The organism is Klebsiella sp. K47 (assembly GCF_051858335.1).
Classification (GTDB): Bacteria; Pseudomonadota; Gammaproteobacteria; order Enterobacterales; family Enterobacteriaceae; genus Klebsiella; species Klebsiella pneumoniae.
This window is the reverse complement of record NZ_JBPYUI010000033.1, coordinates 1-43989: the sequence shown is the minus strand read 5'-3', so window position 1 is coordinate 43989 and position 43989 is coordinate 1. Positions and strand designations below refer to the sequence as shown.

Below are 43989 nucleotides of genomic sequence, written 5' to 3'. Positions count from 1 at the left end.
TTATCGCCCGATCATCCCGCCGGCTCTGCCAGTGGTAAACGGTTCTGCTCTGCATGAGCAGTCCGCATCCCCGTCGGACACTGATACGGTAAGCCTCCCGCAGAAAATGCACCGCCTGACGCTTCTGAGCCGGCCTCAGAACTTTTTTGATAACTTCCTGCAGTATCTCCTTGTCCAGACTTAAATCGGCCACCAGACGTTTCAGACGCTGATTCTCTTCCTTAAGCTGGCGCAGGCGGCGCAGTTTTGTCACGCCCATGCCGCCAAACTTTTTCTTCCAGTTGTAAAATGTGGCTTCAGAAATGCCCATCTTTCTGCAGACTTCCTCCACCCAAGTGCCGGTTTCGGCCTGTTTCAGCGCATCATTCAGTTCGTCATAGCGCCAGGGATCGCAATGTGCAACAGAAAAGAGGTACTCTTCTGCTGCACGACTCATTGCTTCAGCCTGCTCGCGTTGATCGCTTTTATCCTGCTCATAAAGCGCAATCCAGACGGCCAGCGCAGATGGTTTCCGTGCAGGCACATCAACAGCATAAGGGTTTACTGGCTGCTTTCTGGTATTCCAGCTCCATGCCAGGGATGTGGAGTCAGGCATAACGCACCCGACGGGGCTTTTTTTCCCACCGCGTGGACAAGTATTCCCCAGACAGATGTGATAAATTTAAAAATATCACTGTTTATTTGACGCTGATGTCCGTTTGCAGCCCAATATGCTGGGGTGACGTTTGGCGTGCTGGAGCTGTATTATTCATGTCAGATTTTATTCTTGCCCGGGTGTCGCAAACCCTCGCTGCGGAACAGTCCCTGGAAACCCTGGTGCGCCAGCTGCTGGAGATGCTGGAGGCGGTGACGCGAATGGAGTCCACCTACCTCACCCGCATTGATACCAACGCCCAGCGGCAGCAGATCATGTTCGCCCACAACAGCAGCGAAATGCAGATCCCGGAAGGATTTTCCGTCCCCTGGGATGAATCCCTGTGCAAACGCGCCCTTGAGGATCAGTGTACGTTTAGCAATGACGTTGCCAACCGCTGGCACTCCTGCATCGCCGCCCAGGAGCTGGGAATCGCTACTTTTTTAAGCATTCCCGTCCGCCTGGCCGACGGCTCTCTGTTCGGCACCCTCTGCGCCACCAGCCGGCAACAACAGCCTTATAACCTCGAAGGCGAACAGGTCATGGGCCTGTTTGCGAAGCTCATTTCCCACTACGTGGAAAAAGACACCCTGGTGCAACAGCTGCAGGCGGCAAACGTCGCGCTGGAGCTGCACTCGTCTACCGATGAGCTCACCCAGCTTCCCAATCGCCGCGCGCTGTTTAAGCAGCTGGCGTTACGCTTTGCCTCCGCCCGCGCCCAGCAGCAGCAGGTCTCGCTTATTTTTATCGATCTCGATGGTTTCAAAGCCATTAACGATCGGTTCGGCCATCCGTGCGGCGACAGCTTTCTGGTGCAGGTCGGCAAACGACTCACCGCTGTCGCGCGCCGGGAAGATATCGTTGGCCGCCTTGGCGGCGATGAGTTTTTGATCGTCGGTAGCGCCCAGCAGCCTGCCGCACAGCAGGCGTATGTCACGTCTCTGCGTCAGGCTCTGTGCGGCGTCTACTTCCTCGGCGAACAGCGTATCGACTATGAGGGCGCTAGCTTCGGGGTGGTCACCTGCGATCCGCAGAGCATCGATGTTGAAGCGGCCTTACGCGCTGCCGATGAGGCGATGTACCAGGATAAGAAGTCCCGCCGCCAGGAGAATTTCATTCATATTGACTAAAGTACCGCGATATCCAGTATCATGCAGGGCATCATTCGTGGGTACAGGGACACAATCATGAAATTGGGTATTCTTTTCCCGGTGGCGATCTTTATCATCGCCGTCGTCTTTCTCGGCTGGTTTTTTGTCGGCGGCTATGCGGCGCCGGGTGGGGCATAATGAAAAAAAGCACCATTATCATGCTGGTCGTCGCCATCGTGGCGGTGGCCGGCACCCAGTTTGGCTGGTGGTGATCGCCGCGGCGATATTGCGGATTTATCCTATCCCATCAATAAGTTAACCCTTTACACTCACGTTATCCGCCGCGGCATTCTCGGCCCCGGGGAATAAGAATAGCGGGAGAAGTAAGGATGAAAAAACCGATCGTGTTACCGTTGATTATTGCGCTGTGCACGCTGTTATCGGGATGCATTATTGACGATGGATATCATCCCCATCGCCACCACCACCATCATCACTATCATGACGACGACTAATGCTTCACGCTGTTGATAAGCCGATAAGACAGGGCGAACCGCGGTTCGCCCGTTGACGCTTAATCCTGACGATCGGCGCCGAGGAAAATAAAGCCGAGGGGGATAGCGAAGAGCGCGGTAAAGACAATGCTGTAAACCGTCACCATCGCCCCCTGCAGGAAGAACATGGACGTCGTCCACTCTGAGTACGGCATATTGTACTCGCTCACCACGCCCCCGAAGGTCGCCCGCCCCACTACCGCCAGCGCGATAGCAAACACCACCGCGAGCGACAGACAGTATTTTTTGCAGTTTTTATTGCTGAGGAGTTTTTGCAGAATCATCGGGGCTTCCTTTTTGCTGAGCGATAAACGGCTGTATATGTAACACCAATGCAATAAAAAATGAAGGGTTTTTGTTACAGGGCAGAATAAGAGACGGCGGGCCGGTCAGCGGGTAACCGGCCCGTGGGGATCAGGACTGCAGGGTAGCCAGGCGCGCGGCGAACCCGACGAAAACCAGACCAATCAGGCTGTTGCCAAGTTTAGCCAGCTTCTTGCGGGTTTTGACGTAGCGGGTGACAAACGAGCCGGAGAGGATCAAAAAGCTCATATAGCAGAAGCTAATCACCTCGAGGGTCAGCGCCAGGATAAAGAACGCCACGCCGGGGGTTTTGGCGTTGACATCGATAAACTGCACGAAAAACGACACATAGAACAGAATCGCTTTCGGATTGGTCAGGCTCAGGGTCAGGGAGCGCTTGAGGATCGCGCTCGCCGGCTCCGCGCTGGCGTCGGACTGGCCGTCGCGCTGGGTCAGCACCGCATAGAGCATTTTGCCCCCGAGCCACAGCAGGTAAATTGCCCCGAGGTAGCGCACGACGTTAAACAACACCGGCGTGGTTTTAATCAGCGTCGCCACCCCGGCGAAGGCCAGAAACATCAGCACTGCGTCGCCAATAAAGACGCCCGCCGCCGCCAGATAGCCTTTCTTCACCCCGTGGGCAATGCCCGTTTTCAGCACGAAAAACGTATTAGGGCCAGGAACGAGGATGATAAACACCGCCCCGACCAGATAGGTTAAATAATTCAGAACACCAAACTCAGCGAACACTCTGCACTCCTTCGCGCACGACTAAAACATGATCCGGCTCACGTTACCCCAACTGTCGGGATTTTGAAAGCGCAGCCTGTGCGGGAAGGTTAATAGACGGAAGGTTCGCCCAGCGGTCGGGTTTTAAAACGACGGTGTACCCACAGATACTGCTCGGGAGCGCGCAGGATCTCGCGCTCAATAACCTTGTTGATATAGCCGGCGGCGATCTGCTTATCCTCACCCGGATAGTCATTCATCACCTCGCTGATATGCAGGCTATAGCCCCGGCGATCCAGCTTACGTACCATGCTGATGCTCAACATTTTCGCGCCCGATAAGCGGGACAGGACATAGGTGCCGTTGGTGGTCGCCGCCTGCGGGACGGAGAAAAAAGGTGCAAAGACGCTGCCCTTGGGACCGTAATCCTGATCGGGCGCGAACCACACCGCTTCACCGGATTTCAAGGCATGCACCAGACCGGTCAGGTTGTTACGATCGATCATCGCTTTGTTCGAACGCAGGCGACCGCGGGTTTGCACCCACTCCATCAGCGGGCTGTTGTGCGGCCGGTAGGTGGCCATCATTGGCCGACACAGCCCCATCGCGCGGCCGCCCAGCTCCAGCGACATAAAGTGCACGCCGACGACCATTACCCCTTTCCCACCGCTAAGCGCGTGATTAAGGTTGGCGAACCCCTCGACATCAAACCATTTTTTGACCCGCTCGTCGCTCCAGAACCAGGCCATGCCGGTTTCGATAAGCCCCATTCCCAGCGACATAAAGTTTTGATCGATCAGCGTCTCGCGCGCCGCTGGCGACATGTCCGGGAAGCAGAGTTCGATATTACGCCGGGCGATATGTTCGCGGCGTTTAAGAAAGCGACGGGAAAGGCGACCAGCGCTGGTGCCGATAAAATGCAGCAGCGGATAAGGCAGTTGCACGATTAACCAGAGGATGCCGAGCCCGAACCAGGTCAGCCAGTTACGCGGGTGTAAAAGTTGTTTATTAAATACGCAGGCCATGATTTTTCCTGTAAACATTAATTATGTGGTAACGCTTAAGGAAAACAGAATCCATTTATCATCATTAGGCGGTACGTACAGCAAGTTTGACAATACTAATCCGCTGAAATTCCCTCCGGCAAGTAAAAAACAGCAAGCTGACAAAAAAACATAATTGCGGCACATATGTTACTAAATGTAAACTTAAATCTTGAACCACGCTTAATATATTCATCATGCATATCATTTTCACGCTAATCATCAGCGTTACTAACGAAAACAACCGAAAGCTGCCGCAGTGTGGCCCTGGCCGCCGGTGGCAGGCGTCCGCTGAGCCGCGCGATCGGCGGCCTGACCACGTTGGGATGCATCGTAGTCTGGCAAAGCGAGTATTAAACGCGTCCCACTGCGAAATGCATCTTTTTTAATCCTTCAGCATAAGAAAGATTAAAACGACTTTAAGACAACAATTAAGAATAGACTTATTTAAACCTGCTTTTAAAATAAGCGCGGTGCATTGAAATACTGTGCCCTCCGGACAATAAAAAATATTTCTTTACGCCTCGTGGGAAACACAGGTGGAGTGAATGATGGGCAATCATCCGCCATCGATTTGCATGGAAGCCAGGTCATTGAGAAGAACGCACGGCGAGGGTGTGAACACCGCCCTCGCCGCAGAGGATCAGTAGGTATGGAAATATTGCTGAATCAGCTGCGGATCTTTAGTCTGCGTCAGCGCGGTCATCAGCAGTATACGCGCTTTTGCCGGGTTGAGGGAGTCGGCCACCAGCCCGGGCTGGCTGTCATCCGGCGGTACGACGCCGCTGCCGGTACGGGAGGCTCGCACCACCACGATGCCCGCCTGCTGCGCTTTTTTGATACCGGCGGCACTACGTACCGACACCGACCCCGCCCCGGTTCCGGCGTAGATAATACCGTCGGCATGATGGGCGATCGCCGCATCGTACATATACTCCGGATCGTCCTGGTAACCATAAATAATCACCACCTTCGGCAGAACCTTCAGCTGACGCACATCGAACACCGAGCGCAGCGTGTGAATTTTATCCACCCGCGTCTCGAACTGGGGTTTTCCGCCCACCACGACACCAAGATAGCCCTCCTCGGGCGCCCGGAAGGTATCCAGCGAAGTGGCATTAGTTTTGGTGACAAAGCGCGCCGCGCCGATGCGGTCGTTAAGCACCACCATTACCCCGCGTCCCCGGGCATCAGGATCGGCGGCGACCGTGACCGCTTCCAGCAGATTCATCGGCCCGTCGGCGCTGATCGCCGTCGCCGGGCGCATCGCCGCGGTAAAGACCACCGGCTTGTTGCTTTTCACCGTCAGATTGAGGAAATACGGGGTTTCATCCAGCGTGTCCGTGCCATGGGTGATCACCACGCCATCGACATCGTCCCGAGCCAATAGCGCATTCACCCGCTTCGAGAGCTGGAGAATAATATCGCTGGTCATATTCTCACTGCCAATATTGGCCACCTGCTCGCCCTCGACGTGAGCGATTTTACTCATTTCCGGCACGGCGTTAATCAGCGTCTGCACCCCAATCGCCCCGGCTTTATAGCCGGTTGTTTGGGTATTGCTGGCCGCCGAACCAGCAATCGTTCCGCCGGTGGCTAAAATAACAATATGCGGAAGACGCGTCTCGCTAAACGCCAGGCTGCTCATCGTCAATAACGCAATGGCAAGTAATGCTCTAAAATTCATACAGGTCACTCCCTTCATAGACATTAATCAAACTTACGCTTGCTTAATGCAAAGGGCTTGCCAGAATTCATTTCTTTTCTGGGGGGGAAATGGTTAACTATCAGACAATAATAAGGTTCTTAGGACGATATCGCCCAACTCTGGTGCACCACTGGATCTGAAACGGGCAGAGCTATGAACCAAAACATTCTGAGGATTTACCTGTTCAGCAACACACAACACGCATTGCGATCAGATTATCGACACTTCCGTCACCGGCGAGAGCATTTTTGCCCGCCAGGTCACGCGAACGGAGAACAGAGATGCGTATTGCCCTGAAGTCGGCCCTGATGCTGACCACCAGAGTCATCCAGATCATTAACCCTGAACTGCACCGGCATATGCAACGAACGGCCTTAATCGCCCTGACGCTGGCGCAAAGGCTGGAACTGCCTGACGAACGGCAGCAGACCATTTTTTGCGCCGCGCTGCTGCACGATATCGGCGTGCTGGGGGATAAACGCACCATTCATTCGCTGGATGCTATCGATAATATCCACGACCCGCATCAGCGCCAGGGTGTGGCGATGCTGGAGGGATTAGCGACCTTCCAGCCCATCGTTCCCTTTATTCGCGATCACCATTTTAGCCCGAACCACCGGGGCTCCCGCGAACAGCACATTGTCTATTTCGCTGATGCCTTTGAACGGCTGCTGCCGGCCGATAGCCACGTTGCCGCCTGGCCCACGCGGGCGGTGGTGGAACAGTTCGTCGCTTTGCATCGGGAGATCGATCCGCCGCTCTGCGATATCCTGTGCGAGGTCGCTGAAAATGCGAACTTCTGGCAGCACCTTCACCCTGGCCATATTCAGCGGCTGCTGGAGATTATTGGCCCCATCAACACGCGCTATCTGGATATTCACGGTCTGAAGGATGTCTGCCTGCTGATTGCCAAAATCGTCGACACCTACAGCAGCTTTACCGCCACCCATAGCATCATGGTGGGGGAAATCGCCCGCCAGCTTGCCCGCTGGATGCAGCTGCCGGAGCCCACCTGCCAGCAAATACAGATAGCCGGCTATCTACACGATATTGGCAAAGTCTATATCCCACTCTCCATTCTCGAAAAAGAGGGCGAGCTGGATGATGAGGAGCTGAGTCAGGTGCGGGAGCACAGCTACATGACCGGCGAACTTCTCAGCGACTATAGCGAGCTCGGCGACATCATTAACTGGGCCTCGAATCATCATGAAAAAATGGACGGCAGCGGCTACCCTCTGCATCTCGAAAAGGAGCACCTGACCCTCGCCGACCGGATTATCTCCATCGCCGATATTTTCACCGCGCTGACCGAAGATCGCCCTTATCGTAAAGGGATGGCCTGGCAGGAAGCCTTACAGATTATGGAAGCGGATGTTATAAATGGCGCTCTGGATAGCGATGTCTTCCTCGTTTTGCGCCACCATGCGGAAACGCTACACGCCATCATTCTTCAGACCCTTGCCCCTCTGCATAGCGAGCGCCGCCTCTGAAGCGGGCCGCCGTCGTGGCGGGGGCGGAGTTCTATAATCAAAACAGCTTCATCTGCATGCAAGGAAATTCACGGTGAGAATCGCCACCATCACTAACTGGGCTTACGGGATCACCGTTGGCCTGACGCTGGCTTCCGGGAGCGCTATGCTCATGGCCTCCAGCGCCGACCGCGTCGAACGCCAGGCGGTACAGCAGCGCCAGGTCTTTGATACCCTCTCCGACGAGGTGGAAAACGACGCCTGGGCGCTGTCTGACCTCGCCCGGCTGTACGTGATAAAGCCTTCGCCGGAGACGCTTACGCAATATCAGCAGCTGCAGCAGACCGACAAGAGCATAGAGCAGCGGCTGGGCGGCCTGAAAGATAACGGCGCCAGCCGCGAGGAGCTGGCGCTGCTCCAGGATGGCCTGCGGATCGCCAATGAGCTACAGGATGAACAGCAGGCGGCCCTGGCGCATGTCGCTCGCGGCGATGCGCCAGCGGCCATCGCGGTGCTGTACGGCACCGCGTACGAGACTGAACTGGAGCGCATGCAGACGCAGATCGATCGCTTCCGCCAGATGCTTGAGCATCGCGCCGCCGTCGCTATCGACCAGGCCACCGAGCGCTCGCGGATCTGGCGTACGCTGTCGGAAATCATGGTCGGCCTGACCGCCCTGATGTTTTTGTTCGTCCTCGGCTTCATTCTCAAACGCCGGGTGCTCTACCCGGTGGTTCGCCTGAGCGACGTGGTCCAGCGTCTCGCCTCCCAGGATTATGCGGTAGAGACGCCGCACTTTACCCAGGTGGATGAGATTGGTGACATGGCTCAGGCGATCCGCATTTTTCGCGAGAACGGCCTGGCCCGTCAGCGGCTGGAGCAGCAGCGCGACGCCGACTGGGCGATCCGCGAGCTGCTGGCGCGTATGACTCAGCGGCTGCAGGGCTGTGAAACCATTGAGGATGTGATTAAGGTGGCGGAGCGGTTTGCGCCAAATATCGCCCCGACGATCCCCGGTAAACTGTATGTTCTGGATACCGACCCCTGGCAGCTGCGCTGCGTAGCGCAGTGGCTGTCACCCGCCGGTGAGACGACGCCCTTTTCTCCCGACGACTGCTGGGCGATACGGCGGGGACTCAGCCATCCGCCGGTGCAGGGCGAGCCCGATATCACCTGCTATCATCTGCCGGAGACGCACGCCGGCCAGTCGCTCTGCGTACCGCTCATCGCCCAGGGCGAAGCCATTGGCCTGCTGACCTTCCAGAACGTTACCGCCGGTGACGCTCCTTCCCGGGCCTATCTCGAGCTGATGGCGGAAGCGTTGGGCCTGGCGCTGGCCAATCAGCGTTTGCGCAGCGCCCTGCTGGAAAAAGCGCTGTTCGATTCCCTGACCGGCCTGCGTAACCGCCATCATCTTGACGAAGCGCTGCATTCGCAGATGGCGCTGGCGGTCCATACCCATACTCCGCTGAGCTGTCTGATGATCGACATCGATCATTTTAAAACTATCAATGATCGCTATGGCCATGAGGCTGGGGATCTGGTGATTAAGAGCGTTGCGACCATTGTGCAGCGCGCGGTGCGCGATATCGGCATGGCTTTCCGCTACGGGGGCGAGGAGTTTTTAGTGCTGCTCCCCGGGATTGACGAAGCCGGGGCGCACCAGTGCGCCAGCGAGATCTACACCCAGGTGCGCAATATGACGCTGCGCGATGGTCTGACCGAGATAGGCCAGGTGGATGTGTCGATTGGCATCGCCAGCTACCCGCAGCACACCCAAAGCGATAGTCTGCTGCGCGCGGCGGATGCCGCGCTGTACCGGGCGAAAGAGCTGGGCCGTTCAAGGATTGTCAGCTTTGGCCGCCTGAAGACCAGCTAACCGGGACTATCGCTCAGCGGTATTAAGCAGCGAGATAACTTTCCTTACCACCGCCGAACGAATATGGCGGTGGTAAACCATGCTCAGCTCACTCTCCGCCAGCCGATCCTGGAGATCGATATACACCACGTTATCAAGGCGTAAGGCCCGCGCCGAGAGCGGAACCAACGCCACTCCCACCCCGGCGGAGACCAGGCTAATCATCGAGGTAACGTCGTTAATCCGCTGCGCCACCTGCGGCGTAAAGCCCGCGACGCGACAGGCATCCATAAAAACCTGCTCCAGTCCGGTGCCCTGCGGATCGTCAAGCGAGATCCAGTTGTCAGTGCGCAATGAGGCCAGATTAAGCGCGCCCACGCCGGCCAGCGGATGCTGTTGATAGAGCGCCAGGCAGAGCTTTTCACGTACAAACGGCCTGACCACCAGCGCGTCCGGCGGCGAGGCCAGCGGCGCGCGGATGATGGCGATATCCAGACGCAGATCCAACAGCGCTTCGTAGAGCATTTGCACATCCCCCTGCACCAGCGACAGCTCAATCCCCGGCCAGTCGGCGCGCAGCCGGCGCAGGAGCCCCGGCAGTTTACTGTCGTACATCGCGCTGGAGACATACCCCAAATGCAGCCTCCCCTGCTCGCCCCGCGCGGTGCGCTGGGCGTCCAGCACCGCCTGATCGGCCATTTCCAGCGCCAGCCGCGTCTTGTGTAAAAAGGCCTCGCCCGCGGCGGTCAGAGTCAGACGGCGGTTAGCGCGGGAAAAGAGCACCACGCCCAGGCGCTGCTCAAGCTGCTTAATCTGCTGACTGAGGGCGGGCTGGGCGATATGTAACCGCTCCGCCGCCCGGTGCATATGCAACTCTTCGGCAACGACCACAAAATGGCGTAACGCTCGCAGGGACATGGTCGGACTCCTCCCTACAAATTGATAAGAAAAAGCTTATCAATAAAGCATAAATGATGCAATTGATAACCATTAGCCTGCGAAGCATACTGTGCGCATCGATACGCTAAGGAGAACATCATGACCGCACCGATTCAGGATCTGCGCGACGCCATCGCGCTGCTGCAACAGCATGACAATCAGTATCTCGAAACCGATCATCCGGTTGACCCTAACGCCGAGCTGGCCGGTGTTTATCGCCATATCGGTGCGGGCGGCACCGTGAAGCGCCCCACCCGCATCGGGCCGGCGATGATGTTTAACAATATTAAGGGTTATCCACACTCGCGCATTCTGGTGGGTATGCACGCCAGCCGCCAGCGGGCCGCGCTGCTGCTGGGCTGCGAAGCCTCGCAGCTGGCCCTTGAAGTGGGTAAGGCAGTGAAAAAACCGGTCGCGCCGGTGGTCGTCCCGGCCAGCAGCGCCCCCTGCCAGGAACAGATCTTTCTGGCCGACGATCCGGATTTTGATTTGCGCACCCTGCTTCCGGCGCCCACCAACACCCCTATCGACGCCGGCCCCTTCTTCTGCCTGGGCCTGGCGCTGGCCAGCGATCCCGACGACGCCTCGCTGACCGACGTCACCATCCACCGCTTGTGCGTCCAGGGCCGGGATGAGCTGTCGATGTTTCTTGCCGCCGGCCGCCATATCGAAGTGTTTCGCCAGAAGGCCGAGGCCGCAGGCAAACCGCTGCCGATAACCATCAATATGGGTCTCGATCCGGCCATCTATATTGGCGCCTGCTTCGAAGCCCCTACCACGCCGTTCGGCTATAACGAGCTGGGCGTCGCCGGCGCGCTGCGTCAACGTCCGGTGGAGCTGGTTCAGGGCGTCAGCGTCCCGGAGAAAGCCATCGCCCGCGCCGAGATCGTTATCGAAGGTGAGCTGTTGCCTGGCGTGCGCGTCAGAGAGGATCAGCACACCAATAGCGGTCACGCGATGCCGGAATTTCCTGGCTACTGCGGCGGCGCTAATCCGTCGCTGCCGGTAATCAAAGTCAAAGCAGTGACCATGCGAAACAATGCGATTCTGCAGACCCTGGTGGGACCGGGGGAAGAGCATACCACCCTCGCCGGCCTGCCAACGGAAGCCAGTATCTGGAATGCCGTCGAGGCCGCCATTCCGGGCTTTTTACAAAATGTCTACGCCCACACCGCGGGTGGCGGTAAGTTCCTCGGGATCCTGCAGGTGAAAAAACGTCAACCCGCCGATGAAGGCCGGCAGGGGCAGGCCGCGCTGCTGGCGCTGGCGACCTATTCCGAGCTAAAAAATATTATTCTGGTTGATGAAGATGTCGACATCTTTGACAGCGACGATATCCTGTGGGCGATGACCACCCGCATGCAGGGGGACGTCAGCATTACGACAATCCCCGGCATTCGCGGTCACCAGCTGGATCCGTCCCAGACGCCGGAATACAGCCCGTCGATCCGTGGAAATGGCATCAGCTGCAAGACCATTTTTGACTGCACGGTCCCCTGGGCGCTGAAATCGCACTTTGAGCGCGCGCCGTTTGCCGACGTCGATCCGCGCCCGTTTGCACCGGAGTATTTCGCCCGGCTGGAAAAAAACCAGGGTAGCGCAAAATAAGCAATAGCCGCCGGTAAACGGCGGCATTTTTCCATGCCGCGCGATCCTGAGCGGATGGCGCAGGCAGGATTAATTGATCGCAGCGGCGAGATCTTTTTTCACCAGCTCGCGCAGCTCAGAAATCAGCACCTGGCTTACGTCGAAATGGCGATCGGGGCGTTACGCATGGGGGTATTTACAGGGAATGATCCTTCATAAAAAAGAGAGGCGCTTATCACTGCGCTAATAAAGACTATCAGTAGCAAAGGGGGAATTTAAAACTGGAAAATAAAAGAATAGCAGGTAACCGAAACCAGCCCCCGGTCGACCCTCAACCGCAAAGAAAAATATATTCTTCCTTCCAGTAGCGGCCCTGACCTATGATGTCCCCGGCAGAAGTGATTAACCGTTTTTGCTTTTCGGTTTCGATACCCTCAACGATCACATGGCCGGTCAGGGTATGAATAGACTGCAACAGACCGGGCAAAGCGGGGTCGTTTTCTTTATCCCAGAAGTAATCCTTATCCACTTTGACGCAATCGAAGCGGAATCTCTCCAGCAGCGGGAAGGAGGTTCGCCCGCGACCAAAATCATCCAGCCAGACCGGACAAAGCGCCGCCAGCGTGCTTAGCGCCGTCAGCTCGCGGCCGGCGATAAACTCATGAAAATTCTCATTTATCTCCAAAGCAATATGCTTACACGAGCGCAGAAAATCGCAGAGATAGCGGTCCGTCAGAATAAAATGGCTTAATAAATCATCGATATTGAGCGAGATCGGCTTATTATCGACCAGGGAAAAATCAAATACGGAAAGCAACTCGATTTGTCGGGTAAATAGTGCAAGCTTATCGCTTTCGGTAAGCGTGGAGAAAGAAAACGCGGGCGCTGAGGCGTTATTTCGTGCGGGTGCTATAATATCTTTAGTGAGCAATTCCCACGAGTGGCAGCTGCCATCATCGCTAATAGCAGGCTCCAGTACGAAGCGATAGGAGGTATTTTTCGCGTTTTCTTCAACCATTTAAAAAATACCAAAAATAAGAAAGGGTTAAAGCATGTCATATATTTCCCGCCAACAAAAATAGTTTAAAATGATCGATAAGAAACATTCGATAGCTAAAAACTATCAACATATAATTTATTGATCGGTAAAGTGAATTAATATAAATTAGCCACCGCTGTCGCATGCGTTTAGACAACAATTAAAATATTGTTTCAAACCAGCCAGTTACATGACGAGCCGCATCCAGTCGTAGCCACATTACGCTTTTCCCCGGCGGCAAAAAAAAGCGTGGTGTAATAAAAATCAAAAATACAAGCCGCCAGTTTTCGTCCTTTCGTATGCCAAAAGATGAATAATCTCTGACCCAACGCAACCGCTTGCCGATAATAAAAACGCGGCCCCGGTCAACGAAACGTCATACTTTACCGCTACCTTGCTGGCAGAACAGGCGCAGCGGATAAAGGGCAGTGAAAAGAAAATACATGGTTCCACTGGCGCTAATGCTCCTCATGCTCATCGCCAGCGCATGGCTGGAACCGGCCCCGCGGCCTGTCGCCAGAGGGCTGTGCGTCTGGTTCGACGGGGCAATGGTCAACTGTCTGCAGAGGCAACGGCTGGGCGAAAGGTTGCCGACTCACTCGCTGGCCAGGCGGTAAACGGGCACTCGTCGGGTGGTATTGAACAAATTGTCGCTGACCTCCACCTCCGTCGTGACAATCGCCATACCGGACCGGCGCAACTGCGCGATGTCCGCCGCCACTCGCTGACTGCCGAACCAGAACAGGGCGTCGAGAGCGGTGACCGGCAGGCCGGCGTTCAGCGCCTGGCGGAGCCGCTCCCGGGCCGGCTTTATCTCCCGGGCAATCTGCTGGTACGGGGCCGCCGTCAGCCCGGTTGCATCGACGCGACGAATGCGGTTTGCCAGGCGGTAATGAAAGGCTTCCGGTACAGCCTGTAAATCCTGTTTCAAACTATAGACGCAGCCGTAACGTTTGCCGTTGAAAACGGCGGCTTTACGGCTAAGCTGCAACGTCTCGCGAACATCGGCGATTAGCTGCGGCGCGCGCACCAGCAGCAGGCGAAAAGGCAGCTCGAAGCTGGTGACATAGTCGACGTTCAGTAACGCAATGCGCAGGCGCTCCTCTGCCCCGGCCCGCAGCTGACGACACTCCAGGTATACTTCGCGCCACTGCTCCCGGAGCCGTGGCGTCTCACCGGCTTCGGTAAACTGGTATTTTTCAATATCGTAATCAATTCTCCCGGCCACCGCGCATTCCTTTCTGAATCAGTCCGCGGGTTATATTATCATCCTCCGACGCCGTCCCCTATGCCCAACGCCGCTGTCGTTGTCGATTATTTACGATAAAGATAACGGGTGATGATCACATCAAGAACAAACAGCAGGAAGATAACGCTGCTTAACCATAATAAGCCTGCGAATAAATCAAGTAATTGCATCGTTGTTCCCTCGCCGTTGGCCCTAAAAAAGACGCTCCATCACCATAAAGTAGTTAACAACCACCTTACCAGCCACAGAATAAAATTATTTAGCACGATGCCATCCCGAGCCCGGACAGATTCATTTTATTGTCATTAATTTGTCATCAAAAAATGTCTATCATCAACCGGCGCCGCAGGGTCGTCTCTGCCGTCATGGTATGGCGGACAACGCGTCGCCACGCGGTTTAACAACACGGAATAACCTCGCCCTGCCTCATTCTTACTGTCATTGCATAATTTTATACCAGGCACGTTTGTCATCCTGCTGAATAATCCGTAAAAGCGCCGTAAGCAATAAAACCCCTGCAGATTGGTTTACCATGGAGAAATAAGATGCCTAGCGAAAAAGCCCGCAGCCTTGACCATTTCTATGAATTACTGGCGACAGGACAACACCCGAAGATTGAACTCGATTTTGATGTCGCCGCGGACGATTTTTTTAAAATCGCCACCGAGTTTGGCGATATTGGCGCGAGGATCACCCGGGTTAACGAACGATTTATTATTAAGATCAAGCCGCCGAAGGCATAAACACCCGGCCAGAGTCGTTGCAGCAGATCACCGGTTTGTGCGCATCCCTCTCGGTCATCCCTGACCGGACGGCGCGACGCGCCGGCAAATCCTCACCTGCCGGCGCGAATCAGGCTCAGTGATAGCCCTCGCTGCCGGAGACTTTGCCGCGAAAGACGTAGTAGCTCCAGGCGGTATACATCAGGATCACCGGGATAATGAGCAGCGCGCCCGGCAGCATAAATACCTGGCTGGACGGCGGCGCAGCGGCATCCCACAGAGAGATATGCGGTGGGATAATGTTCGGCCAGACGCTGATCCCCAGCCCGCTGAAGCCGAGGAAAATCAGGCCCAGCGTCAGGATAAATGGGCGGGCATGGCTGGCGGGGCGCGCGCTCAGGCGCCAGATCCACAGGCTCAGAGCCAACACCAGAATCGGCACCGGCACGAACCAGAAGAAATTGGGCAGCGTAAACCAGCGTTCCGCCACGTAGCGCCAGCCCAACGGCGTCCAGACGCTGACCACCGCGATCACCACCATCAGCGCCAGCAGTACCTTGCGGGTCAGCTCGCGCATCCGCTGCTGCAGCGCGCCTTCGCTTTTCATAATCAACCACGTGGTGCCCAGCAGCAGATAGGCCACCACCAGCCCCAGACCGCAGAACAGATTGAAAGGGGTAAGCCAGTCCAGCGTCGAACCGGCGAAGCGGCGGTCAGCCACCGCAAAGCCGTTGATAAACGCGCCGACGACAATCCCCTGGCTGAAGGTCGCCAACAGCGAGCCGCCGGCAAAGGCATAGTCCCAGAAGATGCGATGCGAGGGAACCGCTTTAAAACGAAATTCAAAGGCCACGCCGCGAAAAATCAGGCCGATGAGCATCGCCGTCAGCGGGATAACCAGCGCATCGGTGATCACCGCATAGGCCAGCGGAAAGGCGCCGAACAGCCCTGCCCCGCCGAGCACCAGCCAGGTTTCGTTACCATCCCAGACGGGGGCGACGCTGTTGACCATCACATCGCGCTCTTCGCCATCATGCACCACGCTGAACAGCATCCCAATACCTAAATCGAAACCATCCATCACGATATACATCAGCGTGGCGAAGACAATGATGACAAACCAAATCACCGAGATATCGATGCTCATGATGCGTTCTCCTCATCACGCACCGGCTCAGCCGCTGAGAGCGGACGCGCCGGGGTGCCTGCGGTTTGCGAGGTCAGCTCCGTCACCGGCTGCGGCCCTTTTTTGATAAGCCGGAAAATATAGTAATACCCCACGCCAAACACGGCGCAGTAAACCACGAAAAATACCAGCAGGCTGATGGCCATCTGCAGGGTGCTGTGCAACGACACCGCATCCCGCGTGCGCAACAACCCATATATCACCCACGGCTGGCGGCCCATCTCGGTGGTCACCCACCCGGCGACCAGGGCAATAAGACCGGCGGGCCCCATACAGAGCGCAAACCACTGGAAGGGACGCGAGTGGTACAGCCGCCGCCGATAGCGCAGCCAGGCGCTGCAGATCCCTAAGGCGATCATCAACACGCCCATCCCGACCATGATGCGAAACGACCAGAAGACGGCGGGCGAATAGGGTCGGTCCTCTTTCGGGAAGTCTTTCAGGGCCGGCACCTGCTTATGCAGGCTGTGGGTAAGGATCAGGCTACCGAGAGCGGGGATCTCAAGACCATAGCGGGTCCGCTCCTGCTCCATGTCCGGCAGGCCAAACAGCAGCAGCGGCGTGGCCTCGCCGGGGCGATTTTCCCAGTGCCCTTCGATGGCCGCGATCTTCGCCGGCTGATGCTCAAGAGTGTTAAGACCATGCATATCCCCCACCACCGCCTGGATCGGCGCCACCAGTAGCGCCATCCACATCGCCATCGACAGCATTTTGCGGATGGCCGGCGAGTCGTTGCCGCGCAGAAGATGCCACGCGGCAGAGGCCCCGACGAACATGGCGCTGCTGAGAAACGCGGCTATCGCCATATGGAACAAGCGATACGGAAAAGAGGGGTTAAAGATAATCGCCAGCCAGTCCTGCGGGATGAGATGGCCATTTTCGATGATAAAACCCTGCGGCGTCTGCATCCAGCTATTGGAGGCAAGGATCCAGAAGGTAGAAACCAACGTGCCAAGCGCCACCATGCACGTGGTAAAAAAATGCAGCGCTGGCGGCACTTTATTCCAGCCAAACAGCATCACACCGAGGAATCCCGCTTCAAGGAAGAAGGCGGTCAGCACTTCGTACAGCAGCAGCGGGCCGGTAATACTGCCAGCGAACTGGGAAAATCCGCTCCAGTTGGTGCCGAACTGATAGGACATGACTAATCCGGAGACTACGCCCATGCCAAAATTGACGGCAAAGATTTTCAGCCAGAAATTGTAGAGTGAACGCCAGACATTATCCCGGGTTCGCAGCCACATCCCCTCAAGCACCACAAGGTAGCTGGCAAGGCCGATGGTGATGGCCGGAAAGAGGATATGGAAGGATACGGTAAAGGCGAATTGCAATCGGGCCAGATGAAACGCGTCGAATTCAAACATATTCCACACCCATCATTGTGAATCGCCCCGGCCGCAGCCGGGGCTCATGCGAACATCACTTAGCTGATGATGAAGTGTTTTGCTTCCCGGCGCCGAGTTCGGCGCCGGTCAAAGGATCGCCCTGCGGGTCAGACTGCGTTCGCTTCAGCATCGCTTTGCACAGCGCTTCCTGCTCTGGCGTCAGGCCGACAGAAGCACTGCCATCTCCGCCATCTACGCCCGGCTGTGGATCCTTGACATAATCGAAGTGTTTGTCACTGTTCCAGCTGCCGCGTACTTCTCCACCTTCAGACATATTGTAGTAGGTGTTAGCGTACTCGCTAATGGGCGGCAGTTTGCCCGGTGGATAGTTGTTGCGAATCGACTGCAGGGCCTTCTCAAAAGAGAGCTGATGCGCCGCTTCGCGGGTCATCAGGAAGGCCAGCGCGTCTTTCACGCCAGGATCGTCGGTCACGTTGATCAGGCGTTCATAGACGATCTTCGCCCTCGCCTCCGCCGCGACATTCGACCGCAGGTCGGCGGTGGGTTCGCCGATAGTATCAATGTAGGCCGCCGTCCACGGCACGCCCGCCGAGTTGGTCAGCGGGGTACCGCCGCCGTACAGCAGGGATGTAATATGGCTGTCATTGCCGTTGGCGGTGAGCGAACGATAGAGTTCCGCTTCGCTCTCGGTGCCCTCCGCCAGGGCTCCTTTGGCGCCTTTATTCAGCATGCCGACCAAAGTGCCAATGATCTCCAGATGGCTCAACTCCTCTGTCGCGATATCCATCAGCATATCTTTGCGGCCGGGATCGTCATCGCTTAATCCCTGGGTGAAATAACGACACGCGGCGGCCAGCTCGCCCTGAGGGCCGCCAAACTGTTCGAGCAGTAAATTCGCGAGCCCCGGATTCGGTTCAGCAACGCGTACGGTATACTGCAGTTGTTTCACATGACGAAACATAGGCCTGCCTCCTGGGTTATTTTTTCGCTTCTACGCCGTCAGCATCTGAACGCAGGAGAAACTGCTCCGTAGTCTGAGGAATATGTTTAATCAGCCAGTCGGCCATTTCCCGCTCTTCCGCCAGGATGGCTTCGATGGCTGGGATGGAGGCGGTATCGCCCGCTTTTTCAGCGGCCGCCAGCAGAGAGGTATAGCAGGCGATTTCAAACTGCTCGAAAACGTACCCGCTGATCGAGCCTTTGACGATTTCATCGGAAGGAAACATCCCGCCGATGGACTGGCCGAGAGCCGCCATTTTACTCATCGAATCTTTAATCACCGAGCGCGAAATCTCATTGCGGTCGAGGATCTCTTCCAGCACGGTAATTTGCCGTTTGGTCTCGTTAACATGCTGTTCGATTCTGGCACGGAGATCCGGATAATTATCGATACGGCCAGCCATTGATTCCAGCATGGACTCTGCCTGTTTTTCCATGGCATGCGCATCTCGTAGCCAGTCATGGTAATGTTCAACGTGATTCATCGTGATTTCCTCGTGTCAGGGAGAGTTTATTTTTCCGCTTTCTTATTAATATTACCTACCGCCAGATCGGTTAATTTCACATCGGTTTGTTTTTCTTCTTCCAGGGTTTCGGCAAGCAGTTTGGCTGCTTTTTTATAGCCCAACTGCTCTGCCAGGGTGACCAGAGTACCGTAACTGGCAATTTCGTAATGCTCGACCTTTTGCGCAGCGGCAATTAATGCAGCATCACGTACCTCATTTTTTTCCGTGCTCTCAACGACTTCATTAGCTTCTTCGATTAATCCTTCCATGGCCACGCATTTCATGCGTTTGATTTTCAGGTTGGATTCCTGTTCAATAATCTGGTCGATACGTTCGATCTGGCCCTGGGTTTCTTCAAGATGAGCATTGAACGCCGCGCTGAGTTTTTCACTGGACGCCGCTCTGGCTAGTTTAGCCAGCCCGCGGGTTAATTGTTTCTCTGCGCTGTAGGTATCTGAGAGCAGGTGAATAAATACATCTTCAATGCTTTTCATATTCATAGAAATACCTTCTGGAGTCAGAAAATAACTGCGAGTCTGTGACAGACTCGCAGGAGATACTTTCACTTCAGGGTGCAAGGAAAAGGATAATCAGGAATTATCGGACTTGCGGCCACCGCCGTGGCTATTCTGTCCGCCTTTTTTACCCGCTTCGGACGCACGCTGCGGATCATTTTTAAAGTTCCCGCCGCTGTGCTGACCACCTTTACGACCTGCTTCAGAAGCTTTTTCACGGTCTTCAGCAAAATTACCGGAACCACCACGATGCTCTGCCATATTTCACCTCATGTATATCGGTTATGTCAGTACGATACGAAAATATTCCGTATCACTCGTCGTTCGATATTTAAATCTAGCGGGTAATGCTGGTTAGTCAAATTATTATTCCGTTTTTTCGACACCTTTTAGCAGTAATTCGGAATAATTCTACAAGACACCTGAAAAATAACCAGACGGCACCTTGCCGCTAACTCACTGTGTTCAGGGAAATAATGTATGCAGATCACCTCTGCGGCAAAGAATTATCTATACCGGAGGATTACTACCGTTGGGTTATATAACGAAGCGGCAGCATTGCCCTTTGCCAGACGGAAATTCAGAATTTTCCCTGGTTTTACGGATAAAAAAAAGCCGCTGGGGAAGCGGCTAGCAAACAAAATGGAGCGAATATCATGCCCGATTAATACTGGCACACATAAGGGCAATAGGCAAATAACTCGAACAGACCGGCCGGGAAATAATCGAAGCGTGGAATATATTCAGCTCCTGGAATATCACGCAGTTCCATTATTAGTACTCTACGCTTTATTTTTTACGATGATTTATCGGTGACGATAGCAGCCGTTCACCAGGCCGAAGAACCGCATGCTGTCAACCTTTCTCTCGAGGAGAATATTCTATGAAAGCACTCACTTATCACGGCCCGCATCATGTCAGCGTCGACACCATGCCTGACCCGGCTCTTGAGGCAGCGGACGATATTATTCTGCGCGTCACCGCGACAGCGATTTGCGGTTCCGATCTGCATCTGTACCGCGGAAAGATCCCCGGCACGCACCATGGTGATATTTTCGGCCATGAATTTATGGGGGAAGTGGTGGAAGCCGGTTCCGAGGTCACCGCGGTCCGCAAAGGCGACCGGGTGGTTATCCCGTTTGTCATCGCCTGCGGAGACTGCTTCTTTTGTCGCTTGCAGCAGTATGCCGCCTGCGAAAGCACCAATAGCGGCCAGGGCGCGACGCTCAATCGAAAAGGCATTTCGCCACCGGCGGCGCTGTTTGGCTATAGCGATTTGTACGGCGGGATCCCGGGCGGCCAGGCGGAATATGTACGGGTCCCCAAAGCCAATACCGGACCGTTTAAAGTGCCAGACACCTTACCCGATGAAAAGGTGCTGTTTCTGTCAGATATTCTGCCCACCGCCTGGCAGGCGGTTAAAAACGCCGAGGTCAAACCCGGCAGTAGCGTGGCTATTTTTGGCGCCGGCCCGGTAGGCCTGCTCTGCGCCTCCTGCGCCAGGCTCAATGGCGCAGAACAGATATTTATCATCGATCATAACGATTACCGACTCGATTTCGCGCAACAACGCTATGGCGCGATCCCGATAAACTTTGACCACCATGACGATCCTGCGCAGTGGATTATCGATAACACGCTGGGCCATCGCGGCGTCGACGCGGTGATCGACGCCGTGGGCTTCGAGGCGAAAGGTAGCCTTACGGAAACCGTCCTCAGCACCCTGAAAATCGAGGGGAGCAGCGGAAAAGCCCTGCGCCAGTGCATCGCCGCCGTGCGCCGCGGCGGCATCGTCAGCGTACCCGGGGTTTACGCCGGTTTCATCCACGGCTTTATGTTTGGCGATGCCTTTGATAAAGGACTGACCTTCAGGATGGGACAAACCCACGTCCACGCCTGGCTGCCGGATCTGCTGGCGCTTATTGAGCAAGGGCTGCTTACCCCGGAGGAGATTGTCACTCACCATATGCCGCTGGAGGAGGCCGCGCGCGGCTATCAGATTTTTGAGAAACGTGAAGAGGCGTGCCGCAAAGTGATCCTCGTACCGGGAATGCAGCCCGGGAAGGCGACCCTCTGAGAAGGCGATTACCGCGCAAGGAAATTCTCGGCGGACCGATCGCGGCATGATATAAACATAGCGTGCTTTGGCCCGCCGTCGCTGATATAGCCGTTCACCAGAGGAGAAGTTGATGCTCGAGTTACGTCCGAATTGCGAATGCTGTGATAAAGATCTGCCGCCAGACTCACCCGAGGCGTTTATCTGCTCGTTCGAGTGCACCTTTTGCCGGGACTGCATGACGACGCGACTGAACGGACATTGCCCGAACTGCGGCGGCGAACTGGTGCGGCGCCCTGTGCGTCCCGAAGAGGCGCTGCGGCGCCACCCCGCCTCCACCCTGCGCCGCCATGCACAGTAGGCGAGACGCAGGTCTCCCGGCTAAGGTAAAAATCCACGCCCGAGGAGAGCGCGGAGCCTGAAGGCGTGACCGGTGGCAGACAACGTGCTCTTTCGATTATTGCCCGGCGGCGCTTCGCTAGTCCGGGCGAGCGTTTCCGGGTTCATATTCTGCATGTCAGTAAAACGTCTTCCCCGCCCGTACTGCCCGTCGGCGATCGCTTTCATCGATAGCCGCAGCCGTCAGGGTTTATCCCCCCACATCGCGATTTCACTAAAACTCAGCCAGCCCTGTGCGCTCAGGCTGCCGTATCGCATGGCTGGCGTTCTTTTTTATTCACCATCGCAATAACGCCTGGGAGCATTTCCGTTGCAATCGTTGATCTCCTGCCAGGCATATTTCGCTGCACACCGAAGCTTCCTGCTCTGACCGTCAGTAGACTGCAGGGAAATTCACCACGGAGCAGACTTATGATTGCGGTACTTTTTGAGGCCGACGCCTTACCAGAAGCACAGGAAAGATATCTTCAGCTGGCGGCCGGGCTGACGCCTTTGCTTTCAGACACGCCGGGGTTTATTGCCATTGAGCGCTTTCAGAGCCTGAGTACGCCCGGCAAAATCCTCTCGCTATCCTGGTGGGAAGATGAAGCCTCGGTGGCCAACTGGCAGCAAAATGAGCGGCATCTGGCTGCCCAGCGCGAAGGCAAAGCATCGATTTTTTCATATTACAGAATACGCGTAGCCCGCGTGTTCCGGGATTACGCATCGGATCGGGGAGCACAGTCAGATGTATGACATTCACGTGATTCTCAGCAACTCGCCGGGCTCGCTTGGCGCAATGGGTAAGGCGCTGGGTAACAACGGCGTGGGGCTCGAAGGCGGTGGCGTATTCACCACGCCTGATGCCGGACATGCGCATTTTCTGGTGGAAGACGGTGAGAAAGCCCGCAGGGTGCTGACCGAGGCCGGCTTTACGGTCAGCAATGTATGCCGTCCTCTGATACGAAAGTTACCTCAGGAACGACCAGGGGAACTGGGAGACATCGCAGACACCCTGGCCCATAATGGTATTAATATTCTGGTACAGTACAGCGACCACCGTAACCGGCTCATTCTCCTTACCGATGATGACGCCCGGGCAGCGGAAGTGACCAAAAAATGGGCCATACTTTCTGAATGAATCTCCTGAAACCGCAGCAAGACAGTGAGCCAGAGGAGGCGCTGGAAACCGCTATGGCGATGGTGGCCTCCGCCCTCTCTGACTCGTCAAGGGTCAGTATTCTGTGCGCGCTGATGGACGGGCGCGCATGGACGGCAACCGAACTCAGTACGGTCGCCGAGGTGTCCGCCTCCACCACCAGCGGCCATCTTGCCCGGCTGCTCAGCAACGGGCTGGTGGTGTGTCTCGCGCAGGGGCGCCACCGCTATTACCGCCTGGCGGGCTCGCATATTGCCGGGCTGCTGGAAAACCTGATGGGCGTCTCTATGCTGGCGCATAAGACGCTTCTCCCCAGCACGCCGGTTAATCTTCGTTACGCACGCACCTGCTACGACCATCTGGCGGGCGAGCTGGCGGTGAATATTTATGAGTATATGCTGCGGGAAAAATGGCTGGCGGCAGATGGCCTGGCCCTGACGTCAGCCGGTAAAACCCAGCTTGAACGCCTTGGCGCAGTACTGAACGCCCGCCCACGGCGTAAGCCCTGCTGCCCCTGTCTCGACTGGAGCGAAAGACGTTTTCATCTGGGAGGCGACGCCGGCTCGGCGCTAATGACGCTGTTCCTGCAAAAAGGATGGATAACGCGCGCACCGGGATATCGGGAAGTACAAGTGACGGATAGCGGCAAAGCGGCGCTGTCCCGGCTGTTTAATCTGAAAGTGCGCGGATAGCCTGAGTTTAGGCTACAGCACATTTTCGCCGAACGGCCCCGGTTTAAGCCGGTCGGGCCATCAGCATGACGCCTGGCGTGCAATCCGTTTTCATGCGAGCTCTTACGGCAAATGGATCTCTCCCTGTCATGAGGTATATAGCTTTGTTGAACGTTGCGCTGCGGGACATTCGCCATCGCCTAATGCTTCAAGCGTCCGGCAGATTAATTGCCTGAAGGCGAAAAAAAGCGGGAGCCCATCGGCTCCCGCTTTTACTTAATCCACCAACGGGATTACATGTTCGCGATAATCGCGTCGCCAAACTCTGAACATTTCAGCAGCTTAGCGCCTTCCATCAGACGTTCGAAGTCATAGGTCACGGTCTTGGCGGCGATAGCGCCTTCCATACCTTTGACGATCAGGTCTGCGGCTTCGAACCACTGCATGTGGCGCAGCATCATCTCTGCGGACAGGATGATGGAGCCCGGGTTCACTTTGTCCTGGCCGGCATACTTCGGCGCAGTACCGTGAGTCGCTTCGAACAGCGCGCACTCGTCACCGATGTTGGCGCCCGGGGCGATACCGATACCGCCAACCTGCGCCGCCAGGGCGTCAGAGATATAGTCGCCGTTCAGGTTCATACAGGCGATAACGTCGTATTCCGCCGGACGCAGCAGGATCTGCTGCAGGAACGCATCGGCGATCACGTCTTTCACCACGATCTCTTTGCCGGTGTTCGGGTTCTTGATTTTCACCCAAGGACCGCCGTCGATCAGCTCGCCGCCGAACTCTTCGCGAGCCAGCTGGTAGCCCCAGTCTTTGAACGCGCCTTCGGTGAACTTCATGATGTTGCCTTTGTGCACCAGAGTGACGGAATCACGATCGTTGGTGATCGCGTATTCAATCGCGGCGCGCACCAGGCGTTTGGTGCCTTCTTCAGAGCACGGCTTGATGCCGATGCCGCAATGTTCCGGGAAGCGAATTTTCTTCACACCCATCTCATCGCGCAGGAATTTGATGACTTTGTCTGCTTCCGCAGAGTCGGCTTTCCACTCGATACCGGCATAGATATCTTCTGAGTTTTCACGGAAGATAACCATATCGGTCAGTTCAGGGTGCTTAACCGGGCTCGGGGTGCCCTGGTAGTAACGTACCGGACGCAGGCAGACGTAGAGGTCCAGCTCCTGGCGCAGCGCCACGTTCAGAGAACGGATGCCGCCGCCGACTGGGGTGGTCAGAGGACCTTTGATAGCAACGCGGTAGTCACGAATCAGATCGAGGGTTTCAGCTGGCAGCCAGACGTCCTGGCCATAGACGTGGGTTGATTTCTCACCGGTGTAAACTTCCATCCAGGAAATTTTACGCTCGCCCTTATAGGCTTTCTCAACGGCGGCATCAACCACTTTCAGCATCGCTGGGGTAACGTCAACGCCGATACCGTCACCTTCAATGAACGGGATAATCGGATTGTGAGGGACGTTCAGTTTGCCGTTTTGCAGGGTGATTTTTTGACCTTCCGCCGGAACTACTACTTTGCTTTCCATTAACCTCTCCTTCGAGCGCTTCTGGTTCTGCTCTTCCCTCTTCACGCGAGCCTGGTGTTGGCTGAGTCGGCCAGCTTCGGCGTACCGGGTCTTCCCGCTCACCGGAGCTATCGCGTCCGTGTCGCCTTCCTGCCTGTAGTGCGAATCGGTTTGAGCAATTTTTTGTTAATAATTTGTAATGAGCATGTCAATACTACCTGAATGTTTGCGTCCATGAAAGGCATTCGTAATTAGGCTATAATGCGGCAATTGATAAAGCCTGAAAATACCATGCAGAAAACTTCATTTAGAAAACATCGCGTTGAGCGATTCAGCACACAACAAGTCACCAGACAACGTAAAGAACGCCAGCCAAAAACTGTGATCTTGTTCAATAAACCCTATGATGTGTTGCCGCAATTTACCGATGAAGCCGGGCGCAGCACGCTAAAAGATTTTATTCCGGTGGCGGGCGTTTACGCCGCAGGTCGGCTCGATCGCGACAGCGAAGGCCTGCTGGTGCTGACCAACGACGGCGCGCTGCAGGCGAAGCTGACCCAGCCGGGTAAGCGCACCGGCAAGATCTACTATGTTCAGGTGGAAGGCGAACCCACGCCCGAGGCGCTGACCGCCTTGCGCGACGGCGTCACCCTTAACGACGGCCCCACCCTGCCTGCCGGCGTAGAACTTGTCGAGGAGCCCGTCTGGCTGTGGCCGCGCAACCCGCCGATTCGTGAGCGCAAATCGATTTCCACCCGCTGGTTGAAAATCACGCTCTACGAGGGACGCAACCGCCAGGTGCGCCGGATGACCGCCCACGTCGGCTTCCCCACCCTGCGGCTGATCCGCTACGCCATGGGCGGCTATACCCTCGACGGACTGGCCAACGGCGACTGGCGCAAAGCCGAATAACTGAAAAAGGAAAAGCGATGTTTAAACCTCATGTCACCGTTGCCTGCGTGGTTCACGCCCAGGATAAATTTCTCATCGTCGAAGAGACCATTAACAGCAAAGCGCTGTGGAACCAGCCGGCCGGCCATCTCGAGGCCAATGAAACGCTGCTGCAGGCCGCCGAACGTGAACTGTGGGAAGAGACCGGCATTCGCGCCACGCCGCAGCACTTCATCCGCATGCATCAGTGGCTGGCTCCCGATAACACGCCGTTTCTGCGCTTCCTGTTCGCCATCGAACTTAGCGATCTGTGCGCCACTGAACCACACGACAGCGATATCGATCGCTGCCTGTGGCTCAGTGCTGAGGAAATTCTTAACGCGCCGAACCTGCGCTCGCCGCTGGTTGCCGAAAGCATTCGCTGCTACCTGCAGGACCCGCGGCAGCCGCTGTCGCTGATTGGCGCATTTAACTGGCCGTTCACAGGGGGTGAATGAACGGTGAGCGCGTGCTAGAATACGCCGCCTCGAAGTTCAATGTAGCGAGTATTTCCATGTCAGAAAGCCAGAAAAAAGTGATCGTCGGCATGTCCGGCGGCGTCGACTCCTCGGTCTCCGCGTACCTGCTGCTGCAGCAAGGGTATAAGGTGGAAGGCCTGTTCATGAAGAACTGGGAGGAAGACGACGGCGAGGAATACTGCACCGCCGCCGCCGACCTTGCCGATGCGCAAGCGGTCTGCGATAAGCTGGGCATTGAACTGCACACCGTTAACTTTGCCGCCGAATATTGGGACAACGTCTTTGAGCTCTTCCTGGAAGAGTACAAAGCTGGCCGCACGCCGAACCCGGATATTCTGTGCAATAAAGAGATCAAGTTTAAAGCCTTCCTCGAGTTTGCCGCCGAAGACCTCGGCGCCGACTACATCGCCACCGGGCACTATGTGCGCCGCGCCGATGTCGACGGTAAAAGCCAGCTGCTGCGCGGCCTCGACGGCAACAAAGATCAGAGCTACTTCCTCTATACCCTTAGCCACGAACAGATTGCCCAGAGCCTGTTCCCGGTGGGTGAGCTGGAAAAACCGCAGGTGCGTAAGATCGCCGAAGAGCTGGATCTGATCACCGCGAAGAAAAAAGATTCCACCGGCATCTGCTTTATCGGCGAGCGTAAATTCCGCGATTTCCTTGGCCGCTATCTGCCGGCGCAGCCGGGCAAAATCCTCACCGTCGACGGCGAGGAGATCGGTACCCATCAGGGGCTGATGTACCACACCCTGGGCCAGCGTAAAGGGCTGGGTATCGGCGGCACCAAAGAGGGTAGCGAAGATCCATGGTACGTGGTCGATAAAGACGTTGAGAATAATATTCTTATCGTCGCCCAGGGCCATGACCACCCGCGCCTGATGTCCGTCGGTCTGATTGCCCAACAGCTGCACTGGGTAAACCGTGAACCGCTGCAGGGCACCCTGCGCTGCACGGTGAAAACCCGCTATCGCCAGACCGATATCCCCTGCACCGTTACCGCGCTGGATGAAGACCGTATCGAAGTCCGCTTCGATGAGCCGGTCGCGGCGGTGACCCCGGGCCAGTCCGCAGTGTTCTATTTAGGGGAAGTGTGCCTCGGCGGCGGAATTATTGAACAACGACTGCCTCTGCAGTCCTGAACGCGCGTTATTTCCGCCGGGACGAACCGCCCTGGCGGCTGACAAGGAGTATGTGTGGCGAAGAATTACTATGACATCACCCTGGCGCTGGCTGGCGTTTGCCAGGCGGCGCGACTGGTTCAGCAACTGGCGCATCAGGGACATTGCGACAGCGATGCCCTGCATGTGTCGCTGAACAGCATCATCGACCTCGATCCTGAGTCGACGCTGGCGGTGTTCGGTGGCAGTGAAGCCAATCTTCGCCTCGGTCTTGAAACGCTGCTCGGGGTGCTCAATACCAGCAGCCGTCAGGGCCTCAATGCGGAACTCACCCGCTATACCCTGAGCCTGATGGTGCTGGAGCGCAAGCTCGCCGCCAGTAAAGGGGCGATGGACACGCTCGGCAACCGCATCGCCGGCCTGCACCGTCAGCTGGAACACTTTGACCTGCAGTCCGAAACGCTGCTCAGCGCCATGGCGGGCATCTATGTCGATGTGATAAGCCCGCTGGGGCCGCGTATTCAGGTGACCGGCTCCCCTGCCGTGCTGCAAAGCCCGCAGGTGCAGGCGAAAGTTCGCTCAGCGCTGCTGGCGGGTATTCGCGCCGCGGTACTCTGGCATCAGGTGGGCGGCGGACGTCTGCAGCTTATGTTTTCCCGTAATCGTCTGGTTAACCAGGCAAAGCAAATTCTTGCTCATTTAACCCCGGAGTTGTGATCTATGGAATTATCCTCACTGACCGCCGTTTCCCCTGTAGACGGCCGCTACGGCGATAAAGTCAGCGCGCTGCGCGGTATCTTCAGCGAATTCGGTTTGCTGAAATTCCGCGTTCAGGTGGAAGTACGTTGGCTGCAAAAACTGGCCGCCCACGCAGCGATCAAGGAAGTTCCTGCTTTTGCTGCCGACGCAAACGGTTTCCTTGATAAAATCGTCGCCGATTTCAGCGTTGAAGACGCGGAGCGCATCAAAACCATCGAGCGCACCACTAACCACGACGTGAAAGCGGTAGAGTATTTCCTGAAAGAAAAAGTCGCTGACGTCGCCGAGCTGCACGCGGTATCAGAGTTTATTCACTTCGCCTGTACGTCTGAAGACATTAATAACCTCTCCCACGCGCTGATGCTGAAAACCGCCCGCGACGAAGTGGTTCTGCCTTACTGGCGCAAGCTGATTGACGCGGTAAAAGATCTGGCGACCCAGTATCGCGATGTGCCGCTGCTCTCCCGTACCCACGGCCAGCCGGCAACGCCGTCCACCATGGGTAAAGAGATGGCGAACGTCGCCTACCGTATGGAGCGCCAGTATCGTCAACTGAACCAGGTGGAAATCCTCGGTAAAATCAACGGCGCGGTGGGTAACTACAACGCCCACATCGCCGCCTACCCGGAAGTCGACTGGCATCAGTTCAGCGAAGAGTTCGTTACCTCGCTGGGTATTCAGTGGAACCCGTACACCACGCAGATCGAGCCGCATGACTATATCGCTGAGCTGTTTGACTGCATCGCGCGCTTCAACACCATTCTGATCGACTTCGATCGCGACGTGTGGGGCTATATCGCGCTCAACCACTTCAAACAGAAAACCATCGCCGGGGAAATCGGCTCCTCCACCATGCCGCACAAGGTGAACCCAATTGACTTCGAAAACTCCGAAGGCAATCTCGGCCTGGCCAATGCGGTCATGCAGCACCTGGCCAGCAAACTGCCGGTTTCCCGCTGGCAGCGCGACCTGACCGACTCCACCGTTCTGCGTAACCTCGGCGTGGGCATCGGCTATGCGCTGATCGCCTATCAGTCCACCCTCAAAGGGATCAGCAAGCTGGAGCTGAACCAGGATCGCCTGCTGGACGAACTGGATCACAACTGGGAAGTACTGGCTGAGCCGATCCAGACCGTGATGCGTCGTTACGGTATCGAAAAACCGTACGAGAAGCTGAAAGAGCTGACCCGCGGCAAACGCGTGGACGCGGAAGGGATGAAGCAGTTTATTGACAGCCTCGCCCTGCCGGAAGAGGAAAAAGTGCGTCTCAAAGCGATGACCCCGGCCAACTATATCGGTCGGGCAACCACCATGGTTGACGAGCTGAAGTAATCGCCCTGCCCCTCTTTCCGCCGGAAAGAGGGGCGTTTTATCGCCGGAAAGGGATCAGATCCAAACGTCGTTCACCGCCGTCCGCTCGCCGCCCTCGTGGCCGGTATTCAACACCCCGCGCGGCTCAATCAGCATCAGCTTCGCTTCCGTCTCCGCCGAGGTCTTATGTTCCACCCCGCGCGGCACGACGATCATCTCCCCGGCCTTCACCAGCACATGCCCGTCGCGGAAGTCCACGCGCAATACCCCCTCCACCACCATCAATGTCTCATCGGTTTCCGGGTGGCTGTGCCAGATAAAGTCGCCGGCGATGCGCACGACCTTGAACTGATAGTCGTTCATTTCAGCCACCACTTTGGGCTGCCATTGTTCGCTGAACAGGGAAAATTTCTGAGCAAGATTAACGAGTTGATACATGGGCTGTCTCCTTGTGATAAAGGCAGTCAGCATAGTTCGCCTCGCCGCGGTCACGCTTGAACGATTGTGCAACCTGAACCGCGCTAGCCGCGGATCGCCCGCAGCCAGCGGCCCGGAGAGAGACCAAAGCGGCTGATAAACTGGCGCGTCATGTGGCTCTGATCGGCAAACCCCGCGTCGGCGGCAATATCCACCAGACGCTCCCCGGCGCGCATCCGCTGGCGGCAAAAATCGAGCCGACGCATCATGACGTAACGCCACGGGCTGGTGCCGTACAGCGTTCTGAAATCCCGGCTCAGGCTCCAGCGGTCCCGGCCGCTGACCTGCGACAGGGTGTCGAGGGTCATATCCTGCATAAAACAGGCATGAATATACTCCCGGGCCCTCTCCGCCGCCTGATAATCAAACGCCTGGCGACGGGAACGTTGGCCGCCGACAACGGCCAGGGTCTGCGCCAGGTCGTACAGAGCATCCTCTTCCTCCAGCGGCTCGAAGGTATCCGTGACCGCTTTCAACAGCGGCTGCGCGGCGCGACGTAGCCGTGGATCCGCCGACAAGCCGTCGGGGATAAACGGTAGTGGCCTGCCGCCGAGTATCTTCTGGATCAGCGCCGGTTCGATATAAACCATGCGGTAGTGAAACCCCGCCTCGGTGCCCGCCTCGCCATCGTGTATTTCGTCCGGATGAAGCACCATCGTTCCGCCGGGCAGGCTGTGCTGGAGTCCGCCGCGATAGTGAAAGCTCTGCACGCCGGCGATCGTCTGGCCGATGGCGTAGGTATCATGCCGGTGCGGCTCATAGCCGTGGCCGCCGAAGAAGGCTTCGATGCGTTCCGTCCGGCTGGGCGATTGCGCCAGCCTGACCCAGTCCGCGCTCTGCTGCTGAGACATAATGGATAACCTGCGACGTTCTTGAGGGGTGATTCCAGCACTATTACACAAAAAATTAACATCACCAACCCGCTCGCCGTTCGCATCCTGCCGCTGGGCGTTTACTGAAATTACGCATAGAATGAAGGAGTTCCATGCAGTATGCGCAAAGGGCGCCGCCGAATGCTGGCCAGCCCGGGGCACCAGGGGCCCTTTTTATAAAAAGCTTTATTTAACAGCCGTTTATATTTTGCGTATATAATGAGCGTCAGACTACTATCGAAAATGCTAGGGAGAACAGCCATGCGCGTACTCGTGGTTGAGGATAATGCCCTGCTGCGTCACCACCTCAAAGTTCAGCTGCAGGAGCTGGGCCATCAGGTCGATGCGGCGGAAGATGCCAGGGAAGCGGACTACTATCTGGGCGAACATCTCCCGGATATCGCCATCGTCGATCTCGGCCTGCCGGATGAAGACGGTTTATCACTGATCCGCCGCTGGCGCAGCCACGACGTGTCGCTGCCGGTGCTGGTGCTGACCGCCCGCGAAGGATGGCAGGATAAAGTGGAAGTGCTGAGCGCCGGGGCGGATGATTACGTCACCAAGCCTTTCCATATTGAAGAGGTTGCCGCCCGCATGCAGGCGCTGCTGCGCCGTAACAGCGGTCTGGCCTCGCAGGTGATCTCCCTGCCGCCGTTCCAGGTCGACCTCTCCCGGCGCGAGCTGTCGGTGAATGACCAGCCGATCAAGCTGACCGCCTTTGAATACACCATTATGGAAACCCTGATCCGTAACCGCGGCAAAGTGGTCAGCAAAGATTCGCTGATGCTCCAGCTTTACCCGGATGCCGAACTGCGAGAAAGCCACACCATCGACGTGCTGATGGGTCGGCTGCGCAAGAAAATTCAGGCTGAATACCCACAGGACGTCATCACCACGGTGCGCGGCCAGGGCTATCTGTTCGAATTGCGCTGATGAAGGGACTGTTGCGGCATATCTTCCCGCTGTCATTACGGGTTCGCTTCCTGCTGGCGACCGCCGGGGTGGTGCTGGTGCTCTCCCTGGCCTACGGCATGGTGGCCCTGGTGGGCTATAGCGTTAGCTTCGATAAAACCACCTTTCGCCTGCTGCGCGGCGAGAGCAATCTCTTTTATATGCTGGCGAGATGGGAAAACGGCGCTATTGACGTCGACATCCCGGAAAACCTGAATATGGAAAGCCCGACGGTGACCCTTATCTACGATGAGCAGGGCAAACTGCTGTGGGCGCAGCGTGATGTTCCCTGGCTGGCGAAACGCATTCAACCGGAATGGCTGAAACGCAATGGCTTCCATGAGATTGAAGCCGATGTCGACAGCAGCAGTATGCTGTTGCGCAATAACCATGAGATTCAGGAACAGCTGGACGCTATCCGCGAACAGGGCGACGACTCTGAGATGACCCACTCGGTGGCGATCAACCTCTACCCGGCCACCAGCAAAATGCCTCAGCTCAGCATTGTGGTGGTCGACACCATTCCGGTGGAGCTCAAGCGCAGCTATATGGTGTGGAGCTGGTTTGTCTATGTGCTGGCCGCCAACCTGCTGCTGGTGATCCCCCTGCTGTGGGTCACCGCCTGGTGGAGCCTGCGGCCCATTGAGTCGCTGGCCAAAGAGGTGCGCGAACTGGAGGAACATCACCGCGAAAAGCTCAATCCCAACACCACTCGCGAGCTGACCCGGCTGGTCAGCAACCTCAACCGCCTGGTTCGCAGCGAGCGCGAACGCTATGACAAATACCGCACTACCCTCACCGATCTCACTCACAGTCTGAAAACGCCGCTGGCGGTGATGCAGAGTACACTGCGCTCGCTGCGCGGCGAGAAGATCAGCGTCGACGAGGCGGAGCCGGTGATGCTGGAGCAGATAAGCCGCATCTCGCAGCAGATTGGTTATTACCTGCATCGCGCCAGCATGCGCAGCGGCGGCACCCTCTTGAGCCGGGAATTACACCCGATCGCCCCCCTGCTTGACAGCCTGACTTCCGCTCTCAACAAGGTCTATCAGCGCAAAGGGGTCAATATCTCGCTCGACATCTCGCCGGAGATCACTTTTGTCGGCGAGCAGAACGATTTTATGGAAGTGATGGGTAACGTTCTTGATAACGCCTGTAAGTATTGCCTGGAGTTCGTGGAAGTTTCCGTGCGCCAGACCACCGACAGCCATCTGCACATCCTGGTGGAAGACGATGGGCCGGGGATCCCGCAGAGCCAGCGCCGGGCCGTTTTCGACCGCGGCCAGCGGGCTGATACCCTGCGTCCCGGCCAGGGGGTAGGGCTCTCCGTTGCGCGTGAAATTGTCGAACAATATGATGGAGAGATCATCGCCGGGGAAAGCCTGCTCGGCGGCGCCTGCATGGAGGTGGTGTTTGGCCGCCAGCAGATGGAAGATAAACAGAGTTAATCGTTGAGATTTTTCACGGCGCCTGCATCGCCAGGGCGCCGCATCCGTTATAATCCCTGTCAGACACCTGCAGTGGAATATCAATATGGATTATCAATTAACGCTTAACTGGCCCGACTTTATCGAACGCTACTGGCAAAAACGGCCGGTGGTATTGAAGCGCGGCTTCGCCAATTTTATCGACCCCCTAAGCCCGGACGAACTGGCAGGACTGGCCATGGAGAGCGAGGTCGATAGCCGCCTTGTCAGCCATCAGGATGGAAAATGGCAGGTCAGTCACGGTCCTTTCGAAAGCTACGATCACCTGAGCGAAAACAACTGGTCCCTGCTGGTGCAGGCGGTTAACCACTGGCATGAACCGTCCGCAGCGCTGATGCATCCGTTCCGTGCCCTGCCGGACTGGCGTATCGACGACCTGATGATCTCCTTCTCGGTGCCGGGAGGCGGCGTCGGCCCGCATCTGGATCAGTATGATGTGTTTATCATTCAGGGCACCGGCCGTCGGCGCTGGCGCGTTGGGGAAAAGGTGCCGATGAAACAGCACTGCCCGCATCCGGACCTGCTGCAGGTTGACCCCTTCGAGGCGATCATCGATGAAGAGATGGAGCCTGGCGATATTCTCTATATTCCCCCGGGATTCCCGCATGAGGGTTATTCGCTGGAAAACTCGCTTAACTATTCGGTCGGCTATCGCGCGCCGAATGCCCGCGAGCTGTTTAGCGGCTTTGCCGACTATGTCCTCCAGCGCGAACTGGGCAGCCAGCGCTACGCCGATCCGGACGTGCCGTCCCGCGACCATCCGGCGGATATTTTACCGACCGAACTCGACCGCCTGCGCGAGATGATGCTGGGTCTGATTAACCAACCGGAGCACTTTAAGCAGTGGTTCGGCGAGTTTATCACCCAGTCGCGTCATGAGCTCGACGTCGCGCCGCCGGAGCCGCCGTATCAGCCAGATGAGATTTACGATGCCCTGCAGCAGGGCGATACCCTGGAACGCCTGGGCGGCCTGCGGGTGCTGCGCATTGACGGCGAGGTATTCGTTAACGGCGAGAAGATCAACTCCCCGCACCGTCCGGCGCTGGACGCCTTGGCCACCCATCTGACGCTGCGCGCCGACCATTTTGGCGATGCGCTGGAAGATCCTTCTTTCCTCGCCATGCTGGCAGCGCTGGTCAACAGCGGCTATTGGTTCTTTGGCGACTGAGCCATCATCCTGCCCGGCGGCGCTGCGCTTGCCGGGCCTACGGGTTCCGCGCTCACCGGCTGAACCGTAGGCCGGATAAGACGAAGCCGCCATCCGGCATCTTGTCCGACACGCGGCCTTACCGGGCCACCTGAGAAGATTAATGCCCTTTGCGTGCCGCCGTCAGCTCGGCGATACGCACGATCACCTGCACCGCTTTCTCCATTCCTTCCAGGGTGACAAACTCATGTTTGCCGTGATAGTTGTAGCCACCGGTAAACAGGTTTGGGCACGGCAGTCCCATAAATGAGAGCTGCGCGCCGTCGGTGCCGCCGCGGATCGGTTTCATCTGCGGTTCAATATCGCAGTCCACCATCGCCTGGCGGGCAATATCGACCACGTGCGGATGGGCGATCACCTGCTCATGCATATTGTAATAACTGTCCTCGATCACCAGCTCAATATAACAGTCCGGGTGCAGTCCCTTGCCGACCTTTTTGGCGATCTCCATCATCTTGCGCTTGCGCGCCTCGAAGTGCTTACGGTCAAAATCGCGGATGATGTAATGCATCTCGGCCCGATCGACGCTGCCTTTCATGCTGGTGAGGTGATAAAAACCTTCATAGCCTTCAGTGGTCTCCGGCGCTTCATCGGCCGGTACTTCGGCATGAATGCGCGCGGCCAGCGACAGCGCGTTGACCATCACCCCTTTCGCGGTGCCGGGGTGCACGTTATTACCGACAATTTTTATCGTCACCGAGGCGGCGTTGAAGTTTTCAAACTCCAGTTCGCCGACCCCGCCGCCGTCGACGGTATAGGCCCAGCGGGCGTCAAAGGCTTCGACGTCGAAATGCTTCGCCCCTTTACCCACCTCTTCATCAGGGGTGAAGGCCACGCGGATATCGCCATGAGGAATATTTTTCGCCTGCAGGGTCGCCAGCACGGTCATAATTTCGGCAATGCCGGCTTTGTCGTCCGCCCCGAGCAGCGTTTTCCCGTCGGTGGTGATCAGCGTCTGTCCCAAAAGCTGATGCAGAACCGGGAACATCACCGGGGAGAGCACCTCATCGCCGATACCCAGCGCGATATCGCCGCCGCGATAGTTTTCAACAATCTGCGGATTAACGTTTTTACCACTGAAATCCGGGGAGGTGTCGACGTGGGAGATAAAGCCGATGGCCGGGATATCGCCCTCAACGTTAGCGGGCAAAGTTCCCATTACCGTCCCTTTTTCACTCAGCGTTACCTTGACCAGTCCCATTTCTTCCAGCTGCGCCTGCAACAGGCGTAACAGCTTCCACTGCCCTTCCGTGCTGGGGACCTGACGAACGCCAGGCTTTGACTGCGTGTCCAAAGAAACGTACTGCAAAAAACGCTCAAGCAATTTATCCATGTAGCCACCCTCTTCTTTTGTGACAACATTATTCATAAGCCAGAAAAGACAAATATTGCGTCAGGTCATTTTTAGCCCGTAAAGCGAAATTTAATAACGGAACCGACGTTATGGTGTAAAGGTAGACTATGCGGGCGTATCAAGGATTGGCGATTACCCTCGTTTGCCGTAGAATGCTGGCCCTTATTAAAAACGTGCAACCCCAAAGGTGGTTAATCACAAACCCCGCAGCGGCCGGAAATTTGCCGTTGCGTCTACATGGGACAGAGTCAAAAATTGAATATACAACCGCGTTCGCGTTCGCCGCTGGTGCATCTGGCGGGAATTCGCAAGAGCTTTGATGGTAAAACGGTCATCGACAACCTTAACCTGACCATCAACAATGGTGAGTTTCTCACTCTGCTTGGCCCCTCTGGCTGCGGTAAAACCACCGTTCTGCGCCTTATTGCCGGCCTGGAAAACGTCGACAGCGGACGGATCCATCTCGAAGATCACGATATCACTCATGTTCCGGCGGAAAACCGCCACGTCAATACCGTATTCCAAAGCTACGCCCTGTTTCCGCATATGACGGTGTTCGAGAACGTCGCCTTTGGCCTGCGGATGCAGAAAACCCCGGCGGCGGAAATCACCCCACGGGTGATGGATGCCTTAAAGATGGTGCAGCTGGAGGCGTTTGCCCAGCGCAAACCACACCAGCTCTCCGGCGGCCAGCAGCAGCGCGTGGCCATCGCCCGCGCGGTGGTCAACAAACCGCGTCTGCTGCTGCTCGATGAGTCTCTTTCGGCACTGGATTACAAGCTGCGCAAGCAGATGCAGAACGAATTGAAAGCGCTGCAGCGTAAGCTCGGGATCACCTTCGTCTTCGTCACCCACGATCAGGAAGAGGCTCTGACCATGTCCGATCGCATCGTGGTGATGCGTGATGGCAAAATCGAACAGGACGGCACCCCGCGAGAGATCTACGAAGAGCCGAAGAACCTGTTTGTCGCCAGCTTTATCGGCGAGATCAATATCTTTGACGCCACGGTAATTGAACGTCTCGACGAACAGCGCGTGCGCGCCAGCGTTGAAGGACGGGAATGCAACATCACCGTCAATTTTGCCGTGGAGGCCGGCCAGCGTCTGCATGTCCTGCTGCGCCCGGAAGATCTGCGCGTCGACGAGATCCACCATAACAGCGACGCCGATGGCCTGATCGGCTATGTCCGCGAGCGCAACTATAAAGGCATGACTCTGGAGTCGGTGGTGGAACTGGAGAACGGCAAAATGGTGATGGTCAGCGAGTTCTTTAACGAAGACGACCCGGATTTCGACCACTCTCTTGACCAGAAAATGTCTATCAATTGGGTGGAAAGCTGGGAGGTGGTGCTGGCCGATGAAGAACACCAGTAAATTCCAGAATGTGGTGATCGCCACTATCGTCGGTTGGCTGGTGCTGTTTGTCTTCCTGCCCAACCTGATGATCATCGCCACCAGCTTTTTGACCCGCGACGATGCCAACTTCGTCAAACTGGTCTTCACGCTGGATAACTATTCGCGGCTACTGGATCCGCTCTATTATGACGTTCTGCTGCATTCGCTAAACATGGCGCTGCTGGCGACCCTCGCCTGCCTGGCGCTGGGCTATCCGTTTGCGTGGTTCCTCGCCCGGCTGCCGCAGAAGGTACGGCCCCTGCTGCTGTTCCTGCTGATCGTCCCTTTTTGGACCAACTCGTTGATCCGCATCTACGGGCTGAAGATTTTCCTCAGCACTAAAGGTTACCTGAACGAGTTTCTGCTGTGGCTGGGGGTGATCGACACCCCGATACGCATTATGTTCACCCACTCGGCGGTGATCATCGGCCTGGTGTACATCCTGCTGCCGTTTATGGTGATGCCGCTCTACTCCAGCATTGAGAAACTGGATCGCCCGCTGCTGGAAGCGGCGAAAGATCTCGGCGCCAGCAAGCTGCAGACCTTTATCCGCATTATCATCCCGCTGACCATGCCGGGGATCATCGCCGGCTGTCTGCTGGTGATGCTGCCGGCGATGGGGTTGTTCTACGTTTCCGACCTGATGGGCGGCGCCAAGAACCTGCTGATCGGCAACGTGATCAAAAGCCAGTTCCTCAATATCCGCGACTGGCCGTTCGGCGCGGCAACCAGCATTACCTTAACCCTGGTGATGGGCCTGATGCTGTTGATTTACTGGCGCGCGGCGCGCCTGCTGAATAAAAAGGTGGAGCTGGAATGATCGGTCGACTGCTGCGCGGCGGCTTTATGACCGCCATCTACGCGTATCTCTACATCCCTATTATTATTCTGATCGTTAACTCGTTTAACCGGTCGCGCTTCGGCATCAACTGGCAGGGGTTCACCACCGACTGGTATAGCCTGCTGATGAACAACGATAGCCTGCTGCAGGCCGCCCAGCACTCGCTGACCATGGCGGTGCTGTCGGCGACCTTCGCCACCCTTATCGGCTCGCTGACCGCCGTGGCGCTGTACCGTTACCGCTTTCGCGGCAAACCGTTTGTCAGCGGCATGCTGTTTGTGGTGATGATGTCGCCAGATATTGTGATGGCCATCTCTCTGCTGGTGCTGTTTATGCTGATCGGCGTCCAGCTTGGTTTCTGGTCGCTGCTGTTTTCGCATATCACCTTCTGCCTGCCGTTTGTGGTGGTCACCGTTTACTCCCGCCTGAAAGGCTTTGACGTGCGGATGCTGGAGGCGGCGAAAGATCTGGGCGCCAGCGAGATGACCATCCTGCGCAAAATTATCCTGCCGCTGGCCCTGCCGGCGGTAGCCGCTGGGTGGTTGCTGAGCTTCACCCTGTCGATGGATGACGTGGTAGTCTCCTCGTTCGTGACCGGTCCGGGGTATGAAATCCTGCCACTGAAGATCTATTCGATGGTCAAGGTTGGCGTTTCGCCAGAGGTGAACGCCCTGGCCACGATTTTGTTGGTTCTGTCGCTGGTGATGGTCATCGCCAGTCAGTTAATTGCACGTGATAAAACTCAGGGGACGTTAAAATGAAAAAATGGTCACGCCACCTGCTCGCGGCGAGCGCTCTGGCAATCGGCATGGGCGCTGCGCACGCGGACGATAGCAAAACGCTCTATTTCTATAACTGGACCGAGTATGTGCCGCCGGGCCTGCTGGAGCAGTTCACCAAAGAGACCGGCATCAAGGTTATCTATTCGACCTACGAGTCGAACGAAACCATGTACGCCAAGCTCAAAACCTATAAAGACGGCGCATACGACCTGGTCGTCCCGTCGACCTACTTTGTCGACAAGATGCGCAAAGAAGGTATGCTGCAGAAGATCGATAAGAGCAAGCTGACTAACTTTAGCAACCTCGATCCGCAGATGCTGAATAAACCGTTCGATCCGAATAACGACTACTCCATCCCCTATATCTGGGGGGCGACGGCCATCGGCGTCAACAGCGAGGCGATTGACCCGAAAACTATCACCAGCTGGGCCGACCTGTGGAAGCCGGAATACAAAAGCAGCCTGCTGCTGACCGACGACGCGCGCGAAGTGTTCCAGATGGCGCTGCGTAAGCTGGGCTATTCCGGCAACACCACCGACCCGAAAGAGATTGAAGCCGCCTATAACGAGCTGAAAAAGCTGATGCCCAACGTCGCAGCGTTTAACTCTGATAACCCGGCGAACCCGTATATGGAAGGCGAAGTGAACCTCGGGATGGTATGGAACGGCTCGGCTTACGTCGCCCGCCAGGCAGGTACTCCGCTGGAAGTGATCTGGCCGAAAGAGGGCGGCATCTTCTGGATGGACAGCCTGTCGATCCCGGCGAACGCCAAAAACGTCGACGGCGCGCTGAAGCTGATTAACTTCCTGCTGCGCCCGGATGTCGCCAAACAGGTCGCTGAAACCATCGGTTATCCGACGCCGAACCTTGCGGCGCGCAAGATGCTCAGCCCGGCAGTGGCCAACGATAAATCGCTCTATCCGGACGCCGCAACCATTGAGAAAGGCGAATGGCAGAATGACGTCGGCAGCGCCAGCGCCATTTATGAAGAGTATTACCAGAAGCTGAAAGCGGGCCGTTAATCCCGCAGGGCGGAACCGCGGTTCCGCCTTTTTTTTGCTCTCACCTTAGCCCCGCAGCGCGCGCCAGAGGAGCGCCGGCAATTTGCGCCAGCGCGGCCGATGGTAAAAATCCACCAGCCGCTGCGCCACCGCTTCCTGCCCCCGGTGGGTGATGAACCAGGGCGGCAGGGGCATCAGCGTCAGTTCGCCATGCCAAAGACTACGCGGAAACGGCCGAAACGGCGCCTCAATCACCGTGCGCTCGGTTTTCTCCAGCATAAAGCTGTTATGCACCTTGCCCCGCCCGCTCTGAATATCGTCGAGCGTGTGGCCGGGAAACGCCCCCCACGGGCAAGGGGCTAACAGGAAGGCCACCCCGCTCCAGCAGTTGATCGCCACCGTGCCGTAGCGCAGCTCGGCGATCAGCGCATTAAAACGCTTACGTCCAATCGCTTTGCGGGTGCGCGGGTGGATCACAATATTGGCCCCCAGCGTGCCCTGCAGCCGCTGATTCGCATAGCCGATCGCCTGGCGCAGAAAGCTTTCCGCACTATCGGCCTCAAGACGGGTGACCGACAGCCCCGGGCCAAAGACCTCCTGCTGGCAGAACCCGGGATCATCGTCGGTATTCGCCACAATCAACGGCAGCGCGTCACCGCGGGCTATCTCCAGCGGCTGACGGGCGCGCAGGCGAAAGTCGGTCAGCCGGTTTTCAGCGCCGGGGTAGTAGTCCGGGCGGGTATTCGCGGCGATCAGTCGGTACAGCTGATTCAGCAAGGCCGTCGCAGGCTCCCAGCCTTGCTGCAGGATCAGCACCTGGCTGGCCACGCAGTTAAACCCGCCGTTGTTCATCTTCTGCGTCGCCAGCTGCTGCGCCTGAAAAGCGATGTCCGCCTCGCTCCACGGCCCGGGTACGATAATGGTGGGGCTGACGCCGCCCAGCTCCGAGGTCACCCGACGCGGGTTCAGCGGCGTCCCGGCGGCCCGACGCTGGCGAGCCGCTTCACCCTCGCCCCAGACGATGACGTCATGGGTGTCGCGGGAGCCGGTGATATGGATCTCATCGACAGCGGGATGGGTGGTCAGCCACGCTCCCGCCCGGGCGTCGCCGGTGACGATGCGGAGCGCATCCATGGCAATCACCGGCGCCAGGGCCTGGGCCAGCAGATCGTGCAGATAATCATTCACCGGGTTGAGCTTCAGCAGGCAGACCTGATTCTCAATAAACAGCTTGTGTAGCACATCCAGTGGCGCAATCGAGGCCACATTGCCGGCGCCAAGCACCAGCGCCAGCTTGCCTTGCCGCGCGGCAGGCGGGATGTCGTATGCCCGCGCCGCATAGCGGTCGAGATGGGCCCGGGTGACGCCTGGCTGCATCCATATCTCAGCGCGAACACCAGACAGAAGCAGCCGATCCCAGAGCGTGCCGGGCACCACCCGCAGCGCCAGGCGGCCGTCCGCCAGCGTCCGCAGCGGGATCCGCCGCAGAAAGGTCTTCTCCTCCAGTTGCTCCAGGGTGGCGATAAGCCCGTTGCAGCCGACCATTAGCGCGCAGGGGCCCGCCAGCCACTCTTCCCCCGCCAGCGGATCGCCCGCCGGCAGCCCTTTGGCCGCCGCTGCCGCGGCCACCCACGCCGGGGCAATGCCGGCCAGGGCATCCTTGATCTGGCGCAGGAGCGCCAGACGACGGTTCACTGAGGTTTCCGCCCAGCGCTGGCGCGCCGCCGACAAGGCGTGCAGGGCCGCATCATACTGAGAACAGGTCGTCAGACCGGGTCGCGCATGGCTCATTTTCCCTCACTCATTAAAATCTCTCCGTAGGCCTGGCGCAGCTGATTTTTGAGCACCTTACCCGTGGCGCTGACCGGCAGCGCATCGACAAATATCACCCGGTCCGGGATCTGCCATTTAGGCACCCGCTTCTCAAACCAGCTCAGCAGATCGGTCTCCTCCACTTCGCCCCCTTCCGCACGGACGCACAGCAGCACCGGCCGCTCGTCCCAGCGCGGATGGCGGGCGGCGATGGCCGCCGCGCTGCGCACCCCCGGATGCGCGATGGCGATATTCTCCAGCTCAACGGTGGAGATCCACTCGCCACCGGACTTGATAATATCCTTTGCCCGATCGCTGATCACCAGATAACCATTGGCGTCGAGCGTACCGATATCACCGGTATCAAACCAGCCTGCCGCGGTCAGGGCGCTCGCGTCCTGACCATAGTATTGCTCTACCACCCAGTGCCCTCTGACGGGGAGATACCCCTGGCTTTGACCATCCCGGGGCAACGGTTCGCCATCCACGTCCACCACCTGCAGTTCGATGCCGAAAATGGGCCGCCCCTGACCGGCGCGCTGCTTTTGCTGCTCCTGTGCCGGGAGCGCGTCATGTTTGCTCAACGGTGTGTTGATGGTGCCGATGGGCGATGTTTCGGTCATTCCCCAGGCGTGGGTCAGCGCAATGCCGTAATCACGCTGAAAGGCCTCGGCCATCGACGGCGGCAGCGCGGAGCCGCCGACCAGCGCACGTTTAAATTCAGGCAGCCGGACCTCTGTCCGGCGCATCGCCGCCAGCAAGCCGGCCCAGATCACCGGTACGCCAAACCCCACCGTCACCTTCTCGGCGGCCAGCAGCTGCAGCAGGCTGTCGCCATCGAGGTGCGGCCCCGGCAGCACCAGCCGCGCGCCGACCATGGCGGCGATAAACGGCGTCCCCCACGCGTTGACATGGAACATCGGCACCACCGGCAACAGGCTGTCCTTCGCCGATATGCCGGCGGCGTCCGGCTGGTTGCCGCTCAGGGCGTGCAGGACCAGCGAACGATGGGTGTTCAATACCCCTTTCGGCCGGCCGGTGGTTCCCGAGGTGTAACAGAGCGAAGCCGGAGTCAGTTCATTGAGCTGCGGCCAGCGATAGTCTGCCATCCCCTGCTGCAACAGATCGTCATAAAACAGCAATGAGGGCAGCTGGCTGAGCGCCGCTTCGCTGCGGGACTCCATCAGCACGACGTGTTTCACCGTCGGCAGCTGTGGCAGCAGCTGTGCAACCAGCGGCAAAAAGGTCTGGTCAAAAAACAGCACTTCGTCGGCAGCGTCGTTGAGGATATATCGCAGATGGTCAACCGACAGGCGCGGATTGACGGTGTGCGTCACCCAGCCGCCGGAGGCGACGGCAAAATAGATCTCCAGATGGCGGCGGTTGTTCCATGCCAGCGTGGCGCAGCGGGCACCCGGCGGCAGCCCCAGCGACGCCAGCGCCGATGCCAGCCGCTGAGCACGGCTGGCCACCTCCCCCCAGCAGCTGCGCTCCTTCTCACCGCCAGTACTCACCGAGACAATCTCGGTCTTGCTGTGATACTGCGCCGCATGGCCGAGCAGCGCGGCAGTGGTGAGATCCTGATAAATCATCGGTGACGGCATGGCGGGGTCTCCTTTACAGACGTCCGGCGGAATCGAGGGGCGCGGCGCGATCGTGCGGGCGCCTATTGAATCTGGTCTACATTTGCCGGTCTGCACAAAAAAACGTACAGAAATCAGCGGTCACACACAAAATAGAGTGGGAAATGGTTCAGAAAGGAAAAGACAAACTCATGATCGGAAGATCATTACTCAGAGAGCGTATCGCCCGACTTCGGGCCGGGCGATAGCGGTGGGGATTTACAGCAGCGCTTTCGCTTTAGCAACCACGTTATCGACGGTGAAGCCGTACTCCTCGAACAGCTGCTCAGCCGGCGCAGACTCACCGAAGGTGGTCATGCCAAC

At 57.2% G+C, this 43989-nt stretch carries 50 protein-coding genes; 27 read left to right on the top strand and 23 right to left on the bottom strand.

The features are described from left to right. A partial coding sequence (locus tag RRF55_RS23875) for a transposase (RefSeq protein ID WP_439419180.1) occupies positions 1-436 on the bottom strand: 436 nt, incomplete at its 3' end. A gap of 314 nt (positions 437-750) precedes the next feature. On the opposite strand from RRF55_RS23875, the gene RRF55_RS23870 reads away from it, so the two are divergent. The 4 genes from RRF55_RS23870 (at position 751) to RRF55_RS23855 (ending at position 2240) form a co-directional block, all read left to right on the top strand. Then, the gene (locus RRF55_RS23870; RefSeq protein ID WP_004176549.1) at positions 751-1764 is read left to right on the top strand and encodes a sensor domain-containing diguanylate cyclase; all 1014 of its coding nucleotides are present in this window, start codon (positions 751-753) and stop codon (positions 1762-1764) included. 57 nt (positions 1765-1821) lie between these two features. After that, positions 1822-1923 carry a YoaK family small membrane protein gene (locus RRF55_RS23865; protein WP_004150782.1) on the top strand — a complete coding sequence of 34 codons (102 nt, stop codon included), beginning with the start codon at positions 1822-1824 and terminating at the stop codon, positions 1921-1923. Next, positions 1923-1997, top strand: coding sequence for a protein YoaJ (gene yoaJ, locus RRF55_RS23860; RefSeq protein WP_004213093.1), 75 nt, complete (start codon positions 1923-1925; stop codon positions 1995-1997). The genes RRF55_RS23865 and yoaJ overlap by 1 nt, the downstream gene beginning before the upstream one ends. Positions 1998-2114: 117 nt before the next feature. Continuing rightward, positions 2115-2240, top strand: coding sequence for a hypothetical protein (locus RRF55_RS23855; RefSeq protein WP_004140488.1), 126 nt, complete (start codon positions 2115-2117; stop codon positions 2238-2240). A 59-nt stretch (positions 2241-2299) separates the two neighbouring features. On the opposite strand, the gene RRF55_RS23850 is transcribed toward RRF55_RS23855, so the two are convergent. The 4 genes from RRF55_RS23850 to fraE all read right to left on the bottom strand — a co-directional run bounded on the left by RRF55_RS23850 (position 2300) and on the right by fraE (position 6041). Continuing rightward, positions 2300-2563: a DUF2534 family protein gene (locus tag RRF55_RS23850; protein WP_004140489.1), complete on the bottom strand. Its 264-nt coding sequence runs from the start codon at positions 2561-2563 to the stop codon at positions 2300-2302. A gap of 130 nt (positions 2564-2693) precedes the next feature. Beyond that, positions 2694-3332 carry a leucine efflux protein LeuE gene (gene leuE / locus RRF55_RS23845; RefSeq protein WP_004150783.1) on the bottom strand — a complete coding sequence of 213 codons (639 nt, stop codon included), beginning with the start codon at positions 3330-3332 and terminating at the stop codon, positions 2694-2696. Between the two features lie 89 nt (positions 3333-3421). Continuing rightward, positions 3422-4336: a kdo(2)-lipid IV(A) palmitoleoyltransferase gene (gene lpxP, locus RRF55_RS23840; RefSeq protein WP_004148038.1), complete on the bottom strand. Its 915-nt coding sequence runs from the start codon at positions 4334-4336 to the stop codon at positions 3422-3424. Positions 4337-4997: 661 nt separating this feature from the next. Continuing rightward, entirely contained in the window at positions 4998-6041 is a 1044-nt protein-coding gene (fraE, locus tag RRF55_RS23835; RefSeq protein ID WP_004150784.1) for a fructose-asparagine asparaginase, read from the bottom strand. 302 nt (positions 6042-6343) lie between these two features. On the opposite strand from fraE, the gene RRF55_RS23830 reads away from it, so the two are divergent. Both RRF55_RS23830 and RRF55_RS23825 read left to right on the top strand, forming a co-directional pair. Further along, positions 6344-7552, top strand: a complete 1209-nt coding sequence (locus RRF55_RS23830) for an HD-GYP domain-containing protein (RefSeq protein ID WP_004140494.1) — start codon at positions 6344-6346, stop codon at positions 7550-7552. Positions 7553-7625: 73 nt separating this feature from the next. After that, positions 7626-9410: a sensor domain-containing diguanylate cyclase gene (locus RRF55_RS23825; RefSeq protein WP_032414790.1), complete on the top strand. Its 1785-nt coding sequence runs from the start codon at positions 7626-7628 to the stop codon at positions 9408-9410. A gap of 6 nt (positions 9411-9416) precedes the next feature. On the opposite strand, the gene RRF55_RS23820 is transcribed toward RRF55_RS23825, so the two are convergent. Continuing rightward, positions 9417-10307, bottom strand: coding sequence for a LysR substrate-binding domain-containing protein (locus tag RRF55_RS23820; protein ID WP_004150788.1), 891 nt, complete (start codon positions 10305-10307; stop codon positions 9417-9419). Between the two features lie 120 nt (positions 10308-10427). On the opposite strand from RRF55_RS23820, the gene RRF55_RS23815 reads away from it, so the two are divergent. Then, the gene (locus RRF55_RS23815; RefSeq protein ID WP_004140497.1) at positions 10428-11936 is read left to right on the top strand and encodes a UbiD family decarboxylase; all 1509 of its coding nucleotides are present in this window, start codon (positions 10428-10430) and stop codon (positions 11934-11936) included. A 33-nt stretch (positions 11937-11969) separates the two neighbouring features. Beyond that, positions 11970-12134, top strand: a complete 165-nt coding sequence (locus RRF55_RS23810; protein WP_020804938.1) for a hypothetical protein — start codon at positions 11970-11972, stop codon at positions 12132-12134. A gap of 112 nt (positions 12135-12246) precedes the next feature. On the opposite strand, the gene RRF55_RS23805 is transcribed toward RRF55_RS23810, so the two are convergent. The 3 genes from RRF55_RS23805 to RRF55_RS23795 all read right to left on the bottom strand — a co-directional run bounded on the left by RRF55_RS23805 (position 12247) and on the right by RRF55_RS23795 (position 14182). Next, positions 12247-12933: a KPN_01159 family EAL domain c-di-GMP phosphodiesterase gene (locus RRF55_RS23805; RefSeq protein WP_004150790.1), complete on the bottom strand. Its 687-nt coding sequence runs from the start codon at positions 12931-12933 to the stop codon at positions 12247-12249. 397 nt (positions 12934-13330) lie between these two features. After that, a complete protein-coding gene (locus RRF55_RS23800; RefSeq protein ID WP_004140501.1) occupies positions 13331-13510 on the bottom strand; it encodes a hypothetical protein in 180 nt (59 codons plus the stop codon). Between the two features lie 39 nt (positions 13511-13549). Next, positions 13550-14182 (bottom strand): helix-turn-helix domain-containing protein, encoded by a 633-nt coding sequence (locus RRF55_RS23795; RefSeq protein WP_004150791.1) that lies wholly within the window; start codon positions 14180-14182, stop codon positions 13550-13552. Between the two features lie 566 nt (positions 14183-14748). On the opposite strand from RRF55_RS23795, the gene RRF55_RS23790 reads away from it, so the two are divergent. Further along, positions 14749-14946 (top strand): hypothetical protein, encoded by a 198-nt coding sequence (locus RRF55_RS23790; RefSeq protein WP_004140506.1) that lies wholly within the window; start codon positions 14749-14751, stop codon positions 14944-14946. A gap of 115 nt (positions 14947-15061) precedes the next feature. Here RRF55_RS23790 and cydB read toward each other — a convergent pair whose 3' ends face one another. From cydB to RRF55_RS23760, 6 genes are all read right to left on the bottom strand, one after another. Beyond that, positions 15062-16072, bottom strand: coding sequence for a cytochrome d ubiquinol oxidase subunit II (gene cydB, locus RRF55_RS23785; RefSeq protein WP_004183659.1), 1011 nt, complete (start codon positions 16070-16072; stop codon positions 15062-15064). Continuing rightward, a complete protein-coding gene (locus RRF55_RS23780) occupies positions 16069-17475 on the bottom strand; it encodes a cytochrome ubiquinol oxidase subunit I (RefSeq protein ID WP_048983197.1) in 1407 nt (468 codons plus the stop codon). Before RRF55_RS23780 ends, cydB begins: the two co-directional genes overlap by 4 nt. 55 nt (positions 17476-17530) lie before the next feature. Beyond that, positions 17531-18418 (bottom strand): manganese catalase family protein, encoded by an 888-nt coding sequence (locus tag RRF55_RS23775; RefSeq protein WP_004179357.1) that lies wholly within the window; start codon positions 18416-18418, stop codon positions 17531-17533. A gap of 16 nt (positions 18419-18434) precedes the next feature. Next, a complete protein-coding gene (locus RRF55_RS23770) occupies positions 18435-18941 on the bottom strand; it encodes a ferritin-like domain-containing protein (RefSeq protein WP_004140514.1) in 507 nt (168 codons plus the stop codon). 26 nt (positions 18942-18967) lie between these two features. Further along, positions 18968-19462: a YciE/YciF ferroxidase family protein gene (locus RRF55_RS23765; protein ID WP_004148027.1), complete on the bottom strand. Its 495-nt coding sequence runs from the start codon at positions 19460-19462 to the stop codon at positions 18968-18970. A 90-nt stretch (positions 19463-19552) separates the two neighbouring features. Beyond that, the gene (locus tag RRF55_RS23760; RefSeq protein WP_004150795.1) at positions 19553-19738 is read right to left on the bottom strand and encodes a general stress protein; all 186 of its coding nucleotides are present in this window, start codon (positions 19736-19738) and stop codon (positions 19553-19555) included. Between the two features lie 622 nt (positions 19739-20360). On the opposite strand from RRF55_RS23760, the gene RRF55_RS23755 reads away from it, so the two are divergent. Both RRF55_RS23755 and RRF55_RS23750 read left to right on the top strand, forming a co-directional pair. Then, on the top strand, positions 20361-21554 hold the full coding sequence (locus tag RRF55_RS23755) for a zinc-dependent alcohol dehydrogenase (RefSeq protein ID WP_023286245.1): 1194 nt from the start codon (positions 20361-20363) through the stop codon (positions 21552-21554). A gap of 112 nt (positions 21555-21666) precedes the next feature. Beyond that, complete coding sequence (locus RRF55_RS23750) at positions 21667-21894, top strand: DUF1272 domain-containing protein (RefSeq protein WP_004140530.1); 228 nt, start codon at positions 21667-21669, stop codon at positions 21892-21894. 20 nt (positions 21895-21914) lie between these two features. Here the strand turns inward: RRF55_RS23750 and RRF55_RS23745 are convergent, their stop codons facing one another. Next, the gene (locus RRF55_RS23745; RefSeq protein WP_040244743.1) at positions 21915-22100 is read right to left on the bottom strand and encodes a hypothetical protein; all 186 of its coding nucleotides are present in this window, start codon (positions 22098-22100) and stop codon (positions 21915-21917) included. On the opposite strand from RRF55_RS23745, the gene RRF55_RS23740 reads away from it, so the two are divergent. The 4 genes from RRF55_RS23740 to RRF55_RS23725 all read left to right on the top strand — a co-directional run bounded on the left by RRF55_RS23740 (position 22048) and on the right by RRF55_RS23725 (position 23762). After that, positions 22048-22224, top strand: coding sequence for a hypothetical protein (locus tag RRF55_RS23740; RefSeq protein ID WP_032415655.1), 177 nt, complete (start codon positions 22048-22050; stop codon positions 22222-22224). The two genes, RRF55_RS23745 and RRF55_RS23740, sit on opposite strands and share 53 nt — an antisense overlap. 119 nt (positions 22225-22343) lie before the next feature. Then, a complete protein-coding gene (locus RRF55_RS23735; RefSeq protein ID WP_008807712.1) occupies positions 22344-22667 on the top strand; it encodes an antibiotic biosynthesis monooxygenase family protein in 324 nt (107 codons plus the stop codon). Next, on the top strand, positions 22660-23052 hold the full coding sequence (locus RRF55_RS23730; protein ID WP_023159861.1) for an ACT domain protein: 393 nt from the start codon (positions 22660-22662) through the stop codon (positions 23050-23052). The genes RRF55_RS23735 and RRF55_RS23730 overlap by 8 nt, the downstream gene beginning before the upstream one ends. Then, entirely contained in the window at positions 23049-23762 is a 714-nt protein-coding gene (locus tag RRF55_RS23725; protein ID WP_032414785.1) for an ArsR/SmtB family transcription factor, read from the top strand. Before RRF55_RS23730 ends, RRF55_RS23725 begins: the two co-directional genes overlap by 4 nt. A 272-nt stretch (positions 23763-24034) precedes the next feature. Here RRF55_RS23725 and icd read toward each other — a convergent pair whose 3' ends face one another. Continuing rightward, positions 24035-25285, bottom strand: a complete 1251-nt coding sequence (gene icd / locus RRF55_RS23720; RefSeq protein ID WP_004150800.1) for an NADP-dependent isocitrate dehydrogenase — start codon at positions 25283-25285, stop codon at positions 24035-24037. 240 nt (positions 25286-25525) lie between these two features. Here icd and rluE point away from each other — a divergent pair, with 240 nt between their 5' ends. Genes rluE through purB form a run of 5 tightly spaced genes read left to right on the top strand, consistent with a single transcriptional unit; the run spans position 25526 to position 29885 of the window. Next, positions 25526-26176 carry a 23S rRNA pseudouridine(2457) synthase RluE gene (gene rluE / locus RRF55_RS23715; RefSeq protein WP_064153515.1) on the top strand — a complete coding sequence of 217 codons (651 nt, stop codon included), beginning with the start codon at positions 25526-25528 and terminating at the stop codon, positions 26174-26176. A 17-nt stretch (positions 26177-26193) separates the two neighbouring features. Further along, complete coding sequence (locus tag RRF55_RS23710; protein ID WP_023282363.1) at positions 26194-26652, top strand: NUDIX hydrolase; 459 nt, start codon at positions 26194-26196, stop codon at positions 26650-26652. Positions 26653-26708: 56 nt separating this feature from the next. After that, positions 26709-27815, top strand: a complete 1107-nt coding sequence (gene mnmA, locus RRF55_RS23705) for a tRNA 2-thiouridine(34) synthase MnmA (RefSeq protein WP_004150803.1) — start codon at positions 26709-26711, stop codon at positions 27813-27815. A 54-nt stretch (positions 27816-27869) separates the two neighbouring features. Continuing rightward, positions 27870-28511, top strand: coding sequence for a high frequency lysogenization protein HflD (gene hflD, locus RRF55_RS23700; RefSeq protein WP_004140557.1), 642 nt, complete (start codon positions 27870-27872; stop codon positions 28509-28511). 3 nt (positions 28512-28514) lie between these two features. Next, the gene (gene purB / locus RRF55_RS23695) at positions 28515-29885 is read left to right on the top strand and encodes an adenylosuccinate lyase (protein WP_004176557.1); all 1371 of its coding nucleotides are present in this window, start codon (positions 28515-28517) and stop codon (positions 29883-29885) included. Positions 29886-29939: 54 nt separating this feature from the next. On the opposite strand, the gene RRF55_RS23690 is transcribed toward purB, so the two are convergent. Then, positions 29940-30302: a cupin domain-containing protein gene (locus tag RRF55_RS23690; protein ID WP_004176558.1), complete on the bottom strand. Its 363-nt coding sequence runs from the start codon at positions 30300-30302 to the stop codon at positions 29940-29942. Between the two features lie 83 nt (positions 30303-30385). Further along, positions 30386-31192, bottom strand: a complete 807-nt coding sequence (locus tag RRF55_RS23685) for an AraC family transcriptional regulator (RefSeq protein ID WP_004179353.1) — start codon at positions 31190-31192, stop codon at positions 30386-30388. Positions 31193-31474: 282 nt separating this feature from the next. Between RRF55_RS23685 and phoP the strand changes: the two genes are divergently transcribed. From phoP to RRF55_RS23670, 3 genes are all read left to right on the top strand, one after another. Then, on the top strand, positions 31475-32146 hold the full coding sequence (gene phoP, locus RRF55_RS23680) for a two-component system response regulator PhoP (RefSeq protein WP_004150807.1): 672 nt from the start codon (positions 31475-31477) through the stop codon (positions 32144-32146). Then, entirely contained in the window at positions 32146-33612 is a 1467-nt protein-coding gene (gene phoQ / locus RRF55_RS23675) for a two-component system sensor histidine kinase PhoQ (protein WP_439419179.1), read from the top strand. Before phoP ends, phoQ begins: the two co-directional genes overlap by 1 nt. An 85-nt stretch (positions 33613-33697) precedes the next feature. Further along, a complete protein-coding gene (locus RRF55_RS23670; RefSeq protein WP_004176560.1) occupies positions 33698-34819 on the top strand; it encodes a ribosomal protein uL16 3-hydroxylase in 1122 nt (373 codons plus the stop codon). Between the two features lie 139 nt (positions 34820-34958). On the opposite strand, the gene pepT is transcribed toward RRF55_RS23670, so the two are convergent. Beyond that, on the bottom strand, positions 34959-36191 hold the full coding sequence (gene pepT, locus RRF55_RS23665; protein WP_032414783.1) for a peptidase T: 1233 nt from the start codon (positions 36189-36191) through the stop codon (positions 34959-34961). Between the two features lie 258 nt (positions 36192-36449). Here pepT and potA point away from each other — a divergent pair, with 258 nt between their 5' ends. The 4 genes from potA to potD are packed head-to-tail and all read left to right on the top strand — an operon-like array spanning position 36450 to position 40252. Continuing rightward, entirely contained in the window at positions 36450-37586 is a 1137-nt protein-coding gene (potA, locus tag RRF55_RS23660) for a spermidine/putrescine ABC transporter ATP-binding protein PotA (RefSeq protein ID WP_004150811.1), read from the top strand. After that, complete coding sequence (potB, locus tag RRF55_RS23655) at positions 37570-38427, top strand: spermidine/putrescine ABC transporter permease PotB (protein WP_064153512.1); 858 nt, start codon at positions 37570-37572, stop codon at positions 38425-38427. Before potA ends, potB begins: the two co-directional genes overlap by 17 nt. Next, positions 38424-39209 (top strand): spermidine/putrescine ABC transporter permease PotC, encoded by a 786-nt coding sequence (gene potC, locus RRF55_RS23650; protein WP_004150813.1) that lies wholly within the window; start codon positions 38424-38426, stop codon positions 39207-39209. The genes potB and potC overlap by 4 nt, the downstream gene beginning before the upstream one ends. After that, entirely contained in the window at positions 39206-40252 is a 1047-nt protein-coding gene (potD, locus tag RRF55_RS23645; protein WP_004140590.1) for a spermidine/putrescine ABC transporter substrate-binding protein PotD, read from the top strand. The genes potC and potD overlap by 4 nt, the downstream gene beginning before the upstream one ends. 45 nt (positions 40253-40297) lie before the next feature. Here potD and RRF55_RS23640 read toward each other — a convergent pair whose 3' ends face one another. From RRF55_RS23640 to RRF55_RS23630, 3 genes are all read right to left on the bottom strand, one after another. Next, positions 40298-42022, bottom strand: a complete 1725-nt coding sequence (locus RRF55_RS23640; RefSeq protein ID WP_029602492.1) for an aldehyde dehydrogenase family protein — start codon at positions 42020-42022, stop codon at positions 40298-40300. Next, on the bottom strand, positions 42019-43647 hold the full coding sequence (locus tag RRF55_RS23635) for a long-chain fatty acid--CoA ligase (RefSeq protein WP_439419178.1): 1629 nt from the start codon (positions 43645-43647) through the stop codon (positions 42019-42021). Before RRF55_RS23635 ends, RRF55_RS23640 begins: the two co-directional genes overlap by 4 nt. Positions 43648-43884: 237 nt before the next feature. Then, positions 43885-43989 (bottom strand): hypothetical protein (locus tag RRF55_RS23630; RefSeq protein ID WP_223177868.1); only part of this gene is annotated, 105 nt, incomplete at its 5' end.

Bases quoted from the DNA above. Each gene is read 5' to 3' on its own strand.
- RRF55_RS23805 (WP_004150790.1), bottom strand. From the start codon at position 12,933: ATGGTTGAAGAAAACGCGAAAAATACCTCCTATCGCTTCGTACTGGAG.
- phoP (WP_004150807.1), top strand. From the start codon at position 31,475: ATGCGCGTACTCGTGGTTGAGGATAATGCCCTGCTGCGTCACCACCTC.
- RRF55_RS23770 (WP_004140514.1), bottom strand. From the start codon at position 18,941: ATGAATCACGTTGAACATTACCATGACTGGCTACGAGATGCGCATGCC.
- RRF55_RS23710 (WP_023282363.1), top strand. From the start codon at position 26,194: ATGTTTAAACCTCATGTCACCGTTGCCTGCGTGGTTCACGCCCAGGAT.
- RRF55_RS23830 (WP_004140494.1), top strand. From the start codon at position 6,344: ATGCGTATTGCCCTGAAGTCGGCCCTGATGCTGACCACCAGAGTCATC.
- potD (WP_004140590.1), top strand. From the start codon at position 39,206: ATGAAAAAATGGTCACGCCACCTGCTCGCGGCGAGCGCTCTGGCAATC.
- RRF55_RS23790 (WP_004140506.1), top strand. From the start codon at position 14,749: ATGCCTAGCGAAAAAGCCCGCAGCCTTGACCATTTCTATGAATTACTG.
- RRF55_RS23725 (WP_032414785.1), top strand. From the start codon at position 23,049: ATGAATCTCCTGAAACCGCAGCAAGACAGTGAGCCAGAGGAGGCGCTG.
- icd (WP_004150800.1), bottom strand. From the start codon at position 25,285: ATGGAAAGCAAAGTAGTAGTTCCGGCGGAAGGTCAAAAAATCACCCTG.
- RRF55_RS23775 (WP_004179357.1), bottom strand. From the start codon at position 18,418: ATGTTTCGTCATGTGAAACAACTGCAGTATACCGTACGCGTTGCTGAA.
- rluE (WP_064153515.1), top strand. From the start codon at position 25,526: ATGCGGCAATTGATAAAGCCTGAAAATACCATGCAGAAAACTTCATTT.
- RRF55_RS23765 (WP_004148027.1), bottom strand. From the start codon at position 19,462: ATGAATATGAAAAGCATTGAAGATGTATTTATTCACCTGCTCTCAGAT.
- RRF55_RS23670 (WP_004176560.1), top strand. From the start codon at position 33,698: ATGGATTATCAATTAACGCTTAACTGGCCCGACTTTATCGAACGCTAC.
- RRF55_RS23740 (WP_032415655.1), top strand. From the start codon at position 22,048: ATGTCAGTAAAACGTCTTCCCCGCCCGTACTGCCCGTCGGCGATCGCT.
- mnmA (WP_004150803.1), top strand. From the start codon at position 26,709: ATGTCAGAAAGCCAGAAAAAAGTGATCGTCGGCATGTCCGGCGGCGTC.
- pepT (WP_032414783.1), bottom strand. From the start codon at position 36,191: ATGGATAAATTGCTTGAGCGTTTTTTGCAGTACGTTTCTTTGGACACG.
- RRF55_RS23635 (WP_439419178.1), bottom strand. From the start codon at position 43,647: ATGCCGTCACCGATGATTTATCAGGATCTCACCACTGCCGCGCTGCTC.
- RRF55_RS23870 (WP_004176549.1), top strand. From the start codon at position 751: ATGTCAGATTTTATTCTTGCCCGGGTGTCGCAAACCCTCGCTGCGGAA.
- RRF55_RS23815 (WP_004140497.1), top strand. From the start codon at position 10,428: ATGACCGCACCGATTCAGGATCTGCGCGACGCCATCGCGCTGCTGCAA.
- lpxP (WP_004148038.1), bottom strand. From the start codon at position 4,336: ATGGCCTGCGTATTTAATAAACAACTTTTACACCCGCGTAACTGGCTG.
- RRF55_RS23780 (WP_048983197.1), bottom strand. From the start codon at position 17,475: ATGTTTGAATTCGACGCGTTTCATCTGGCCCGATTGCAATTCGCCTTT.
- potA (WP_004150811.1), top strand. From the start codon at position 36,450: ATGGGACAGAGTCAAAAATTGAATATACAACCGCGTTCGCGTTCGCCG.
- RRF55_RS23810 (WP_020804938.1), top strand. From the start codon at position 11,970: ATGCCGCGCGATCCTGAGCGGATGGCGCAGGCAGGATTAATTGATCGC.
- cydB (WP_004183659.1), bottom strand. From the start codon at position 16,072: ATGAGCATCGATATCTCGGTGATTTGGTTTGTCATCATTGTCTTCGCC.
- RRF55_RS23730 (WP_023159861.1), top strand. From the start codon at position 22,660: ATGTATGACATTCACGTGATTCTCAGCAACTCGCCGGGCTCGCTTGGC.
- RRF55_RS23685 (WP_004179353.1), bottom strand. From the start codon at position 31,192: ATGTCTCAGCAGCAGAGCGCGGACTGGGTCAGGCTGGCGCAATCGCCC.
- RRF55_RS23760 (WP_004150795.1), bottom strand. From the start codon at position 19,738: ATGGCAGAGCATCGTGGTGGTTCCGGTAATTTTGCTGAAGACCGTGAA.
- RRF55_RS23750 (WP_004140530.1), top strand. From the start codon at position 21,667: ATGCTCGAGTTACGTCCGAATTGCGAATGCTGTGATAAAGATCTGCCG.
- fraE (WP_004150784.1), bottom strand. From the start codon at position 6,041: ATGAATTTTAGAGCATTACTTGCCATTGCGTTATTGACGATGAGCAGC.
- RRF55_RS23745 (WP_040244743.1), bottom strand. From the start codon at position 22,100: ATGAAAGCGATCGCCGACGGGCAGTACGGGCGGGGAAGACGTTTTACT.
- RRF55_RS23690 (WP_004176558.1), bottom strand. From the start codon at position 30,302: ATGTATCAACTCGTTAATCTTGCTCAGAAATTTTCCCTGTTCAGCGAA.
- purB (WP_004176557.1), top strand. From the start codon at position 28,515: ATGGAATTATCCTCACTGACCGCCGTTTCCCCTGTAGACGGCCGCTAC.
- RRF55_RS23755 (WP_023286245.1), top strand. From the start codon at position 20,361: ATGAAAGCACTCACTTATCACGGCCCGCATCATGTCAGCGTCGACACC.
- RRF55_RS23850 (WP_004140489.1), bottom strand. From the start codon at position 2,563: ATGATTCTGCAAAAACTCCTCAGCAATAAAAACTGCAAAAAATACTGT.
- RRF55_RS23735 (WP_008807712.1), top strand. From the start codon at position 22,344: ATGATTGCGGTACTTTTTGAGGCCGACGCCTTACCAGAAGCACAGGAA.
- phoQ (WP_439419179.1), top strand. From the start codon at position 32,146: ATGAAGGGACTGTTGCGGCATATCTTCCCGCTGTCATTACGGGTTCGC.
- RRF55_RS23820 (WP_004150788.1), bottom strand. From the start codon at position 10,307: ATGTCCCTGCGAGCGTTACGCCATTTTGTGGTCGTTGCCGAAGAGTTG.
- potB (WP_064153512.1), top strand. From the start codon at position 37,570: ATGAAGAACACCAGTAAATTCCAGAATGTGGTGATCGCCACTATCGTC.
- RRF55_RS23865 (WP_004150782.1), top strand. From the start codon at position 1,822: ATGAAATTGGGTATTCTTTTCCCGGTGGCGATCTTTATCATCGCCGTC.
- potC (WP_004150813.1), top strand. From the start codon at position 38,424: ATGATCGGTCGACTGCTGCGCGGCGGCTTTATGACCGCCATCTACGCG.
- RRF55_RS23855 (WP_004140488.1), top strand. From the start codon at position 2,115: ATGAAAAAACCGATCGTGTTACCGTTGATTATTGCGCTGTGCACGCTG.
- RRF55_RS23640 (WP_029602492.1), bottom strand. From the start codon at position 42,022: ATGAGCCATGCGCGACCCGGTCTGACGACCTGTTCTCAGTATGATGCG.